Source organism: Novosphingobium subterraneum (assembly GCF_000807925.1).
Lineage (GTDB): Bacteria > Pseudomonadota > Alphaproteobacteria > Sphingomonadales > Sphingomonadaceae > Novosphingobium > Novosphingobium subterraneum.
Genome location: NZ_JRVC01000003.1, coordinates 166138 through 223808, shown reverse-complemented (window position 1 = coordinate 223808; position 57671 = coordinate 166138). Strand labels below are relative to the sequence as shown.

Here is a 57671-nt window from a genome sequence, read left to right as displayed (position 1 = left end):
TAGCGAAACGCCCAGATCGAAAGGCCAGCGTGCTTCACACTCGGCATCGCGAAACGTCAGCCAGGCGCGCTGCGCCGCACGAAGCCGAGCCTCATCATCAGGCGACCGCTCTCGGAAGAGACGGAGCGTAGTCTTCCACTGCGCATTCAAGGCCCGGTCGGCTTTCAAGAATTCGGAATGAGCGCAATCATTGAGTTCGGCTTGAACGGACGTGTTCTTGCAGTCGGGCGAAACGCTGACTGCCGCGAGCATCAGCATTAGAGACATGCCGAAGCCTCCACTTCTAGCGTCGCCCCGGGCTTGACCCGAAGTCCCGCTAATCCCGTGACCGCGCAAAAGGCAGCGGGGCCCCGGGTCGAGCCCGGGGCGACGGAGAAAAGGCAAGGCGAAGCTGCCAAGATCACACCAGCTCCAGCGCCTGCGCGAGGTCGGCGACGATGTCGTCGATGTGTTCGATACCCACCGACACGCGCACGGTGTCCGCGCCCGCGCCCGCGGCCACCAGCTCTTCCTCGCCCAACTGGCTGTGCGTGGTCGAGGCGGGGTGGATGATCAGCGAGCGGGTATCGCCGATGTTGGCGAGGTGGCTGAACAGCTTGACCGACTGGACCAGCTTGACGCCCGCTTCGTAGCCGCCCTTCACGCCGAAGGTGAACACCGCCCCGCCCTTGCCGCCAAGGTACTGGCGGGCCAATTGGTGATACGGGTCTTCCGGCAGGCCAGCATAGCTGACCCACGCCACCTTGGGGTGGGCCTGCAGCCACTGCGCCAGATGCAGCGCATTGCTGCAGTGCCTCTCCATCCGCAGCGCCAGCGTTTCCATGCCGGTCAGCGTCAGGAACGCATTCATCGGCGCCATCGACGGCCCGAGATCGCGCAGGCCCAACACGCGACAGCCGATGATGAAGGCGATGGGGCCGACGGGCTTCAATGCCTCGGTCAGCACCGCGCCGTGGTAGCTGGGGTTCGGCTGCGACAGCGAGGGGAATTTGTCGCTCGCCGCCCAGTCGAACTTGCCCGAATCCACGATCAGCCCGCCGATGGAATTGCCGTGGCCGTTGAGGAACTTGGTGCACGAATGGACGACGATGTCCGCGCCATGTTCGATCGGGCGGCACAGCGCGGGGCTCGCCATCGTGTTGTCGACGATCAGCGGCACACCAGCCGCATGGGCAACCTCGGCAATCGCCGCGATGTCCTGCACCACGCCGCCGGGATTGGCGAGGCTTTCGATGAAGACGCCACGCGTCTTGTCGGTGATTGCGGCGGCAACGGCAGCTGGATCGTCGGCATCGACGAAAACCGCCTTCCAGCCGAACTTGGCAAAGCTGTGCGCAAACTGGTTGAGCGTGCCGCCATAGAGCTTCTTGGCCGCAACGATCTCGCAGCCCGGCTCCATCAGGGTGTGAAACACGATGAACTGCGCGGCATGGCCCGATGCCACGCCCAGCGCAGCCACGCCGCCTTCCAACGCCGCAATCTTCGCTTCAAGCGCGGCGTTGGTCGGGTTCATGATGCGCGTGTAGATGTTGCCGAACTCGGCCAGCGAGAACAGGTTCGCGGCGTGCTCGGCACTGTCGAACACGTAGCTGGCCGTCTGGTAGATCGGCGTGATCCGCGCCTTGGTGGTCGGATCAGGCTCGCACCCGGCGTGGACCGACAGCGTTTCGAGCTTCTGTGTCATCGCATCTCTCCCGTTGTAAGGCGCGAATACTATCAGGCGGCGTCGATCTCGCTACCCGGCGGCGGCATGTTGTGGCCAAGCAGGCGCAGCATGTCTGCGGCGCATTCGACCACGTTCGAGCCTGGACCGTAGATGCCCTGCACCCCCGCTTCGCGCAGGAAATCGTAGTCCTGCGGCGGGATCACGCCCCCTGCCACGACCTTGATGTCCGCACGGCCTGCGGCCTTGAGATGGCCGATCAGTTCGGGGATCAGCGTCTTGTGCCCGGCGGCGAGCGAAGATGCGCCAACCGCATCGACGTCCTTCTCGAGTGCCAGCGCGGCAGCTTCCTCGGGCGTCTGGAACAGCGGGCCGGAGGTCACCTCGAAGCCCATGTCGCCAAAGGCCGAGGCAATCACGTTGGCACCGCGATCGTGCCCGTCCTGGCCCATCTTGGCGACGAGCATGCGGGGCTTGCGGCCAAGCCGGCGCGTCACCGCCTCGACGCCATCCAGCACCTGCTGGTAGCGCGAATCCCCGGCATAGGCCGAGCCGTAGACGCCCTTCACCGGGGTCGGGAAAGTGCCGTGGCGGCCGAACACGACTTCCATCGCATCCGAAATCTCGCCCAGCGTGGCGCGGTGGCGCGCGGCTTCCACGGCGAGTTCCAGCAGGTTGCCGCCGGTCTTTGCACCTTCGGTCAAGGCATTAAGCGCAGCACGGCACTTCGTTTCGTCACGCGTCTCGCGCACGCGCTTGATGCGGGCGATCTGGGCTTCGCGGACAACATGGTTGTCGACTTCCAGCGTTTCGAGCTTGTCCTCGCTCGCCAAGCGATACTTGTTCACGCCGACGATCACGTCCTCGCCACGGTCGACGCGGGCCTGACGCCCGGCGGCGGCTTCCTCGATCATCGCCTTGGGCCAGCCAGCGGCCACGGCCTTGGCCATGCCCCCATTGGCCTCGACGCGCTCGATGATTTCCCAGGCCTTGTCGACCAGTTCCTGCGTCAGCGCCTCGATGTAGTACGACCCGCCGAGCGGATCGACCACGTTGCACATGCCGGTCTCTTCCTGGATCACGATCTGTGTGTTGCGCGCGATACGGGCGGAAAAGTCGGTCGGCAGCGCGATGGCTTCGTCGAGAGCGTTGGTGTGGAGCGACTGGGTGCCGCCCAGCATCGCGGCCATCGCCTCGATCGTGGTGCGGATGACGTTGTTGTAGGGGTCCTGCTCCTGCAAGGACACGCCCGAAGTCTGGCAGTGGGTGCGCAGCATCTTGGAGCGCTCGTCCTGCGCGCCGAGCTTGGTCATCACCCGGTGCCACAGCACGCGCGCGGCGCGCAGCTTGGCCACTTCCATGAAGAAGTTCATGCCGATGGCGAAGAAGAACGACAGGCGCCCGGCGAACTTGTCGATGTCCAGCCCCGAGGCGACGCCATACTTCACGTATTCCATGCCGTCGGCGATGGTGAAGGCCAGTTCCTGCACCTGCGTCGCCCCGGCTTCCTGCATGTGGTAGCCGGAAATCGAGATCGAGTTGAACTTCGGCATCTCGCGGCTGGTGTAGCCGAAGATGTCCGAGATGATCCGCATCGAGGGCTCGGGTGGGTAGATGTAGGTGTTGCGGACCATGAACTCCTTGAGGATGTCGTTCTGGATGGTCCCGTCGAGCAGCTTGCGATCTACGCCCTGCTCTTCACCCGCCACGATGAAGAATGCGAGGATCGGAATGACCGCGCCGTTCATCGTCATCGACACCGACATCTGATCGAGCGGAATGCCGTCGAAAAGGATCTTCATGTCCTCGACGCTGTCGATGGCAACGCCCGCCTTGCCGACGTCACCCACCACGCGCGGATGGTCGGAGTCATAGCCACGGTGCGTGGCAAGGTCGAAGGCGACCGAGAGGCCCTTCTGACCCGCGGCAAGGTTGCGGCGATAGAAGGCGTTGGATTCCTCGGCGGTGGAAAAGCCGGCGTACTGGCGAATGGTCCAGGGGCGGCCCGCATACATCGAGGCGCGGACGCCGCGCGTGAACGGGGCGAAACCGGGAAGGCCGGGATCGGCCTTCACGTCCTCGGCGGTGTAGAGTGGCTTGACCGCGATGCCTTCCGGCGTCTGCCAGGTCAGGTCCTTGCCCTTCACTTCCTTGGCGGCGGCGGCCTGCCAGTCGGCCAGTGTCTTGTCGGTCATTTTGCCATCTCGCACGTCATGCTGAACTTGTTTCAGCATCCATTCTGCCACTCGAACCGCCGTGCCATTCGCACGATGGACCCTGAAACAAGTTCAGGGTGACGGTTCTCTCACCCTCAATGATGCCCGTCCTTGGGCGTCTCCATGATCTCGGTCAGCTGCCCGCCCATGTCCTTGGGGTGCACGAAGAAGATCAGCGTCCCGTGCGCACCGATGCGGGGTTCGCCGAGCACGCGCTTGCCCTGCCCCTCGAACCAGGCCTTGGCCTCGTGAATATCGGGCACTTCGTAGCAAAGGTGGTGCTGCCCGCCCAAGGGATTGGCCGCGAGCCACTTGCCCACTGCGCTGTCCGGGCTGGTCGGCTGGATCAGCTCGATCTGCGTCCCCGCCGTGCCGTTCTCGCCCGGCGTATTGACGAAGCACACCCGCACCTGCTGGCTTTCCAGCACGAACGGCTCGGTGATGTCACTTGCGCCCATCACGTCACGATAGAACGCGATGGAAGCGTCGATGTCCGGCGTTGCAACGCCCACGTGGTTGAGGCGGCCCAGTTTCATGTTCAGACCTTCTCGATGACCATGGCGATGCCCTGACCGCCGCCGATGCACATGGTGATGAGGCCATAGCGCCCACCGGTGCGGTGCAGTTCGTACATCGTCTTGATCGTCAGGATCGCGCCGGTCGCACCGATCGGATGGCCGAGCGAGATGCCCGAGCCGTTGACGTTGGTCTTTGCCGGATCGAAGCCCAGTTCCTTGGCCACGCCGCACGCCTGCGCCGCAAAAGCCTCGTTGCTTTCGATCACGTCGATCTGGTCGAGCGTCAGACCCGCGCGCGCCAGCGCCACCGGCACGGCCTTGACCGGGCCAAGGCCCATGACGTTCGGTTCCACGCCCGCATGGCCCCAGCCGAGGATCCTGGCCATCGGCTTCAGCCCATGCTCTTCAACCGCCTTGCCGCTGGCGAGCACGACCGCTGCCGCGCCGTCGTTGATTCCGCTCGCGTTGCCGGCGGTAACCGTGCCGTCCTTCTTGAACACCGGCTTGAGGCCAGCCATCGCCTCGACCGAGGCATCGGCGCGCACGTGCTCATCCGTATCGAACACCGTTACGCCCTTGCGGGTCTTGATCTCGACCGGGACGATCTGCTCCTTGAAGTAGCCCGCTGCGATGGCTGCGGCCGCACGCTTGTGGCTTTCCACCGCCAGCGCGTCCTGCTCCTCGCGGCTGATCGCGCAGCGCTCGGCCACGTTCTCCGCCGTCACGCCCATGTGGATGTTCTCGAACGGATCGTGCAGCGCGCCGAGCATGGCGTCCATCAGCACCTGGTCGCCCATCTTCTGCCCATTGCGCGCGGTCAGCACCATGTGCGGCGCGTTCGACATGCTTTCAGCGCCGCCGCCGATGGCAATGTCCTGCTCACCAAGGGCAATGCCCTGCGCCGCCGAGACGATCGCCTGCAGGCCCGAACCGCACAAGCGGTTGACGTTCATGGCGGGAGCCTCGATCGGCACGCCCGCGTTTACCGCCGCGACGCGGCTGACATAGGCATCCTTGGGCTGGGTCGGCACGACCGTGCCGATCACCACGTTCTGCACCTTGTCAGGCGTGATCCCGGCGCGGGCAATCGCTTCCTTGATGACAATCGCGCCGGTTTCGGCCGGACGCAGCGAGGCAAGGCCGCCGCCGAACGAGCCGATGGCGGTACGCGCGCCCGAGACGATGTAGATGTCGGTCATTGTCAGTCTTTCCAAAACCGTGGGGCAAATCAGAGCGGAATGTTGTCGTGCTTCTTCCACGGGTTCTCGAGGCTCTTGTTCTTGAGCTTCCTGAGACCCAGCGCGACACGGCGGCGCGTCGAGTGCGGGTGGATCACCTCGTCGACGAAGCCCTTGCTCGCCGCCACGAACGGGTTGGCGAAGCGGTCCTCGTATTCCTTGGTCTTCACCGCCTGCTCTTCGGCGGAAAGCCCGCGGAAGATGATCTCGACCGCGCCCTTGGCACCCATCACCGCGATTTCGGCGGTCGGCCAGGCGTAGTTGAGGTCGCCGCGCAGGTGCTTGGAGGCCATCACGTCATAGGCGCCGCCATAGGCCTTGCGGGTGATGACGGTGATCTTCGGGACGGTCGCCTCGGCATAGGCGAAGAGCAGCTTGGCGCCGTGCTTGATGATGCCATTGTGCTCCTGCGCCGTGCCGGGGAGGAAGCCCGGAACGTCGACGAAGGTCACGATCGGAATGTTGAACGCATCGCAGAAGCGCACGAACCGCGCGGCCTTCTTGGAGGAGTTGATGTCGAGCACACCTGCCAGCACCATCGGCTGGTTGGCGACCACACCCACGGTGCGGCCTTCGACGCGCCCGAAACCGCAGATGATGTTCGCGGCATGCTTGGGCTGGATCTCGAAGAACTCGCCCTCGTCCACTGTCTTGCGGATGACTTCGTGCATGTCATAGGGCTGCGTCGCCGAAGCCGGCACGATGGTATCGAGGCTGGGCTCGAGGCGGTCGTAAGGATCCGAGGTGGGCCGCTCGGGCACGTCCTGGCGGTTCGACAGCGGCAGGTAATCGAAGAAATCGCGCGCCGCCAGCAGCGCCTCGATGTCGTTCTCCAGCGCGAGGTCGGCGACCGAGGTCTTGGTCGTGTGCGTCACCGCGCCGCCCAGTTCCTCTTGGCTGACGACCTCGTTGGTCACGGTCTTGACCACATCCGGGCCGGTGACGAACATGTACGAGCTGTCCTTCACCATGAAGATGAAGTCGGTCATGGCAGGCGAATAGACCGCGCCGCCCGCGCACGGCCCCATGATCAGCGAAAGCTGCGGCACCACGCCCGAGGCCAGCACGTTGCGCTGGAACACCTCGGCATAGCCGCCGAGCGAGGCCACGCCTTCCTGGATGCGTGCGCCGCCGGAATCGTTGAGGCCGATCACCGGCGCGCCGACCTTCAGCGCCATGTCCATGATCTTGCAGATCTTCTGTGCGTGCCGTTCCGAAAGCGATCCGCCGAACACCGTGAAGTCCTGGCTGAACACATAGACCAGACGGCCGTTGATCGTGCCCGATCCGGTGACCACGCCATCGCCCGGAATGACGGTGTCGGGCATGCCAAAGTCGACGCAGTTATGCTCGACGTACATGTCCACTTCCTCGAAGCTGCCCTCATCCAGCAGCACTTCGAGGCGTTCGCGTGCGGTCAGCTTGCCCTTGGCATGTTGGGCATCGATGCGCTTCTGCCCGCCACCCAGCCGCGCGGCTTCCCGGCGCTTTTCCATTTCGGCGATATTGGCGGACATGCGTGGCATCCCTTCTTCTGACTGGCGGACCGTTTTCTGCTGCGACTCCGGCCTGCTCCTCCTCCCCGAGGCGCCACGCCAGAGCCGCGCCCGCGCCCTGCCGGAACGACACCGGGCGCGGATCGGCGTTCCAACTGCGCCACGCCGCTTGCCAAGTCCAATGTTATTCTGCAAACTTGCGAAGGATCACTTTGCAAAACCGGCCGGAGCTGGGGGACGGGATAAATGGCGCGACGCCGCTTGTTTGCAGGCGAACAACTCAAGGCTCTGCGCGTCACGCGAAAGCTGCGCCAGGGCGAGATGGCATCGCTTCTGGGGATCAGCGCCTCCTATCTCTCGCAGATCGAGAATGACGAGCGCCCCCTGACCCCTGCGCTGACCGACCGGTTGCAGCAGAGCTTTCCGGTCGAATGGCAGGACTTCGCTGCCGACCGGGTCGAGCCGGTGCTTTCCGCCTTGCGCGATGCCACCGCCGATCCGATGCTGGGCCAGATGCTTCCCGGCGATCAGGTGGAGCGCGTTGCAGAGCAATACCCCGCCTTCGCCCAGGCCTTCGCCCAGTTGTGGGACCAGCACCGCCGCTCGGTCCAGCGGCTCGAAGCCATCGACGAGGCGCTGGGATCGGACAGTATCTCCGGCGGCCGCCTGCCGTGGGAAGAAGTGCGCGATTGGTTCCACCACGCCAACAACTACGTCGATACCATCGACCGCGCCGCCGAACGACTGGCGGTGCGACTATCCGGCACCGGGCTGACGCCGACATCGGCGCAAATGGCAAGCTGGCTGGAGAGTCGCGGCATCGCGGTTGAACAGGTCAGCGGCGGGGCAATGCGGCGCTTCGACCCCGAAGCGCGCCGCCTCACCATAGACCCCAACCAGCCGATCGAATCCGCCCGGTTCCAGATCGCATACCAGCTGGCGGCCGAAGCCCTGCGCGATGAAATCAGCGCCATCGTCGGCGAGGCAACGCTGCAATCGGACGCCGCGCGCCAGCTCCTGACTGTAGGCCTGGGCAATTATGCGGCAGGCGCGCTGATCATGCCCTACGAATGGTTCCGCACCCGCGCCCGTGCGCTGCGGCATGATATCGATCAGCTGCGCCTGACTTTCGGGGCCAGCTTCGAGCAGGTCTGCCATCGCCTGTCGACGCTGCAGCGCCCGCAGGCGCGCGGGATTCCGATGTTCTTCTGCCGCGTCGACATGGCCGGCAACATCACCAAGCGCCACTCGGCCACACGCCTTCAGTTCGCCCGCTTCGGCGGTGCCTGCCCGCTATGGGTGGTGCACGAAGCCGTAGCGATCCCCGATCGCATCCACGTACAGGCCGCGGAAATGCCTGATGGCGTGCGCTATGTCTCGATTGCCAAGGGCCTGGTGAAGCCTTCGGGCAGCTATTATCGCATACCGCGCCGCTACGCCGTGGCCCTGGGCTGCGAAGCCGCGCTGGCCGACGAGTTCATCTATGCCGACGGGATCAATCTCGCACGACCCGAGGCCGTGACGCGGATCGGCATTTCCTGCCGCATCTGCCCGCGCGACAAGTGCGACCAGCGCGCCTTCCCGCCCAGCGACCGCGCCATCGTGGTCGACCCGCATGCCCGCGATCTGGTTCCTTACGGGATCACGGACATGTGAAGGCCGCCCCGGCTCGATACCGGGGCGGCTGGCGATCAGGCGTTGGGATTGGGCGCGAAAGCGCAGATCTTGTTGCCATCCGGATCGCGCAGGTAGGCGCCATACTGCTTGCCCGGCGAGTTTTCGCGAACGCCCGGCTGACCTTCGCAGGTGCCGCCGTTAGCAAGGCCTGCGGCGTGCCAGGCATCAACCACCGAGGAATCGGCCGCCTTGAAGCCGAGCGTGTAGCCATTGGAGACGGTGTGCGCTTCGCCGTTGCTTGGCTTCGCCACGATCAGCGAGCCGTTGGGCGAAGGGAACAGCGTGCCGTGCGGCAGTTCCACCGCATTGTGACCGAGAGTCTGCATTACCGCGCTGTAGAACTTGCGCGACTTTTCGATGTCATTGGTGCCAAGGAAAGTGTGGGTAAACAAGGTGGTCTCTCCGTCCAGATTGTTATTGAACCAAACTATCTTGCCGCCTTCCCGCCCTTGCGTCGAGAGCGAAAATGGCGGCGAAATGAAACGTCAGAACGTCGTCGCGCTTTCAAGCGGGGCATCGCTGTGGTGCGCGGCGGCATAAGCCTCGGCAGCCTTCATCACCCGCAGGATGTTACCGCTGGCAAGCTTCCCGAGATCCGCCTTCGACCAGCCGCGCCGGGACAGTTCGGCGAAGAGCACGGGGTAGGTCGAGACGTCCTCCATGCCCTGCACCGTCGCCTCGACACCATCAAGGTCTCCGCCGAGGCCGACGTGGCCGACGCCGATCAATTTTGCAATGTGATCAATATGATCCGCGACGTCCTTGACGCTGCCGCGCGGCATCGGGTTAGCCTTGTCCCATGCCGCGAGCGCCGCCTTCTCGGCGGCGGGATCGCCACGATTGAGCGCCTTGGCGCGCGCCGCTTCGGCGTCCCGCGCAGCGCTCCATTGTCGTGCCGCTTCAACGACATAGGGCGGATAGAAGTTGACCATGACGATGCCGCCAGCAACGCCGATCGCCTTCAGCGTCTCGTCCGAGACATTGCGGGCGTGGTGGTTGATCGCACGGGCGTTGGAGTGGCTTACGATCGGCGGCGGACCGCCCAGCGCCACCACGTCACGCATGGTCGCCTCGCTGACGTGGGCGAGGTCGACCAGCATGCCAAGCCGTTGCATTTCCTTGACAACTTGTCTTCCGAACGGCGTCAGACCATCGTGCGCGGGGGCGTCGGTGGCGCTGTCGGCCCAGGCATTGTTCCTGAAATGCGTCAGCGTCATGTAGCGTGCGCCGAGCTCATGCATCTGGCGCAGGACGCCCAGCGAGCCGCCTATCGAATGGCCGCCCTCCATGCCGAGGAGTGAGGCTATCTTCTTTGATTTCCACGCTTTTTCAACGCAGGCCGTGTCGATGCAGAACTGCATTTCAGCCGGGTGCCGCGCGATCAGGCGCTTCATCACGTCGATCTGTTCAAGCGTGGCCTGCACCGCCTGCGGCTCTGGCAGATCGGCCGAGACATAGACCGACCAGAACTGCGCTCCCACATTTCCGGCGCGCATTCTGGGCAAGTCGGTCATCATCCCGACGCTGCGCGTGTCATTGAAATCAAAGCCTTCCAGAACATCCTTGCGGCGTTCGCGGAGCTGCTCGGGGACGTCGTTATGGCCGTCCCAGACCAGTGGAGAAGAACTTTCCAACTCTCGCGAACTCTGGGGTGACTCTGCGGCAACTCCCCCGCAACTCCCCCATAACAGGGCCATGCAGACGAGGGGCGAAACGAGGCTTCTGGTCACGCGCATTCCACCCCCTTCGATCCGGTCAAGGATGCTGAAGTGATCCTACCCCGCAGGCTGATCCGCCATCACGTCGTCGCCATCGCGCTCGGGCAGCATCAGGAACAGCACGAGGCTGAGAACCGAGCCCATTGCCATGATGATCGACACCGTCAGCAGTTGGTCATCTCCCAACCACCCGAACAGGGTGCCCGCCAGCAACGGACTGCCCGCAGCCCCCAGCCGCCCGACGCCCAGCGCGAAACCTGTGCCGGTGGCCCGCGCATAGGCCGGGAAGCCGCGCGCAAAGGCGGCATAGTAGCCGCTGATCGCCGCATTGGTAAAGAAACCGGCGATCATCGTCGCCATTTGCCACGCATTGAGCGTATCACGCCCGGTGCCGAACCAGGCCACCAGCATCGCGCCGATCAGCAGCATCAGCGCGGTCGGCCACCTGACCCCCAGCCGCGCCATCACGAAGCCGAAAAGCGCGCTGCCCAGGAACCCGCCGATGTTGGCGTATGTCAGCACCGTGGCCGCCTGCGCCGGAGGATAGCCCGGCGGATAATCGGACACGATCTGCACCCCGAACTTCAGGATGTAATAGAAGGTGATGCAATGAAACGTGTAGCCGAACGCCAGGAGCAAGGTGACCGGGCGCAGTCTGGGGTTGGACAGGATATCGGTTACCCGAGGCTTGGCGGTACCCGCCACGATCACCGGCAGATCGCTGATGGCAGGCTTGCCAAACGCGGCGAGCGTGCGGTTCACGCCCGCCAGATTGCGCTTCGTCGCCAGATAGGCCGCCGTTTCGGGCACCAGCACCAGGATGACCGGGATCAGGACTGCGGTCACCGCCGCGCCGAACAGAAACACGGCGTGCCAGCTGTAGGTGGGTAGCAGCCATTCCGATGCGGCAATTCCGCCGACGATCGCGCCCAGCGGATAGCCCGCCACATAGACCGCGATGGCGACAGAGCGCCAACGGCTGTTGGTGCTTTCGGCGACCACCGCGTTGGTGGTGGTGAGCATCCCGCCGATGCCGATGCCGGTGAGGAACCGGTAGGCAACCATCGGCTGAACCGCCGTCGCGATGCTTGCCAGATACATGCCAATCGCCATCAGCACGAGGCAGGCAAGCATGGTAAACTTGCGGCCATACCGGTCTGCCGCCCCACCGAGCAGCACCGAACCGAAGCCCATGCCGAGCAGCTCAGCCGAAAGCACCACGCCCAGCGCCGGGCGGGCAATGCCCCAATCGGCGGTGATACCCGGCGCGGCAAAGGCGCTCGACAGCACGTCAAACCCGTCAAGCGCGTTCAACAGCACCATCAGGACCACCACGATCCACTGGCGGACACCCATGGGCGTCTGCTCGATCACCTCGCGCGGGGTTTGTGACATGCGGCCCGAATCCTCTCCAAGAATGGCTTATTGCTATCTGATATAACTTATTCGTGGATTCTGGAAAGCAGTTCGATGAGTTGCCGCACTTCCTTGTCGGTAAAGCGGCTTTTCACCCAGGCCTCGTGCTCGCCGATGGCCTGCTTGGCCCGGGCCAGCATTTCGACGCCAGCGGGCTCGAGGAACAGCGCCTGCTTGCGCCCGTCCCGTGGCGAGCGATCACGCCGCAGGAAATGCTTGGCCTGAAGGCGGTTGATGATCGCCATGGTCGTGGCGCGGTCCATCCGCAGGCGCTGCGCCAGATCGGTCTGGGCGATGCCGGGGTGATCGTCGACCAGCCAGAGCACCGACACCTGCTTCTGCGTGAGATCGAGATCGGTGAAGGTTTCGGTGAAATGCCTGAGGCACGCGCCGTGGGCGAGACGGATGTGGAAGCCGAGAATATCGTTGATCGCGCCGACGTCATCCTCGTCGGTGTGGCCGACGGGCGCGATGGCGTCGGCGAATTTGTCCTTGATCAATGCCCGTCCCCCAACAAATGCGGCCCCAACGATTGCGCTTGTCTAATTGTTAGCATTACATACAATATCGCGAGGAGGATGCCATGGCTCAATTTCCGAACACCCCCAGCTTCACGGGATTCAACACGCCATCGCGGATCGAGGCGGATATCGCCGATCTGGCCCACGAAGGCACGATTCCGCAAGGGTTAAACGGCGCATTCTATCGCGTCCAGCCCGACCCGCAGTTTCCTCCGCGTCTTGCCGACGACATTGCGTTCAATGGCGATGGCATGATCACCCGCTTTCATATCCATAACGGCCAGGTGGACTTCCGCCAACGCTGGGCAAAGACGGACAAATGGAAGCTGGAGAACGCAGCCGGAAAGGCCCTGTTCGGCGCCTATCGCAACCCGCTGACCGATGACGAAGCGGTCAAGGGCGAGATCCGTTCGACCGCCAACACCAACGCCTTCATCTTCGGCGGCAAGCTGTGGGCGATGAAGGAGGACTCCCCTGCCCTCGTAATGGATCCGGCAACGATGGAGACGTTCGGGTTCGAGAAGTTCGGCGGCAAGATGACCGGGCAGACCTTTACCGCACATCCCAAGGTCGATCCCAGGACCGGCAACATGGTCGCCATCGGCTACGCCGCGAGCGGGCTGTGCACCGACGATGTGACCTACATGGAAGTGAGTCCGACAGGCGAGCTGATCCGCGAGGTGTGGTTCAAGGTGCCCTACTACTGCATGATGCATGACTTCGGCATCACCGAGGATTACCTGGTGCTGCACATCGTGCCTTCGATCGGCAGCTGGGACCGCCTGGAAAAGGGCATGCCGCACTTCGGCTTCGACACGACCAAGCCGGTGCACCTTGGCATCATTCCCCGCCGCGATGACGTGCGTCAGGAAGACATCCGCTGGTTCACACGCGACAACTGCTTTGCAAGCCACGTGCTAAACGCCTGGCAGGAAGGGACGAAGGTCCACTTCGTGACGTGCGAGGCGAAGAACAACATGTTCCCGTTCTTCCCCGACGTCCACGGTGCACCGTTCAACGGCATGGAAGCGATGAGCTACCCGACGGACTGGGTGGTCGACATGGCAAGCAATGGCGAGGACTTTGCCGAGATCGTGAGGCTTTCGGACACGGCGTCGGAGTTCCCGCGCATCGACGATCGCTTTGCGGGACGCAAGACCCGCCACGGCTGGTTCCTCGAGATGGACATGAAACGCCCGGTCGAGCTGCGCGGTGGCAGTGCCGGTGGACTGCTGATGAACTGCCTGTTCCACAAGGATTTCGAAACGGGGCGCGAACAGCACTGGTGGTGCGGCCCGGTATCGAGCCTGCAGGAACCGTGCTTCGTGCCGCGCTCCAAGGATGCTCCCGAAGGCGCTTCTGCTCCTGCGGAGGGCGACGGCTGGATCGTGCAGGTTTGCAACCGGCTGGAAGAGCAGCGCAGCGACCTGCTGATCTTCGACGCGCTGGAGATCGAGAAGGGCCCGGTGGCCACAGTGCACATCCCCATCCGCCTGCGCTTCGGCCTGCATGGCAACTGGGCGAATGCGGATGAGATCGGGCTGGTGGAGAAGGAGATGGCTGCGTGATCCAACCGGGCCTCGAGTTCGTCTATGAGGCTACCGGCGAGCTGGAGCCGCCGGTGGCGATCGGCGAGACCTTTGACGGGACGCGGCGGATCATTCCCATCGTCGGCGGCGGTCGCGTGGAAGGGCCGCTGATCAGGGGCAAGCTGATCGGAAATGCGGCGGACTGGCAGGTGACGCGGCCTGACGGGGTGACCGTGGCCGATGCGATCTATGCGCTCGAGACCGATGACGGGGTGGTGATCCAGATCCGCAATCGCGGGCTGCGGCACGGCCCTCCGGAGGTCATGCAGCGGCTGGCATCAGGGCAGGAAGTCGATCCGGCGGAGTATTATTTCCGCACGGTGCCCGAGTTCATCGCGCCCAAGGGGAAGTATGACTGGATGAACCGGTCGATATTCGTCTGCTCGGGCGCACGCTATCCGCTGGGGATCAAGCTTTGGGTGTGGCGGGTGACTTGAGAAGTCGTTAGAGCGGTTTCCACCCATTCTGGTCCACCGTGATTGCGTCAGGAGTTCCGCTGGCTAGACGCAGCGCGCAGCAGGGGCTGGTTGCCCCTGCAAGCGATGCAACGCTGTCCAGCGGAATTCCTGACGCCACCCTCCGGGCGGGCCGCCTTTCGCCCATCACAGCGTCGCTCGTCGGTCACTATGCGTTGGCATGGCTCGCTCCTCGCGCTGGGCGAAAATCGGCTCCGTCACGGTTGACCAGAATGGGTGGAAACCGCTCTAAGGGCGCAGGACTCCTCGATCCAAGGCGCACCGATGGCCCGCAAGCATTCCAAGCACGGTTCCTGGCAGGATACCGATGACGAGGCCGAAGCGCCGCCGCCGCCGCCATGTTGGCTCTGTGGGCGTCCTACCGGTTCGACCATCGTCTGGCATCACCCCGTGCCCAAGAGCCGGGGTGGGCGCGAGACCGTACCGATGCATGCGATCTGCCAGAATACGCTGATCACCACATTCACAAACTCCGAACTGCAGCGCGCCGGGATGGATGCTTCGGTTCTGCTGGCCAACCCGGCAATCGCTAAGTTCGTGAACTGGGTCGCAAACAAGGACCCAGACTTCAACGCGGCGATCACGAAGAAGCCTCGCTAGGCCGCGGCGCGCTCCAGCAGCGTTGCCTCGTCCCTCTGCGCGCGGCGAGCGATGAAGAGCATCAGGACCGCGATGGGAATTGCCACCGCGTTGATGGAGAGCATCGCGGTGCGCAAGCTGCCGGTGGCGTCGGACAGGAGGCCCACGACATAGGGACCGATGCCCATGCCAAGTATCGTCATCACCAGCAGGTAGAGGCTGGCGGTGAGCCCTCTCATGCGCGGCAGGACCTGATCGTACATGATCGCATAGAGTGGCGGCATCCAGCCGGTGAGGATGAAGCTGTAGATCAGGAAGCGGGCATAGAAGCTGCCGGGATCGGCGGCGAAATAGACCCAGAACGACATGACCGGCGAAGCTGCCATCGCGAACAGGGCGACCCATGCGCGACCGGCGCCGGGGAAGCGCTGGTTCAACCAATCGGACAGCGGGCCCCATGCCAGCGGGCCGATGATGCCCATGGCAGCCGAGAGCAGGCCGAACTGCAGCGCGGTTTCCTGCATGGTCAGGCCATAGGTGCGGATCAGGAAGCTGGGGTTGAAGGCCATCATGCCGTAGTTGATCACCGACTGCAGCGTGCCCACGGCAATGCACATCATCACCGTGGGCGAGCGGGAGATGACGCGGAAGGCTTGGGCATCGCCCAGCTTCATACCCTGCATCAGGTTGACGATGACGAAGACGCCGAGGCCGATAACGCTCCATTGCAACGCGTGCGGGTTGAGCGTTATGCTGCCGAGTTGCATCGGCGGCTTGGGGCTGATCGCGTTGCTCAGCAGCGTGAGCGCGTAAGCAGCCACGGCGATGAGGGTGAGCGCCACAAGGTTGCCGCGCACCATGGCGGGGCTGGCGCCCCTGCCCTTCATGCCAATCCAGTGGAAGCCCGGGGTGACCGAGCCGAGCAGCGCGAGGCTCCGGGCGAAGGGATGGGCTTCGGGTGCGGTTTCGATGCCGTCCATCTGCCCGCGCTGCGGCTCCTTCAGCATCCACACGAAAGCGGCAAGGACGAAGCCGGGGGCGGCAGCGACGAGGAAGGCGAATTGCCAGCCCTTGAGCCCGCCCGCCGCATGGCTGGCGTCCCACCATGCCGCGGCGACGCCACCCAGGATGAGCGAGCCGCCCAGGCCGAGAGCGATGGCCGAAGCGATGACGGACATGACGAAGCCGCGGCGGTGCTTGGGCCAGAAGTCATAGAGCAGCGAGGTGCCGGCCGGCGCCGTCGCCGCCTCGCCAATGCCGACGCCGAGGCGCGACAGGGCGAGCATGGCGAAGCTTGAGGCGAACCCGGCAAGGCCGGTGGCGGTAGACCAGAACAGCAGGCTGATGGCCAGCAGGCGCGTGCGCACCCAGCCATCGGCAAGGCGCCCGACGGGAAGCGAGAACAGCGCATAGAACAGCGCGAAGACGGTGCCATAGAGCAGACCCATCTCGGCATCGCCGATGTCCAGGTCCTTCTTGATCGCGGGCGCGAGGATGGCGAGGATCTGGCGGTCGAGCAGGCTCATCGCGTTGGTCAACGCGACGAGGATCAGCGCGTACCATGCGCCGGGGGCCAAGGTACGGCGCGGTTCGGTGGTCATATTCTCTCCCTGCGCCTGCGGATCACAGCTTGAACCACTTCTCCGCATTCGTCTGGAAGAACTTCTTCTTGGTTTCAGCGCTCATGTCCATCGCATCCATCGCGCGGACTTCGTCGGCGACGTACTGGTAGGGGTAGTCCATCGCATACATCACGCGGTCTTCGCCCATGACCTGCTGGCAGAACTTGATCGCTGGCTCCCACGCCACGCCCGAATTGGTGACGAGGACGTTGGACTGGAGGTATTCGGCGATAGTCTTCTTGAGCGGCTTCATGCGTTCATAACGCTGCGAACGGACACCGGCCTGATGCATGTAATCAAGGCGGTAGAGCCAGTACGGCAGCGCCTCGCCCATGTGGCCGACCATGATCTGCAGGCTCGGGTACTTGTCGAAGATGCCGATGGTGATGAGGCGCAGCAGGTGCATGCCGGTTTCAACGCCGAAGCCGAAGATCGCGCCATCGAGCCCGGCTTCGAGCATCGGATCGATCATCGAATCCGGCGACGTGGCGGGGTGGATGTAGAGCGGCTGGTCAACCTCGACGAGGGCGCGGAAGATCGGGTCGAAGAACTCCTCGTCGAGATAGCGGCCTTGCGTGTGGCTGTTGATCTGGATGCCCTTGAAGCCGAGCTCTTTCGCACCCCGATGGATTTCGCGAGCCGACCATTCCGGGTCCTGCGGGGCAACGGTGCCCATGCCGATGTAGCGGTCCGGGTACTTCTCGCAGGCAGCCGCGAGCGTGTCGTTGGCGCGGGCTGCGAGGGTCTTTGCCTCTTCGACATCGAGCAGCGGCTGGACACCGGGCGAGGTCAGCGCGAGGATGGCCTTGTCGATGCCGGTGGCGTCCATGTCGGCGATGCGGCGCTCACCCAGATCGAGCAGGCGCTCGAGAATCTGGGTGGCGCGCTCGGACGGGGAGGTGGCATAGAAGCCCCAGAGCGAGACCAAGCCCTTGTCGGCGGTGCCATCGCGGATCATGCGCAGGTAGACGTCGATGATCTCGCGCGTGGCGAAGGCTTCTTCGGTGGCGATGCGCAGGTAACCCTGCTCGCCTCCGGTCTTGAGTTCTGTGGTCATGCAGGCTTCCTTCCCGGGAAAGGCAGCCTGCGATCCATCATCTGCGGATGGTGAGCGACAGGCTGCCGATATGGTTCATGCGATCGGGCACGTTGAAACGATTGACGTACTGGCCCGAATATCCCGCCTCGATGGCGATGCCCCTGGCGATGGGCACGCCCACCCCGGCAAAGCCGCGCAACTGGTCGAACCCGGCGCGCTGGCCCCATGCGGTGGTATCGAGGTTGACGAAGGGTTCGGCCCAGGCGATGGCATTGAGGCCCTTGGCCACCGGCGCATCGAGCCTGACCTGCTGGCGCAGGCGCCAGCCCGTGCCCGAGCGACCTTCGAGCCAGCGCTGTTCGAGACGCGTGCGCGAAGTCACCGTAGTCTTGCCGGCGCCGCCCACCACGCGAACCAGCGCCTGCTGGAACATGCGGTGTTCGTCGGTCGGCGTGCCGTTCAGCGGTTCGGTGCGGACGTAGGCGTAGCCCAGGAACAGGGTGTCGCTCGGCGTGATGCGATAGCCGACGGCGGGGCGCAGCAGCACCTGCCCAAGCCGGTCCGCGCCATCGGTGAAGCGCAGTTGCACATCGGTAAAGAGCAGGACTTTCTGCCCGACCTCGATCGTCGAGAACTGGGCCAGCCAAACCTGTTCGTCCTCTTGCGCGGCCATGGCGCAGGGCGCGGACAGGAGGCTGGTGGCAGCCAGCAGGGCGCGCGATGGACGCATGGGAAGCTCCGGGCAACAGGGGGTGACCCTTTCGCGCTAGTATCAGCATGTTGCCCATAGGTTTCCAGAACACGTCAAAGCCTGCCTGTCAGCCTTCGTGCACGGCCTTGGTGACCATGCAGGCGAGCACGCCTTCGGGGCCGTCTTCCGCGCCGTGGCCCGACCACCTTACGCCACCGAACGGAGAGTCCGCGCCGCCGATCATGGTGGTGTTGAGACCCAACATGCCGGTCTCGATCTCGCGAGCCAGACGCTTCTGGCGCGAGGCGCTTTCGGTCCAGGCATAGGCGGCGAGGCCATAGGGCAAGCGATTGGCCTCGGTGATCATCGCCTCTTCGCCGCTGAAGGGGTTGATCAAGGCGACCGGGCCGAACGGCTCTTCGTTCATGATGGCCGCGTCGAGCGGGACTTCGGAGAGGACTGTGGGCGCGTAGAAGTAGCCCGCATTGCCGATGCGCTCACCACCGGTGTGGAGGCGGGCGCCGCGCGTGACAGCATCGCCGATCAGACGGTCCATCGCCTCGGGTCGGCGGGCGTTGGCCATCGGGCCCATCTGGGAGCCGTCCTCAAGGCCGTTGCCGACCTTGATGCGGCCGACGCGCTCGGCAAAGCCGTCGCGGAAGCGTTCGAAGACGTTCTCCTCGACGATGAAGCGTGTGGGGCTGACGCAGACTTGCCCCGCATTGCGGTACTTTGACGCGGCCATCGTATCGAGGGCCTTGTCCACATCGGCATCGCCGAAGATCAGGACCGGGCCATGGCCGCCCAATTCCATTGTCGTGCGCAGCATGTTGTCGGCGGCAAGGCGCATGAGGTGCTTGCCGACAACGGTCGAGCCGGTGAACGAAAGCTTGCGGATGACGGGCGAGCCGAGCAGGTGGCGGCTGACTTCATCGGGTACGCCGAACACGGCCTGCGCCACTTCCTTGGGCAGCCCGGCATCGAGCAGGCACTGGAGCACGCCAAGGGCCGAAGCGGGCGTTTCTTCTGCAGCCTTGAGGATGACCGAGCAGCCAGCGGCGATGGGCGCGCCGAGCTTGCGACCCGGATTGCCGAGCGGGAAGTTCCATGGCGCGAAGGCAGCGACAGGGCCGACGGGTTCGTGGGTGATCGTGCTGCGCTGTCCGGCGGGGCGGACCAGCGTGCGGCCATAGATGCGGAAGACTTCGCCGGCGTAGAAATTGAACAGACCGACGTTCATCAGAACTTCGATGCGCGCCTCGGGCAGGGTCTTGCCCTCTTCCATCGTGGCGATGCGGGCGAGGTCCTCCTGCCGCTCCATCATCAGACGAGCCGCGCCCTGAAGCACGGCAGCGCGCTGTTGCGGCGTGCTTTCGCGCCAGATGCGGAAGCCCCTGGCGGCAACTTCAAGCGCGCGATCGAGATCGGCGGCTTCGGACAGCGGCAGCTCGCCGATGGTCTCGCCGGTGGCGGGATTTACGACGGCGTGGGTACGGCGGCCTGCGCCGGAAATGCGCTCGCCATCAATGATCATGTGAAGCGTGGGATAAGTGGTCATTGCCAATCCATGGTTGCCGACGGGGGCCGGGAGGAGATGGCCCCCGCCAGCATTCGTTTAGCCGCGCGCGTTCTCGCGGTCGATGTCACCCTGCCAGCGCTGCGCCACCATTTCCTCACCCGTGACCGGGTGCTTCATGTGGAAGGCGTTGAGCTTGTGCGTGGGCCACAGCCAGTGATCGGTGATCAGCTCGTCCGGGCCGGTCGGGTCTTCCGGATAGGTCACCTTGGGGAACGGCACGTATTCATGCGGGGTGTTGGCCCAGCCGCTTTCGAAATCGGCGTGCCAGATCGGCATGTAGTTGAGGATGTGCATCCGCCACACGCCGTCCACCTTCTTGTAGGTGTTCTCGTAGATGCCGCCTTCCCACCACTGGCGCGCCTTGAGGTGCGGGGCATCGCCTTCGTAGTCCTTGTGGCGGCCGGCCTGCATCATCGAGCGGGCGCGCCCCAGCGCGGTGACGCCATCGGGCTGGATGTTGATGATGTCCTGCAACTGCGGGTGATCGAGCAGGAAGCCATCGATCGGGCCGTTGTTGCCGTAGGTGAAGCGCTTCTGGAAGCGTTCGACATAGAGGCGGCGAACGCCTTCCTTGCCTTTCCACACGCCGCCGAAGAAGCGCACTTCGCCATCGTCGGTGAACAGGTCGACCGTCTCGTTATACATGCACTTGTCGATCAGGTAGCCGTAGAGATGCTGCAGCTTGCGGATATCAAGCTCATCCTCGCGCACCGTCAGGCGCTTTTCGAGATCGTTCAGGCGGCTTTCGAGCGCGGCAATCTGGCTGTTATCGGACACGTCCAACTCCCTTATATTTTGTAAGTCTTACTAACAATCTGACGAGGTGTGCGAGTCCTGTCAACGCCCCATTACCTCCAGGCGCTCCACTTCCTCGTGATAGGGGCGAATTGCCTTGAACATCAGGAAAGTCGCGAGTGGCATGAGCACGCTGGCGGTGATCAGCAGGGCCTTCCACAACTGGGTGGGATCGCCGATCAGAACGTCCTGCACCTTGCCCACGACGTAGCTGCCCATCGCACCGAAGAAGGTGAACATGAACAGGTAGAAGGCGGTCACTTGTCCGCGCATGTCGTTGGGTGCGACGCGCTGGACCGCGGCGTTCTGCGGCACGGCGCCGGCGATGCCGAACATGCCCGAAAGCCCGAACATGATCAGCGAACCCCAGGCCGTAGGCATCAGGATGGCAGTGATGGTGCAGACGGTGACGCCGGCCGCGCAGCAAGTGGCGGCGCGGACGTTTGCGTCCTTGTAGCGCTTGGCCAGCCATTCGACGAACAGGCCGCCAAGCAGCAGGCCCGACAGCGAGGCGATCAGCACCGTGATGCCGAGTGCTGCACCGATCTGCCCTTCATTCCAGCCAAAGGTGCGGATCATGAAGGGCACGCGCCAGAACTGCAGGCCGAAGGTTTCGACCGCGCTGAGGGCCAGCGCGCCGAACAGCGGATAATAGACGCGCGGCTTGGCATTGATCGCGCGAAAGGCATCCAGCCCCATGAAGGTCAGCACCTTGCGCCCGAACGTGGCATTGACCGGGACCATCGGCGCGTCAGCCGCAGGGGCCATGCGCGGGGGCTCCTTGATCGTCAGGAACAGCAGGCCGACGAGGAGCGAAGGGATACCCATGAATATCAGGATCCACTGCCAGCCGAGGATCGTCAGCGGGCCGAGGTGAGTCGGCCCCCACGGCGCGGTCATCATCACCAGCATGCCGCCGATGAGCGGACCGAGGGTAGTGCCGCCGATGAAGCCGAACTGCAGCAGCGCAAAGGCGCGGGTGAGCTTCCTGGGCGGAAAGGCATCGGCAAGCAGTGAGTAGGACGCGGGCGCATGGGCGGAACCGCCGGCAGCAAGGAATACCCGGCTGCCGACGAACTGGCCGAAGCTTTGAGCAAGACCGCCTGCCGATATGATCACTCCGACAAGCGCGGCACCTGCGCCAAGCACGTACTTGCGCGGGTAGACGTCAGCCAGGCGCGCTAGCGGAATGCCGACGAACAGGTAGCAGATGATGCTGGCGGGCCCGGCGAGGAACCCGAGCTGCGAATCAGTGAGGCCGAAATCGTGCTTGATCCGCTCTGCCAGCATGCCGAAAGTGATCGCGTCGAAGAACGTCAGGAACGTCGCCAGGACGATGACGAACAGGGCCCAGTAGGCTGCGCTTGCCGGATGCTCGGCACGTTCATGCTGAACGCCGCCTTCGGGAACTGCCGTGACTGCGACACCTGCCATGTGCTCTCCTCTCTCGCCGTGCCCGCTCTCGGGACGGTCCTTTGCCAGACCTTTTCGAAGCAGCGATATTGTTAGTCTTGCATACAAATTCGCGCTGGTGAATACACAAGGTGAAAAATGATTCCCCGCCACCGAGACCTGGCGGCGGACGACGAGGAATGGAGAGGATCTGATGCAGAATCTGCCGGGCAAGACAGCATTCGTGACGGGCGGCGCCAGCGGCATCGGCCTCGGCATCGCCAAGGCGCTGCTGGGTGCCGGGATGAACGTGACCATCGCCGACATCCGGCAGGATCACCTCGATTCGGCGGTCGAGGAGCTGGCCGGAGGCGAGCGCGTGCTGGCGGTGAAGCTGGACGTGACCAACCGCGAGCAGTTCGCGACCGTGGCCGATGCGGTCGAGGCGAAATTCGGCAAGATCCACATCCTGGTGAACAATGCAGGCGTTGCCGTCGTCGGGCCGACCGAGCTGGCGACCTTTGCCGACTGGGACTGGGTCATGGGCGTGAACGTAGGAGGCACGATCAACGGCATCGTCACGATGCTGCCGCGCATCCTTGCCCATGGCGAAGGTGGGCACATCGTCTGCACCGCATCGATGAGCGCGCTGGTGCCGGTGGGGATGACCACGATCTATTCGTCGGGCAAGGCGGCGGTCACCTCGATGATGGAGTGCATGCGCCCGGAACTGGAACCGCGCGGCGTGATCTGCAGCGCCTTCTGCCCGGGCGCGGTGCAATCGAACATCGCCGATGCTGCCAAGACGCGGCCGGCCGATCTGGCCGACACCGGCTATGCCGAGGCCGACAAGCGCCGCGCATCGGGCGGCAACTTCATGCATCTGTACCAGACCAAGGAGCAGGTGGGCGAACGCGTTCTGGAGGGCATCCTCAATGACGAGCTCTATATCCTCACCCACTCCGAGTTCCTGACCGGCGTGGAAGAGCGCGGCCTTGCCACGACGGCAGCGGTGCAGACCCACCTGCCCGAGAACCCGGAATACAAGCAGACTTTCGCCATGCTGTTCCGTAATCCCGCGATCACCGAGGAGATCGCGCGGCAGAACAGGCTGAAGGAAGGGCGCGCCAAGTGAAGGACTTCACAGGACGCACCGCCTTCGTCACCGGAGGCGCGAACGGCGTGGGCATCGGGCTCGTCCGCCAGCTGCTGAACGAGGGGTGCAAGGTCGCCATTGCCGATATCCGGCAGGATTCGATCGACAAGGCGCTGGCGTCACTCGACAATCGCGAGGTCATGGGCGTGCAGCTGGACGTCGCCAGCCGCGATGGCTTCAAGGCTGCGGCGGACGAGGTCGAGGCGAAGTTCGGGCCGGTTTCGATCCTGTGCAACAATGCCGGGGTGAACCTGTTCCAGCCGATCGAGGAGTCCTCCTACGACGACTGGGACTGGCTGCTGGGCGTCAACCTCCACGGCGTGATCAACGGGGTGATGACCTTTGTGCCGCGCATGGTGGAGCGCGTGAAGGCGGGCGAGCAGAAGGGCGGTCACGTGGTCAACACCGCCTCGATGGCAGCTTTCCTCGCCGCGGGCAGCCCCGGCATCTACAACACCACCAAGTTCGCGGTGCGCGGGCTTTCGGAATCGCTGCACTATTCGCTGCTGAAGTATCAGATCGGCGTCTCGGTGCTCTGCCCCGGCTTGGTGAAAAGCTACATCTATGCCAGCGACGACGTGCGGCCCGAGGCGCTGAAGGGCGCGATGAAGCCGGTCGATCCTAGTGCGGTGGAGCGACTGCAGGGCCTGCACGAATTCGGCATGGAGCCCGACGTGATCGGTGCCCGCGTGATCGAGGCGATGAAGGCCAACCGCCTGCACATCTTCTCGCACCCCGACCACAAGGAAGAAGTGCGCGAGATATTCGACGAGATCATCGCCGAGTATCAGGACTATCCGAAGGACCCCGGATATGACCGGCGGGTGGCCTTCGAGAAGTTCCGCGCCGACAGCTTTGCCGAAGCGCGGCGGCAGTCAAGGGCTGCGGATTTCTGAGCGCAAACGAATAGGGCGGAGCCGCGAGGCCCCGCCCTTTCTCGTTGAACCAGGCGTACCGCTTCAGGCGACGTCGCGCAGGGCCTCGACGAACTTGTCGATATTGCCTGTGGTCAGGCCGGCAATGTTGATGCGGCCCGAACCTGCCATGTAGACGCCATGCTTCTCGCGGATGGCGAGGATCTGTTCGCCGTTGAGCGGCAGCATCGAGAACAGGCCGTTCTGCACGCCCAGCGGCGCCATGCTGATCGGGCCGACCTGCTGCGCGGCGGCGAGGCGATCACGCACCCAGCGCATGCGATCGCGCATCTCGTCAAGCTCGGCCAGCCACATCGCGGTCAGGCTTTCGTCGGCGAGGATGAGGCGAACCGCAGCGGCACCGTGATCGGGCGGCATCGACCACGAAGCGCGGGCGATCGTCGCACCGTTGGCCATGGCATTGGCGAGCGCGGTAGCATCAGACGTGACGGCATAGAACGCGCCGACGCGATCGCGGTAGAGACCGAAGTTCTTGTCGCATGAGTAGGCGACCAGCGCTTCGGGAACGACCGAGAGAACCTTGCGCAGGCCATAGGCGTCGGCCTCCATGCCATAGCCCAGGCCCTGGTAGGCAAGGTCAAGGATCGGCAGAACCTTGCGCTCGACCAGCAGCGGGGCGATCTCGTCCCACTGCGCGTCGGTGTAGTCGACGCCGGTCGGGTTGTGGCAGCAGCCGTGAAGGAGGACGGCATCGCCCGGCTCAGCCTGGGCGAGCGCAGCCTTGAGCGCGTCGAGATCGGCAAAGCCATCGGCAGTCATGTGGCTGAAGGTCTTCAGCTCGACACCCACAGCCGCGATGATCTGGGCGTGGTTGGGCCACGAGGGCGTGCCCATCCATACGCGCTTGACGCCCGAACGCTTGGCCACCTCGATGGCAAGGCGCACGGCACCCGTGCCGCCCGGAGCCTGCATCCCTTCAACCTTCGAACGGTCGAAGTCCTTGCCGAAGACGTAGGGGATCAGCGCGTGGACAAAGCCCATGTCGCCTTCAGGGCCGAGGTAGGCCTTGGAATCCTGCGTTTCGAGCAACCTGGCTTCGGCGGCCTTGATCGCCTTGAACACCGGCGTGTCGCCCTCGGCCGTGCGGTAGACGCCCACGCCGAGGTCAATCTTGTCAGCGCGCGGATCGGCATTGTGGAGCTTGATCAGCGCCAGAAGTGCGTCGGCGGGCTGGGCGGCAAGATTTTCGAGCATGAGGCCTTCCTTTGCGGGGAGCAAATTGCGGCGGCTCCATGCCGCCGGAAGGCCTCCGGGGCAACCCTACATTTCAATTATAAGGTATGCGGGAGACAATTTGCAGCGATATTGCGCGAAACCGTCAGAACGGGAACCAGTTCTGCTTGCGCGAGAACTTCATGTAGCCGCCGTTGATGCCAAGGCGCAGTCCTGCCCCCGAGCGGACGGGAATCAGCACGGTGTCGCCCTTGCGCAGATAGCTGACGTGGAAACCGCCAACGAGGTAGGCTTGGCCCTCGCCCGCGGGGAAGCGCTTGTACAGCTCCTCGCTGTCGAACAGATTGTAGACCAGAACGAAGGTGCTGGCAGCATTGGCGCCCGCGTCGAAGCCGATCGACGGGCCGGTCCAGTAAACCGGGCGCTCACCCTCGACCTTGTGGTGCAGCGTGCCCGAGCCGTAGCGCAAGCCGACAACCAGCGCACCACCGGCTTCGCGGCCGACGATGTAGGCGTTGGGTTCGCCCTGCTTCTTGAGCAGGTCCTTGATCACGTCGGCGAGGCCAGCAGCGCCCTTGCCGAACACGCCTTCGGCGGCGCCGATCAGGTCATCGTCCTTGTAGGTCGATCCGGTTGCTGCCTGAGGTGATGCGGCGACTGTGCCCTGCGGCGTGGCAGGTGCAGGAGGCTGATAGGGCTGCGTCGACGGCGGCGGGGCATCGGCCGGGAGCGCCGGAAGCGAACCCGCTTCCGCACCGGCGGGCACTGCTGCGGGCGTTGGCGTCGAGGCCGGTGCACTGGACTGGGGTGCAAGGTCACCGTCGATCACGGAATTGGGATCAACTGTCTGGACCTGCGCCAAAGCGGCGTTCGCGGTGAGCGCAAGGCAAGCGGCAAGGCCGGTTACCAAGGTGCGCGCTTTCGACATCGTAATCATGAATTCCCGTCCGTCCCGATCTTCGCACGCATTTGCGCACCCCTGCCCTTCAAGCAGAATCCAAGGCTGGGCCCACGACAATGAACCGGCGATGAGCCGAGTCCAAAACGCGCCGAACCGCCTGCGCGGAATGATTTTCGATTTGGCCGGATTTTTGCCCGAGAGCCCCTTGCCGCCCCCCACAACCCTCGTTATAGCGCGCCCTCGCCGCTGCGATCCGGAGACGTGGGTGAGTGGCTGAAACCAACGGTTTGCTAAACCGTCGTACTGGTAAATCCGGTACCGAGGGTTCGAATCCCTCCGTCTCCGCCACTATGCGTAAATGCCGCAAGCCCCTCCAGACCATGATGAACACCCGGACCGGGCGGCCTTGCTGAGCGGCTTGGTGATAACGCGGGATGGCATCCGGCACGGTCCTGGGCGATACCACCAGCATGACTGGTGGACCGACTCATGGCTGACACATTGATCCTGCATGGTTTCTGGCGATCTACGGCGACGTGGCGCGTACGCATCGCGCTTGGGCTGAAGGGGCTGGAATGGCAGGGCGTTGCGCATGACTTGCGGGCGGGCGATCAGCAGGCGCCAGCCTACCTCGCGCTCAACCCGCAAGGGTTCGTGCCGGCGCTGGTGAGCGATGGCGCGGTCCTGACCCAGAGCCTTGCCATCTGCGAATATCTGGACGAGTTGCATCCCCATCCCCCGCTCCTGCCACCGACGCCTCTGGAGCGCGCCCGCGTTCGCGCCGCTGCGCAAGTCATCGCCTGCGACATCCACCCGGTACAGAACCTGAAGGTGCTCAAGATGTTGCGCCGGCGTGGCATGACGGAAAGCGAGACCAATGCCTGGGCAGCCGAGGTCATCGAAAGCGGCCTCAGTGCCTTTGCCACTCTCATCGCGGACTTCGACGGTCCTTATTGCTTTGGCGATCAGCTTACGCTGGCCGACGTGGTGCTGGTTCCGCAATTGGGCAATGCACGCCGCTTTGCCGCAAGGTTCGACTTCGGAAGGATCGCAGCGATCGAAGGGGAATGCATGAAGCTTGCCGCATTCGCGTCTGCGGCGCCGGAACGGCAGCCTGATGCGCCGTCGTGACGCAGCGGCATGGCGCGGTCGACGGGGTAGCGGAAACCGTATCGCCGCATCGCAAAGTCGGTTACAGCCGCGGCAAGCCCTGAAATCGAAAACGGCGGGCAGAGCGAAGAGGAGTGCGGGCCAAGGGTGAGCGACAACGATCTCGTTGCGGCCATGTACGGCGCGGTCGGCGAGGATGCTCGCTGGACTGAAGTCCTCGACGCGATCAAAGTGCGCCTTGGCGTAGCAAGCGCGGTGTTTCAGCGGCTGGTGACGGACGGGGACGATCTGGTGCCGGTCACAAGCCTGCGTGACACCTGGTCCACCCAGGAAGCCGAAACCCATGACGCATGGGCGAATTCACCGCTCAACCCGCGGTTTCGCCGCGATACCGAACCGCGCGGACAGGACGAGATCGAAAGCGACTTGCGCTGCATTGCGCTGACGGCAAGCGACCGGGAGGCGCTCAGGCGCGGTCTTGCAGGCTGCGGCCTCGGCGCCGGTTTCTGGCTCGGCTGCAAGACCGTGCCAGGAGAACACACGACGTTGATCTTTCATCGCCACGCCGGCGACGGGCGCGACATGACCGAGGAGGACCTGCGCTTCCTCAACCTGCTGCTGCCGCATTTTCGGCAGGTCTCGCGATTGGTGACCAGCATGGCAGGATACGAGGCGCGTCTTTCGGTCGCCGAGGCCTTCATGGATTCGACCAGCCTGGCGCTGCTCGCCTGTGACGCCGATCTGGGAATCCACTGGATGAACGCTGCTGCCGAGGCGCTTATCGATGCCTTGCCGCAGGTCAGGCAAATAGGCGGCCGATTGCAGTTTGGCGCGAGCGAAGCCACCGGCGTTGTCCGCGCCGCGATCGCAGGGACGCTGGGTGATACCTGCCGCGTGCCCGGTGAGCAGCCGGCCGAAGTCCTTCATTTGCGCGTGCTGCGCCGCGATGCGGCAGACAAGCGCAAGTGGGGGCGAAAACTGGCCTTGCTGGCGCTGTGCTCGCCCGGCACGGCTCCCCGGATCGATGCATCCGAAGTGGCCAGCCTGTTCGGACTGACAATGGCCGAGGCCACGTTGACCGCGCACCTCGTCGGGGGGATGACGGTCAAGGACTACGCGGCGCATCGCGGCATTGCCGAGGGTACGGCGCGCATGCAGCTCAAGAGCGCCCTGGCCAAGGCGGGCGTCGGAAGGCAGGCCGACCTGGTGCGGCAGGTCTGCCAGTCCCTCGCCAGGCTGTAGAGGCCGGAGCGGGCCATCCGCTCCGGCACCCGGGCGTCAGAAGGTGACGTTGAGCTTGACCCCGTACTCGCGCGGCGCACCGTAGAACTCGTTCGAGTTCAGCTGGCCGGTGATATAGTCCTTGTTCGTCAGGTTCGTGCCCCAGGCCTCGAGCTTCAGCCTGTCGTTGATCCTGAGAGTGACGATCGCCGAGAGCAGGCCGCGCGGGTTGAGACGATCCGACAGCGGTGAATAGCCGATGTAGGTGAACTGCTCCCCGACGTAGGCATAGTTCACCCGCGGCGTCAGCGACATTTCCCCGCCAAGCGGGATCTCGTATTCGACGCCGCCGCCCCATGTCCAGCGCGGCGCATAGAGGTTAGGCCCGCCGCCGGTAGTCTGGATGAAGGGTGCGTAGTCGAAGCAGAACGGCGGCGCAGACGGCGTGCCCACCGGGCACTGCGGGCCGAGGTTGGCTCCGCCGAGCTGGCGGGTGTTGACGAAAGTGACGCTCGCCAGATCCGAATCCACGAAAGCCACGTTGGCATCGAAGCCGAAGCCGCCGAAGCGCCCTTGCACCTGCGCTTCCACGCCCTTGATCTCGACAGTCGAGATGTTCTCCACGCCCGCAAAGCCCGTGCTCGGTTCCACGACGTTGAACTGGAAGTTGGCGTACTTGTTGTAGAACGCGCTGATCTGGGTGCGGATGCGGTTGCGCAGGAAGGCGGATTTCCACCCCGCTTCGTAGCTGATCACGCGCTCCGGATCGAAGTTCGATGTGGGCGAATTGAAGCCGCCGGGCTTGTAGCCACGTGCAACCAGCGCATAGAGCAGGTTGTCGGCATCGACCTTCCAGTTGAGCGCGAACTTGCCGGTGGCGAGCGAGTCCTTGTGGCTGCCGGCCAGTGAGGCAACGGCCAGGCCGCCGGGAGGGAAGCCCGGAATGCCCGCGCCGATGGTCACGTCGCCATAGCCGGTGGCCTTGTAGGTGGAATAGCGCGCGCCGAGCTGGGCTTCCAGGCCCGGGACGATCTCGTAATTGCCCTGCGCGAACAAGCCCGTGGTGGTGCGCTGGTTGCCGCCGATGATATCGGTCGGAAAACCCTGCTGGTCCTGCAGGATGCGGATCGCGATATCGTTGCGCTGGAAATATCCGCCAAGGATCCAGTCGAACCGGCCTTCGGTGGGCGAGATGATGTTGATTTCTTGCGTGTAGACTTTCTCCCCCGCAAAGTAGTCTTCGGCAATACCGCCGGGCCCCGCCGAGGCATCGACGTCGTTCAGGGCATTGATACGCTTGTTCTGGTAGCCAGTGACCGAGCGCAGGGTGATGCCGCTTGCCAGCTCCTGCCGCAGCTCGAGGCTGGCCTGGAATGAGCGTTCGCGGTTGGCGACGGGGGTATCGAAGCTGATCGTGCGGATATCGCCCACGCGGAAGACGTCGTAAGGCGTGCCCAGGATCGGGCGATAGGCATAGCCGCCCGTGTCGCGATCGTTGAACGAGACCTTGGCCACCGCCTGGAACGAGCCGGGCTTCCACATGGCGGTAAGGCGGCCGCCACCTTCGCGCAGCTTGCCCGCATCATTCCCGACCGGGCCGACGCTGGTGTAGAAGCTGTCGCGGTTGCGATAGAAGCCTGCTGCGCGGAAGCCGAACGTGTCGGAAACGGGCAGGTTCACTGCGGCTTCGGATTGAACCGAGTTGTAGTTTCCGCCGCCGAACATGGCATATCCGCCCAGCCCCTCATCCAGCAGCGGGTTCTGCGTGTTGATGAAGATTGCGCCACCCGTGGAGTTCGAGCCGACGAGCGTGCCCTGCGGCCCGCGCAGCACCTCGACGCTGGCAAGGTCGTAGAAGCTGTTGGCCTGCACGATCGGTGGCTGGAACAGGCCGTCGACATACGTCGCGACACCTGCCGTCACGCTTGGCGAATTGCTGGCAAGGCCGATGCCGCGAATATTGATCGACTGCGTGATGCCGCCATCGGAGATGGACAGCGCGGGGCTGGCGTTCTGCAGGTCGGCCAGGTTGGTCACGGCCTTGTCGGCCAGAGCGCTGGCATCGAAGGCGGTGGCGGAAACGGCGACGTCCTGGAGCTTTTCCTTGCGGCGCTGCGCGGTAACGATGATTTCGCCAACGCCTTCGCCGGCCTCTTCTGGCGCGCTGACCGTATCTTGTGCCGCTTGCGCAAACGCGGTGCCAGGCTGGGTGACAAAGGCGAGCGTCATCGCGCAGCCCAGCGCGAACTGAGTCTTCATGGTATCCTCCCTGTTGTTATTGCTTACGGTGCCGGCTTCCACGCAGAGGCGGCGGCAAGGAACGCCATGGTTTCCTGTCCGACACTGCCTTCCGCAGGAGGGAAGTAGCTCAGCTTGACCACCACGGTCCGGCTGGCGGGATCGACGTAAACGTACTGCCCCTGCAGTCCGATGGCCGAATAGGCAGGCGATTTGGCCATCGTCCACCACTGATAGCCATAGCCACCTTCCGGTCCGTCCTCGGGGCCGGCCGGCGCCTGCGCGGCCTTGACCCATTCCTCGCTGATGATGCGCTTCCCGTTGGCCATGCCGCCATCGAGCATCATCTGGCCGAAGCGCGCCCAATCGCGCAGCGTGGCGTTGAAGCCGGCGCCGCTGAACTCGCGCCCGGTGCCGGGCCGGCCATCCATGATGTAGAAGCCATCGGCCTCGGTGCCAAGCGGTTCCCACAGCTTGCGCGCGGTATAGGCCGCCACCGAGCCCCCGCTGACCCGTTCGATCAGCCAGCCAAGCACGGCGGTGTCGATGGTCTTGTAGGCGAAGACTTCGCCGGGCTTTGACTTGCGCTTGATGGTGCGGGCGACATCGGCAAAGCGCGCGACGTTCTTGACGAGAGCGTTGATGTGGTTGCTTGCCGCGATGCCGGGATTGGCGAAGTCGTAGCGCTCCTCGTAATCGACGCCCGAACGCATCTGCAGGATCTGGCGGATGGTCACGCCATCGTAGCCGCTCCCTTTCAGTTCGGGCAGATAGCGCACGATCTGATCATCAAGCGAGCTGATCAGCCCATCGGCAAGGGCTGCGCCAACAAGCGTCGAGGTCAGCGACTTGGTCATCGACCAGCCCATGAAGCGCGTGCGCTCGTTCGAGCCATTGCGATAGATTTCGGTGACGATCCGCCCGTCCTTCATGATCAGGAGAGCGTTGGTATAAGTGCGCTCGAGCGCCTGTTCGGCGGTCCAGGTCTTTCCGCCGAATGCGTAGGTGAAATCCATCGGGCGTTCGACCTTGGGCAAGGCCCACGGTGCGCCGGAATGCGCGACCGTGCGCGTGGTGAACAGCTGATCCATGTTGCGAAAGGCAAAGCTGTTCACGTCGGCGTCGTTCATGCGCCAGCGCATTACCTGCGTTGCCACCGGCACTTCCGAAGCGGGACCGGATTGCAGTTGCTCCGGCAATTGTTGCTGCGCCTGAACGGGCAGTGGCAAGGCAAGCAGTCCGGACAGCGCGGCTGCGGTCAGGCGAAATGCAAGAGTCATCGTGAACTGTCTCCCTGGCGGACGACTCGCATCGGTCGACCTCGGGAGAAAGGCTAGGCTGCGCCCGAACGCGGCGCATGAACCATTTGGTATACGCCATAACAATTTTATTCCGCCCGCTGGTGACGGGCGGAACGCACAAAGAGAAAGCCCTCCCCTCCGCATCGGAGAGAAGGGCTTTCGCCATTGATCGTCAGGTAGCGGCCAAGGGCCGGCCTGATCAGAAGGCGACAGTAGCCGAAACAACCACGCGCGAACCGGCGATCGACGAGCCATCCTTGGTCGACGAGAAGTTCGGCGTCAGGTAATTGAAGTCGGTCGGGGTGAGGTCGGTATCGACATAGGCCACGCCGAGCGTGACGTTGCCGAGGGTGTAATCGGCGCCAACCAGCCAGTCGACATAATCACCGGTCGGCGAAACCGAGGTGCCTTGAGGGCCAAGGCCCTTGTTGCCGCCGGTGGTGTAGCCGATGTGGCCCTTCACGGTCAGGCCGGTGTCAGGGATACCTGCCGACGCATCGGTCCAGACATAGAGATTGTCAGCCTTGGCACCCGGATTGTCGTAAACGCCGGTGGCAGCCGAAGCACCCGAATTGTACCACTGGCCGAGAGCTTCCTGCTTGGGAGCATAGGCTGCGCCGACAAGAAGATTTGCAGGACCGACCGACCCGGACACCTTTACGTAGGGCTCGGCGAAGTCCGTGTTGTCGAGACCGCCCGGATACATGTACCAGGTCAGGCCGACATCGACCGTCACGCCGCTGATTTCGGTCTTGTAGCCACCGATAATGTCGAGTTCCATGTTGGAACCCGCGAAGGTGCCCCAGCCTGCGAGGTTTGAACCCCAGGTGCCGACATAGAAGCCGCTTTCATGCGCCACGGTGACGCCGGCCTGAACCGCCATTTCCTTGTCGGTCATGGAAACGCCGCGGAAGCGGTAGTCCGAAACGAGAGCAGCGCTGCCCGAAACGGTGATGGCGGGGGTTTCTTCCTGCGCGAAAGCCGGAGTCGCAAAGAGTGCGAGGGCGACAGGTGCCACGGCTGCGGCGAGACGGGTCTTCATACGGAACGCTCCCTGGATAGGTTATCACGTTCCACCTGCGTCTGCCGTGCGAGCGCTTCTCAAGAACGGAGCGACGTCACTGCAGAGCCCAAAGTATTACACCCGGTTTTGCTGCACTGCAAGATAGATTCTTGTGCAAAGTGGCAAGAGCCCGCAATTTCTGCGGACTCTTGCCACCATGCGCGCAACAAGAGGGGGTGGGATGTCGCGCGCGATTTGCCAGCTTTGGCCCGGAATCAAGCCAGTGGTCAGGCGTGCGCCAGTGTTTTCAGCAACGGCGCGGGGCCCGAAACGGTCACCGCATTCCCGCGCTGCTTGCGACGCGCCAGCCACTCCGTCAGCATCTCGGCCGTGGTGTGGTCCATCGCGTGGACACGATCGAGATCGACGTGGACAGGCTTGGCAACCGGAACCTGCTCGAGAGCATTGGTGAGGCGCGTAAGACCGAGGAAAGTGGCCGCGCCTTCCAGTTCAAGCCGCACGGTTTCGCCCACGGTCTGCTCGCCCACGCGGAAGCGCAGGTTACGCAGGTGCGGAACAAGTTCGAGCGCAGACAGCGCAAGACCGACGAGCACACCAGTCAGGAGGTCGGTCGTCACGACGAGCGTGAAGGTCGCGACCCAGATCAGAGCTGGCATGAAGCCGTGCACCTCAAAGAGGCGGCGAACCTGCTTGATGCTGACCAGCTTCCATCCGGTGACCACGAGAACGCCGCCCAGCGCCGCCATCGGCACTTCGCGCAGGATAAAGGGCAGCAGGGCCACAAAGCCGAGTATCCACACTCCGTGCATGACCGCAGACATGCGGGTCATCGCACCCGCCTGAACGTTGGCCGAACTGCGCACGATCACGCCCGTCATCGGCAGCGCGTTGACCACACCGCAAAGCAGGTTGCCGACACCCTGCGCCCGCAATTCCTTGTTGTAGTCCGTCCGCACGCCATCGTGCATCCGGTCAACCGCTGCGGCCGAAAGCAGGGTTTCAGCGCTGGCGATGAAGGCGATGGCAATCGCCGAGACGATCAGCGAGCCGTTGGTCAGCGGAGCAAGAAAGTCCCCACCGGGCAGAGCGAAGGCAGCACCGATCGAATCCGGAACGACAATCCGCGCCACGTCGAGCCCGAGGCCCCACGCCACGCCTGTCGCCGCCAGCACGCCAAGCAGCGCGCCCGGGACCAGGCCAAGCCTTGCCGGCTTGAGCTTTTCCCACGCCAGCATCGTACCGATGGTGAGCAGGCCGAGCATGAGGGCGAGTTCCGTCGAACGCAGATCGAACGGGGTCAGGCCAAGCACGCGCGCTGGCATCATGGCAAGATTGTCAATGCCGTTGGAAAGCGGCTTGGCGTCGAACAGGATATGGAACTGCCCGATCACGATCAGCGCGCCGATCCCGGCCAGCATGCCATGGACCACTGCAGGCGAGATCGCGCGGAATACGCCCCCCAGCCTGGCCACACCCGCGACGAATTGCAGGGCGCCAGCCAGCACCAGTACCGGCCCGAGAGCGGACAGGCCATTGTCGCGAACGAATTCGAAGACGATCACGGCAAGGCCCGCGGCCGGCCCGCTTACCTGCAGCGGCGAACCGGCGAGGAGGCCAACGACGATCCCGCCGATGATCCCGGTGACCAGCCCTTTCTCCGGCGGCACGCCGGAAGCAATGGCGATCCCCATGCACAAGGGCATGGCGACAAGGAACACCACGATCGACGCGGTGAAATCGCGCACGAAGTAGCGGGAAATCCCGCCACCGGCACTATCGCTGGTCGCGGCTGTCATTCTGCGGCCTCGGCGGTCCAGGTATCGAGAATGCGGCGCGACCGGGCGGGAAGCGCCACCGGCAGGGGCTTGTCTTCGCGCAGCGGCACGAACTCGCCGGTCTCGCCATCGAGACCAAGCACCATGCCGGCACTGATGTCGACGAACCAGCCGTGCAGCGACATTTCACCCTTGGCAATTGCCGTCGCCACCGAAGGATGAGTGCGCAGGTGATCAAGCTGGACGATGACGTTCTGCAGGCTGACCGCGCGGACCCGCTCGTCGGTGTCGAGGTGGGGCGAGCAGCTTGAAACGACGCTTTCGGCTGCGGCACCATGACGCAACCATGCAACCACGTTCGGCATGCCTTCCGGCAGCGCCGGCGCGGACAGCGCCTTCATCGCGCCGCAGTCGGAATGGCCGCAAACGATGATGTCACGCACGCCGAGCGCCATGACCGCGTATTCGACGGTCGAGGTCACACCGCCGTTCATGGTCGCGTAGGGGGGAACCATGTTTCCGGCATTACGGCACACGAACAGCTCGCCGGGCTGGGCCTGCATGATCTGTTCGGGAACGATGCGCGAGTCCGCGCAGGAGATCATCAGCGCCTTGGGAGACTGCCCCTCGCTCACGAGCTTGCCGAACAGCTCGCGGCTGTCGGGAAAGATGGTCTTTTCGAAGCTGAAGACGCGGCCGATAAGTTCGTTCACGGTGCTGGACCTTTCACTAGAATCGACAACCGACTGAGGTCGCCCGGAAGCTAGTCAAAGTATGTGTCGCATCTTTCCGTAACGGCGCGGGCGTGTAACGAACTGTTTCGGAACGCTTCAATTCGTCGCCAACGGAAAACAGACCGTGACGCAGAGCCCTCCCGTGGGCCGGTTGCGCAATTGCAAGGTGCCATTGTCCAGCTGGATTGCTCGGCGCACGATGGCGAGGCCAAGGCCCATTCCCGGTGTGTCGCGGGCACGCGCCGTGTCCAGACGGACGAACGGTTGCAGAACATCCTCGATCCGCTCGGCCGGAATGCCGGGGCCATCGTCATCGAACTGTAGCTCGGCCGCCCCGTCAACGCGCCGTACGGTAACCCGCACGTTGCCAGCGTAATGGAGTGCATTCTCGATCAGATTGGAAAGAGCACGTCGCACCGAGACGGGACGCGCCATGATCTCGAGGCTTTCAAGCCCGTGAAAGGTGGCATCGGCGCCATTGTCGGCCGCCGTGTCCACCAGAGTCTGCGCCATTACGGCAACGTCAATACGCTCTGCCGGCAAGCGACTCCCACCGGATTCGACGAAGGCCTGCAGCGATTCGAGCATGTGCCGCATCTCGCCAAGGTCAGCGCTCATGCCCTCGCGCGTTTCCTCATCAAGATCGAGGCTTTCGACGCGCAGTTGCATTCGCGAGAGCGGCGTGCGCAGATCATGCCCGATCGCCAGCATGGACTGCGTGCGATTGGTCATGGATTCATAGACGCGCTGCTGCATCTCATTGAAGGCATGGATCAGGTCGCGGACTTCCGCCGTGCCTTGTTCGGACAGCAGTTGCGGCGGCCCCGAACCAACCGTTTTCGACGCCCGGACCAGCGTCCGCAACGGCGCTAGCGTGGCCCGAAAAAGGACCCAGGCCAGCAGCACGAGCGCCAGGGTCGGCATCATCAGCGTGAGGATGCGCCCGGCATTGAGTGTCCAGGCATCGCTGGCATAGGTCTGAAACTGCACGACGCTGCGGTCAGGCAAGACCAGTGAACCTGAGACATTGCCAGCGACGGCGACCGGCTTGAGATGCAACTGCAAATCGGCACGGCCGAGTTCGGGTGCGTCTTCTATGATCTGTTCGCGCAGGCGTGAAAGCTGGATGGAACCGCTCGGACGCTTGCCTGACGGCTGCCAGTCGAGCGCGAACCGGGCCGAACTGAGATCCCTGGCAACCTGCTGGCGTTCGGTGACCGGCGCTCGCTCGATCGCACGCGTGGCGATGATGAGGTTTTCTGCAACGCGCGCAGCATCATCCTCGCGCAGCGCGAATTGGCTGGCACGATCGAACAACAGGGTATTGGCCGCAAAATCGACCAACGCGACAAGCAGCAGGATTGCCAGCAGCCGCTCGGGCAGGCCAAAGCGGCGCGACAGCATCAGGCGCGCTGCACTTCGGCCTTGAACATGTAGCCGACACCGCGAACCGTTACGATCGGGGCATTGCCTCCGGCCGCGGAGAGCTTGCGCCGCAGGCGACTGACCAGCACGTCGACGCTGCGATCCGAACTGTCACCCAGACGGGTTCGCGAGAGTTCGATCAGGCGTTCGCGCCCCAGCACGCGCTGTGGCTGCCCGATGAACGTGGCCAGCAGATCGAATTCGGCCCCCGTCAGGTCAACCATCGCGCCGCTGGGCGAATGCAGTTCGCGCCGGGCCATCGATACGGACCAGCCGTCAAAATGGATGTCGCCGCTCCGGCTGCCCGTATCGCCAGCGGTATCGGTGACGGCGTTGGCCCCGCGACGCAGCACCGCGCCGATCCGGGCTACCAGTTCGCGCGTGCTGAACGGCTTGGGCAGATAATCGTCTGCGCCGAGTTCAAGCCCGAGGACGCGATCCTCCTCGCTGCCGCGAGCGGAGACGAAGATGATGGGCACGTCGCTTTGCTTGCGCAGGCGGCGGAACAGCTCGATCCCGCTCGTTCCCGGCAACATGATGTCAAGCACGACCAGGTCGGCCGGCTCGCTTTCCAGGGCAACCCACATTTCTGCGCCAGTGGCAGCAGTGCGGACATTGTAGCCGTTTTCCCGCAGGGCACGCGCGGTCAGCGTCCGCAGCGGCCCGTCGTCTTCCACAAGTACGATTGATGGAGATTGCATAAAGCTCCGGCGCGGTTGCAGCAACACGGTGCACGATAGCAGTGACGCCCGTGGTGCCAAGGTTGAAGAACAGGCACTATGGTGACGTTTGCTGGGGAAAACCGGCGGTTTGGCGCCCTGTTTGCGCCTGCCCGATCCGTTCGCCCCCGCAGACCGACAAGTCTCTAGCTGAAGGCACCGTTTTGCGCATAACGGGCGGAAATGCGACAAAATATTGCTGATTTACATTTTTGACTGATTTGATCCGAATTGAGCAAGGTTCAGGGCCTCGCTATCGCCCAACCACATGACATGGCGTGTGTGATCGTCCAGATCGTTGCCGCTGTTGCCGTGGCAGAAGATCGTGAAGTGCCCACGATTTTCCATCATCCAGGCGATGGCCGCGCCGATTCGGTCCGCCGGGATCGTCATCTGGCAAGAGCCTCGCGGATGCGGGCCAACCGGACGAGCATGCACGCGCCCCATTGCGACGCCAAGTTCGTCGCGCATTCTCATGCACAGCGCGCCAGCTTCCTCCGTCTCCGAAGGGTCGAAATAGACATGCGCGTGATAATCGGAAAAACAAGCCATGGCCAAGCCTTGCGCCAGACCGGGCGCAATCGCAACATCCTGCCGCGTGACGGGGCCTGCCGGGCCTTGCCCGCTCGGCGGGATCGACCATATCTACGACTATTGTCTAAAAGCCCGGCGGGGCCTCAGGCGGTAAACCGCCAGGCAAGATCGAAGAAGCCAGAGGAGAGAGTTGATCATGGGCGAGGCAGTCTATCCGGTTCCCGCGCAATGGGCCGAGAACGCCCTTGTCGATGAAGCGGGCTACTTCGAGATGTACCGCCAGTCGGTGGAAGATCCCGAAGCCTTCTGGGCCGAACACGGCAAGCGGCTCGACTGGATCAAGCCCTTTACCAAGGTGAAGAACACTTCCTATCACGAAGCCGATTTCGGCATCCGCTGGTTCGAGGACGGCACGCTCAACCTCTCGGCCAACTGCCTTGACCGCCACCTGGCAGAGCGCGGCGAACAGATCGCCGTCCTGTGGGAGCCGGACAGCCCTGCCACGCCCCACCGCGAGATCACTTACCGCGAGCTGCACGAACAGGTCTGCCGCTTTGCCAACCTGCTCAAGGCGCAAGGGGTGAAGCGCGGGGAGCGAGTCACGATCTACCTGCCGATGGTGCCCGAAGCCGCCGTCGCCATGCTTGCCTGCGCCCGCATCGGCGCGATCCACTCGATCGTCTTTGCAGGTTTCAGCCCGGATGCCCTTGCCGGTCGCATCATCGACTGCGACAGCCGCATCGTCCTGACGTCTGACGAAGGCCTGCGCGGCGGCAAGAAGGTCCCGCTCAAGGCCAACGTCGACGAAGCGCTCAAGCAGTGTCCGGGCGTCGACAGCGTCATCGTGCTGCGCCACACCGGTGCCGACGTGCCGATGGTTGAAGGCCGCGACGTTGATTGGGCCACCGGCGTTTCGGCGCAAAGCGCTGACTGCACGCCGGAGGAAATGAATGCGGAAGACCCCCTGTTCATCCTTTACACTTCAGGCTCCACCGGCAAGCCCAAGGGCGTGCTGCACACCACCGGCGGCTACTCTGTCTGGGCCTCGATGACCCACCAGTACGTGTTCGATTACCGTCCCGGCCAGATTTACTGGTGCGCGGCCGACATCGGCTGGGTCACCGGCCACTCCTATGTCGTCTACGGCCCGCTCGCCAACGGCGCGACCACCGTGATGTTCGAGGGCGTGCCCAACTTCCCCGATCCCAGCCGCTTCTGGCAGGTGGTCGACAAGTTCAAGGTCGAGATCTTCTATGGCGCTCCCACAGCCCTGCGCGCCCTGATGCGCGAAGGCGATGACTGGGTGAAGCAGACCAGCCGCGCCTCGCTGCGCCTGCTGGGCTCGGTGGGTGAGCCGATCAATCCCGAGGCCTGGGAATGGTATCACAAGGTCGTGGGCGACAGCCGGTGCCCGATCGTCGACACGTGGTGGCAGACCGAAACCGGCGCGGCGATGATCACCCCGCTGCCGGGCGCCACGCCGCTCAAGCCCGGCTCGGCCAGCCGCCCGTTCTTCGGCGTGAAGCCCGCCCTTGTCGACAATGAGGGCAACTTCCTCGAAGGTGCGACCGACGGCTGCCTGGTCATCACCGACTCATGGCCCGGCCAGATGCGCACCGTGTGGGGTGATCACGAGCGCTTCTTCCAGACCTATTTCAGCACCTTCAAGGGCCTCTATTTCACCGGTGACGGCTGTCGGCGCGACGAGGACGGATACTACTGGATCACCGGCCGTATCGACGACGTGATCAACGTCTCGGGCCATCGCATGGGCACCGCCGAGATCGAAAGCGCGCTGGTTGCCCACGCCAAGGTTGCCGAAGCCGCGGTCGTCGGCATGCCGCACGACATCAAGGGCCAGGGCATCTACGCCTTCGTCACCTGCAATGCCGAGGTCGAGCCGGACGAGGCGCTGCGCAAGGAACTGATCCAGTGGGTGCGCCACGAAATCGGCCCGATCGCCACGCCCGACGTGATCCAGTTCGCCCCTGGCCTGCCCAAGACCCGCTCGGGCAAGATCATGCGCCGCATTCTGCGCAAGATCGGCGAGAACGACATGTCGAACCTTGGCGATACCTCGACGCTGGCCGATCCCAGCGTGGTCGACAACCTCGTCGCCAACCGCCCGCAACTGGAAAAGGCCTGATCTGGAGAGGGCGCGGCCTTCAGGGCTGCGCCCCTGGCTTCACGTCAGCAGCTTGCCGCTCTTCTCGCGGATCACGCCTTCGATCATGCGCTTGGCAAAGCCTAGGCTGGCGGGAATATCCACCTCGACCACAAGCTCCTTCTCGGCCAGTTCCACTCCGCAATCGAGCGTGTAGCCCATCGCGCTGACGGTCATCACCATGTGGTCGTCATCGGTGAAGGCGGTGCTAACGGTCGCCATGCCATCGGCCTTGGCCGCCGCCTGCGCAGCCTTCTCGCGCAGGCGGCGGCGCGCTTCGTCACGGTCGAGCGAGTGGGGAATGGCGATACGCATCAGTAGACCTTCGGAGCTTCAAGCTGTGGCGCGGCCTCTAGACCTTCCCCATAGCGATAGTCCAGATAGCGTCCGCGCACGGCCAGCGCATCGAGATCGCCCGCCGCCAGCTGCCGCGTGATCTCGTCGATTTCCTTGCTGATCTTGGCAAGACCATCGGCCAGCTGCTGATCGGCATTGCGCCCGCCGCGCTCCTCGCGCCGCAGGTGCTGCGGAATCTTGCGGTAGCTTTCGACCATGCCCGGCAGATGCTCGCCCACCAGCTTGCGCACTTCGACTGCGGCAGGTTCGGCCGGATCGATGCCTTCCAGCTGCAGCCCCAGCCCATCGAGCTGCACGCCGATCTGGTCCACCAACTGCACCGCAGGCGCAGGCAGCGCCGGACGCTGGGCCTCAAGCCACAGTTCGGTCCGCCCGACCATCGTGCGAACATCGCCGGTGTTCAGCGCTGAAAGATCAGGGACCTTCATCTTCGGATATTTCGCGAAGAATGCCAGCGCAGCAATGATCGCCAGGCCCAGCACCATCACCCCGGTAACGCCGATGCCATCGAGGATCATCCCCGCCACCATCGCACCCACCAGCAGCACGCCGACCGACATCGCCATGCGCGCGGCCTTCTTGCCGAAGTGCTGGCGCTTCAGTTCGGCCGAACGCTTGCCGATGCTGCGTCGCCCCCCTGCCTGCTGGCGCACCAGCGAGGAGCGCGCTTCGGCAAGGATACGGTCGCTGTCATGTGCCGAGGAATTGGCCATGCGCTGCTCAGCCCTCCAGCGTCAGCAGCGGCGAGGTTTCCGGGCCGGCCAGCTTGGCCTGCGCCGCACCTTCCGCCCGCGCGATGTAGCCTTTCGACTTCTCGACCTCGCCCGAAAGCGTGTCGACGGTCTGCTTCATCGCGTCCAGCGCCTTGAGCTTGAAGGTATCGATGGTGTCCATCGTGTCGTATATGTTCTGGAAGGCGCGCTGCAGCGTCTCCAGCGGGATCGTGCTCGAAGCGGCCATCTCGTGGATCTTGCCGGTCTGCTCGCGCAGCAACTTGCCGGTGGAATCGATCATGTTCGCCGTCGTGGTGTTGAGCGCGGTGATCTGCTGCAGCACCAGCCGCTGGTTGGTCATCGCCTGCGCCACGGTCACCGCGGTGCGCAGCGCCGCCACCGTCGTGGTGCTCGCGCGGTCCACGCCCTTGACCAGTTCGACGTTGTTCTTCTTGACCAGATCGAGCGCGAGATAGCCCTGCACCGTCACCGCCATCTGCGTCAGCAGGTCCTGCGTGCGCTGGCGGGTATAGAACAGCGCGCTTTCGCGGATCGCCTTGGCCTTGGCCGGATCGGTATGATCGAGGTCTGCGGCAGCCTCCTCAAGCTTGGCGTCGAGCGTCCTGGAGATGTGGATCATCTGCTCGAGATTGCCCATCGCTTCCCACAGCTTCTGGCGCTCGACGTCGATACCGGCGTTGTCCATCAGCAGCTCATCCTTGCCCGAGGCCAGGCGTTCGAGGATGGCCTTGATGTGCCCCTGCGCCGAGGTGTAGCCGTCGAAATACTTCTTCAGGCTGTTGCCGAAGGGGATGATCCCCAGGAACTTGCGGCCTGAAGACAGGTTGCCCTGCCGGCCGGGATCGAGGTCCTCGATCGTCCGGCGCAGCGCGGCAAGGTCGGCGCCGACGCCTGTATCCTTGTCCATCGCACGGATCGGCCGGTCGAGAAACCGGTTCGACATGCCCGCTGCCTGCGAAATCTCCTTGCGGCCCATGTTGGTAAGCTGGTCGACCTTCTTGCCGAATTCCGGGCTCTGCGCGTCGACCGAGATGAGGTCAGCCACGAAGGCATCGACCTTGGCCTCCAGCTTGGACCGGTTCTCGTCCGACACCGGCACCAGTCCTGCCGCCTGCGCGGGCGCGACCACCGGCACCGGATCGGGCGGAGTCAGGCTGATCGGGGTCATCGTCGCGGTTTCGGTGGGGGTAGAAGCCATCGTGCTGGGACTTTCGGAATTGAACGCGTTCATCGGTAACTTTGGCAACGGTATCTTTGGCATTGGTATCATTGGCAACATGGTATGTCGCGCGGCTGCGCGCAAGCTGTCTTATACTCGCAACACAGCGCCATGCCTTGGGTCATATCGACGGAGCGTTGCCACAGGTCCATCAACGGCATGATGACCATGATGAAACGTTGCGCCGTATTCGGTGCGAGCGGCGGCATCGGCGCCGCCCTGACCGCTCTCCTCGCCGCGCGTGAAGACGTGCAAGCAGTCCACGCCCTGTCGCGCAGCGGCGGCGCGGGCCATGGCAAGGTCGTGGCCCACCGCTTCGACCTGCTCGAGGAAAGCTCGATCTCCGCGGCCTGCGAAGCGATCGGCACGCCGCTCGACCTTGTGATCGTGGCGACCGGCCGTCTGGTTCGCGAAAACGGCGAAGGCCCCGAAAAGTCATGGCGCGCACTCGATGCGGGCGCGATGGCCGAGCTATACGCCATCAATACCATCGGCCCTGCCCTCATCGCCCGCCACACCCTGCCCCTGCTGCCCAAGGACCGCCCTGCCGTCTTTGCCGCCATCTCCGCCCGGGTCGGCTCGATCAGCGACAATCGCCTCGGCGGCTGGCATTCCTACCGTTCTTCCAAAGCGGCGCTGAACATGCTGGTCAGGAACCTGGCGGTCGAACTCGCCCGCACGCACCCGCAGGCCGTGGCGGTCACGCTGCATCCCGGCACGGTTGACACACCCCTGTCCCGCCCGTTCCAGCGTGGCGTTCCGGCAGAAAAGCTGTTCACGACTGAGCGGTCGGCGCGGCATCTGCTCGACGTGATCGACGGCCTGACGACTGCGCAATCCGGCAGGTTGATCGCCTGGGATGGCGCGGAGATCCCGTTCTGACGGTCGGGCCGCACCTCGACTTATCGAAAGTGAATCCAAAATGGAGCGGCCCGACGCGGACTATTGCGACGACAGGCTCTAGGGTGCCTTGAAGCTCGCCGTCATTCCCCGCCGCGCCTTCTTCCGGAAAGACGTTGGCAGAATGGCGAGGACAGACAAGGACCGACTGATAAACATGCCGCACCCGGACTCCACGCTTGCGGCACCGCATACGGCTGATCAGACCTGCGAATGACCAGTATCAGGTTGAAGATCGCCATGATGGCCGTTCTGGTTCTGGCCGCAGCCTTGCGCCTGCGGCACATCGATTTCGGCCTGCCCGCGCTCAATGATCCTGACGAACTGATGTTCGAAATGGGCGCCATCCGCATGCTGCGCACCGGCACGCTCAATCCCGGATGGTTCGGCCACCCCGCCACAACGACCATGTACGTTCTCGCGCTGGTAGACCTCATCGTCTTCGGCGTGGGCTACGTCACCGGCCACTTCGCATCGCCCACGGCCTTTGCCGACGCGGTCTTTGCCGATCCGACATTGGTGATCCTGCCGGGACGCATAGTCATGGCCGCGTTCGGAGTGCTCAGCGTCTGGCTGACCATGCGCCTCGCCGACGAACTTCTCGATCGAAAGGTAGCACTGGGCGCGGGATTGGTCCTTGCGGTCAGCCCCTTGGCAGTGACCTGGGCGCAAGTCATCAGATCAGACATAATGGCGACAAGCTTTCTGCTTGCCTGCCTGATCGCCACGGCACGCCATGCGCGCGAGCCCTCGAACAGCCGCTTCGTATGGGCGGCGGTCTGGCTGGCCCTGGCCGTCGCCACCAAGTGGCCGTTTGCACTGGGTGCCTTGCCGATGATCGCGGTCCTGCTGAATCGATGGAGCAAAGGTGAGGCTTCCTTTCGCGAGAGCCTCGCAAGGGTCGCGGCGTTCGGCGCGCTGACTCTCGCACTGCTGCTGCTGATCTCCCCCTACCTTGTGCTGGATCATGAAACGCTGTGGCGGAACCTGCAGGGCGAGGCACAGGCCCATCATCTCGGCGCAACCGGTGGCTCCCCTTGGCAGAATCTGGTGTGGTACGGGCAGGGTCCGGTCTTGAACGGCCTCGGCCTGTCGGGAAGCCTGCTCGCAATCTGGGGATTGTGGTTGATCGCGCGGCATGGGTTTGCGGCAAGAATACTGCTGCCGGTGCTGCTGGGCTTTATCATGGTACTTGCGGCTCAGCATCTGGTGTGGGACCGCTGGGCCCTGCCGCTGCTGCCTCTCATGGCAATTGCCCTCGGTGCTGCGGCAAGCCGGGTTGCAAGCCGGGTCGCTTCGCTTGGATTCCGGGCCCAAAGACTGGCTCTTCCCGTCATTCTTACAGGGGTCGCCGCTCCATTGGCCGCAGCCGCACTCGATCGCACCGAGGCGCGGGCCGAGGATACGCGCCAAGCCGCATCTGCCTGGGCACTGGGCAACATTCCCCCCGGCTCCACGGTGCTTATCGAACAGTTTGCCTTCGATCTGCAGGCCGCACCATGGCGCATCCTGTTTCCGATGGGCGATGCGGGTTGCGTGGACGCCAAAGCCATGCTTGCGGGCAAGATCGATTACGCCACAATCGAGGCCGCACGGGGATCAAGAGCCATCGTCGATTACGGCACACTTGCCCCTGAACGCGCCAGTTCCTGCACGGCCGATTATGCGATCATTGCCCAGTATGATCGCTACGCAGCCGAAAGCGATCGCTTCGCCGGCGAACTGCGAATGTACCAGACGCTCCTGCAACAGGGACAGGAGCGGGTCGTGCTTCGCCCGCAAGAAAATGCGCCAAGAAGCGGACCGGTCGTCCGCATTATTAGCTTCTAAATGAAGGTAACTTTTCGCTTCTTCTCCATAATGGACGCGAATTGCCGCGCTTTTGGCAAACCTAAGTAATAATGAGGAGTGGTTGGGGCGACGCTCCTATATCATACAATCATTCTGGGGTATACTTTGACCAAAGCGGTCATTCTGGCAGGCGGTCTAGGGACTCGCCTCGGTGAAGAAACGTCTGTTCGCCCAAAGCCAATGGTCGAAGTCGGCGGATTTCCGATAATATGGCATATCATGAAAATATATGCCGCCCACGGCGTGACTGATTTCGTGATATGCCTGGGTTACAAGGGATACGTCATCAAGGAGTTCTTCGCGAATTACTTTCTGCATTCGGCCGATGTGACAATCGATCTGTCACGCAACGCAATGGAAGTGCACCAGGCCAAGTGTGAGCCTTGGAAAGTCACCCTGGTCGAAACCGGTGCCGAAGCGCAGACCGGTGGACGGCTGCGCGCAGTCCGCTCCCATCTCGATGATGAGCCATTCTGCTTCACTTATGGCGATGGCGTTGCCGATATCGACGTGACCGCCGAACTCGCATTTCACCGCGCTCATGGACGCAAGGCGACCATCGCAGCCGTCGCCCCTCCCGGACGGTTCGGCGCGCTGGAATTCGATGGCGACAAGGTTGTCGACTTCAAGGAAAAGCCCGCTGGGGATGGCGGGCTGATCAACGGCGGATTCTTCGTCCTCGATCCGTCTGTGATCGATCTGATCCCCTGCGCTGGCACGATCTGGGAAAGCGGCCCGCTTGAAACGCTGGCCCGGCAGGGCGAACTCGTCGCCTTCCGCCACAGCGGGTTCTGGCAACCCATGGACACGCTGCGCGACAAGCAATTGCTCGATCGCCTCTGGGCCGAAGGTTCTGCGCCGTGGAAGTGCTGGTGAGCATGACTTATCTGCACGATCCCACCTTCTGGGCAGGACGCCGGGTCCTGCTTACCGGCCACACCGGCTTCAAGGACAGCTGGCTATCTCTCTGGCTCAAGCAGATGGGGGCAAAGGTCACCGGTCTTTCACTTGCCGCCGAAGAGACGAGCCTGTTCCGGCAGGCACAAATCGATGCGATTGTTGACCATATCGAGGGCGACATCCGCGATTTGCCCACGTGCGTCGCCGCGGTCGAACGATGCGATCCGGAAGTCGTGTTCCACATGGCCGCGCAACCGCTCGTCCGCCTGTCCTACGAAACCCCGGTCGAGACGTTCGCGACGAATGTCCAGGGCACGGTGCACATGCTCGAGGCGTGTCGACAGGCAAAGTCACTCCGCGCGATCGTGTGCATCACGTCGGACAAGGCCTACGAGAATCGCGAATGGCTCTGGCCCTATCGCGAGAACGATCCGATGGGTGGGCACGATCCCTATTCCGCCAGCAAGGGTGCGGCCGAGATCGTGATATCGGCCTATCGCCGCAGCTTCTTCTCGGCCGAAGGCGCGGCGGGCCTTGCCTCGGTCCGCGCCGGCAACGTCATCGGCGGGGGGGACTGGGCACGCGACCGCCTGATCCCGGATATCGTCCGCGCGTTGATCGCTGGCGAGCGCCCGCTGATCCGAAATCCCCGCGCGATCCGTCCCTGGCAACACGTCCTTGAGGCCTTGGGCGGTTACCTGATGATTGCCGAGGCACTCGCTTCAGGGAAGTCCTGGGCAGCCGAAGGCTGGAACTTCGGTCCCGCCGATGACGACACCCGCCCGGTTGACTGGATTGCCGACAGGATGACCGAAGCTTGGGGCGTGTCCGGCTGGGACAGTCCAGGGACTGCAGCCGATCGCCACGAGGCGCACAATCTCAGGCTCGATTGCGCAAAAGCGCGCAGCGTCCTGGGCTGGCGACCGACCTGGGGTCTCGACGAAGCTCTGCGGCGCATCGTCTCGTGGCACCAGACCGTGGATCGCGGCGCCTGCGCAAGGGCCACCTCCCTCCGCCAGCTCGCCGAATACCGTGAAAAATTCCAGCAATTCCAATCAGGCAGTGCATGACATGACAACCGACACCCTTCCTCGCGCTGCCGACGTTCAGGCCGTGGCTGCCCATGCGGGCGAAGCTGAACTGCGCGAACTGATCGTCAGTCTCTCAGGCGAGTATGCTCGCCGCTTCCACGCACCGCGCCCCTTCGTACCGGGGCAGAGCCCTGTGCCGGTCTCCGGCAAGGTCGTGGGCGAAAGCGAGATGCGCAACCTGGTCGACGCCAGCCTTGACATGTGGCTGACCACGGGGCGCTACAACGCGCTGTTCGAAGAGCAGCTGGCAAAGCGCATGGGCGTGGCACACGCGCTCACCACCAATTCCGGCTCGTCAGCCAACCTTCTCGCCCTTGCCGCGCTGACTTCGCACTACCATCGCAGCGAAGCGCTGAAGGCCGGTGACGAGGTCATCACCGTGGCCACCGGGTTCCCTACCACGGTCAATCCGTCGTTGCAGTACGGCCTTGTCCCGGTGTTCGTCGACGTCGACATCCCGACCTACAACATCAAGCCGGAAATGATCGAGGCGGCGGTTTCGGAAAAGACCCGTGCGATCATGATCGCCCATACGCTGGGCAACCCGTTCGACCTCGCCGAAGTCATGCGCGTTGCCGAGAAGTACAATCTCTGGGTGGTCGAGGACACCTGCGACGCGCTCGGCGCCACTTATGACGACAAGCCCGTCGGCACCTTTGGCCATCTCGGCACGCTGTCGTTCTACCCCGCCCACCACATCACCATGGGCGAAGGCGGCGCCGTGTTCACCGACAAACCACGGCTCAAGCGCGTGGTCGAATCCATCCGTGACTGGGGCCGGGATTGCTGGTGTGCGCCCGGACAGGACAACACCTGCGGCAAGCGCTTTGCCCGCCGCCTCGGCACACTGCCGCATGGCTATGACCACAAGTACACGTACGGCCATGTCGGCTACAACCTGAAGATCACCGACATGCAGGCCGCCGTGGGCCTCGCCCAGCTTGCGCAGGTCGATGAGTTCATTGCCGCGCGCGGTCGCAATTTCGCCAAGCTGATCGAACTGATGCGCCCGCTCGAGGATGTGTTCATCCTGCCCGAGGCCACCCCGCGCAGCAAGCCGAGCTGGTTTGGCTTCCCGCTGACGATCCGCCCCGAAAGCGGCCTGAATCGCGAAGAACTCGTTCAGTACCTCAATGACAAGCAGGTCGGTACGCGTCTGCTGTTTGGCGGCAACCTGCTGCATCAGCCCTACATGAAGGGGCGCAATGTTCGTGTCGTTGGCGACCTTGCCAACGCCGATCTCGTGACGACCAACACCTTCTGGCTTGGTCTCTATCCGGGTCTTACCGAAGACCATCTTTCCTACAGCGTCGAAATGCTCGCCAATTTCGTCAATGGCAAGCGCTGATCTGTTGGTTCAAAGGACAGGATGACAAGATGAATACTTACGAAAAACAGATGCTTGCCATTCTCGAAAAGGGACGGAAAGATCTCGGTTTCGTTGCGGTCAAGGCGGAATTCGAAGCAGAAGGCACACGATCTGACGAATTTCTTCGCCTGCTCGAACTGGCGCGCCGCGCCGGGCTCAAGGTGGCACTGAAGATCGGCGGGTGCGAGGCGATCCGTGATCTGATCGAAGCCCGCCAGTACGGCGTCGACATGATCATCGCCCCGATGGTCGAAACGCCCTACGCGCTCAGCAAGTTCATCGCTGCCAAGAACAAGGTGTTCCCGGCAAAGGAACAGGAGGACATGTCCTTCCTGTTCAACGTCGAAACTGCGGCAACCTTCGAGCATCTCGAGGAACTCGGCAGCGTCGCACAGGCCGGCAAGGTGGGCTTCGTGTTCGGCCGCGTGGATTTTGCCGGTTCACTTGGCAAGGATCGCGGCTTCGTCAATTCGCCGGAAATGACTGCCTACGTGAACCGCGTGGCGCAGGAAGCTCGCATCCGCGGCGTCGAACTGGTCGTGGGCGGCGGTGTCAGCCCAGATTCGATTCCGCTTCTCTCAGGCGCTCGCCGCCACCGACTTGATCGCTTCGAAACTCGCAAGGTGGTCTTCGATTCAGTCGTTGCGGATGATGGCCGCGCTCAGGCCGGCATGGAACTCGCCATCGAGTTCGAACTGCTCTGGCTGAAGAACAAGCGCGATTTCTACCGCGGCATTGCCGAGGAAGATTCCGCTCGCATCGAAATGATGGAAGCCCGCCAGAAAGTCTCTGCCCGCACGGCGGAAGCAGCCTGATCCCATGGCGCAGATTATTCGTGTTGCAGACCTGATCGCGCGTCTGCTCGTCGAGCATGGCATCAGCGATTGCTTCATGCTGACGGGCGGAGGTGCCATGCACCTGAACGATGCGTTCGGCCGGGAAGCAGGCCTCCGCAAGATCTTCTCCCACCACGAACAGGCCTGCGCCATTGCCGCGGAAAGCTACGGGCGTCTGACCGGACGCCCGGCCCTGGTCAACGTCACGACGGGGCCGGGCGGCGTGAACGCTCTTAACGGCGTCTATGGCGCCTATGTCGATTCCATCCCGATGATCGTCGTTTCGGGGCAGGTAAAGCGCGAGACTATCGCAGGAAACTACCCGCAGATTCCCCTGCGCCAGCTTGGCGATCAGGAAGTCGATATTGTCGCGATGGCGCGCCCGATCACCAAGTATGCCGTTCTGCTGCAGGACCCGCAGGACACGCGCAGGGTGGTCGAACGCGCCATTCACCTCGCCCGCAGGGCCAGGCCAGGCCCGGTGTGGATCGACGTGCCGATCAACGTCCAGGCGGCCCCGGTAGATCCCGAGGCGCTGGCAGCATATGATCCTGCGTCCGAAGACGACATGGCCGACCTGCCGATCAACACCACAGTAGAGGCCGGCGCGCTTGAAGGCGCTGATCTTGAAGCGGAAGTCGGGGCACTGCTGGCGGAAATCACCGCAGCGGAACGCCCGGTTGTCTTCGTGGGCGCGGGTGTGCGACTGTCCGGCACGCACGCAGCGTTTCTCGAATTCATCGAACGTCTCGGTGCTCCGGTCGTGACCGGTTGGAATGCGCACGATGCCTTGCCCGACGCCCACCCGCTTTATGTGGGGCGGCCCGGCAGCGTGGGTGACCGTGGCGGGAACTTCGCGGTTCAGGCGGCGGACTACGTGCTGGTGCTTGGCAGCCGGCTGAACATCCGCCAGATCAGCTACAACTTCGGCAGCTTTGCCCGCAACGCGCGCATCGCCATGGTCGACATCGACAGCGCCGAGCTCGCCAAGCCGACCCTGCGTTTGCACCGCCCGATCCACGCCGATCTGCGCGCGTTCTTCTCAGCAGCTAAGACCATCCCGCTCCCGCCGACCGGCCAAGCCCAAAGAGCGGCCTACCTCGCCCGCAGCCGCGAACGGTCCGCCCGTTACCCCGCCGTTCTTGATACGATGAGGTCCGAAACCGGACCGATCAACCCTTACGTCTTTGCAGAGGCCCTGTTCGAGGAGCTGGACGAAGGCGATATTATCGTCACCGGAGACGGTACGGCCTGCGTCACGATATTCCAGGCGGCACGGATCAAGGCGGGTCAGCGGCTTTACACCAACTCCGGCTGCGCCAGCATGGGATACGACCTGCCCGCAGCGATCGGTGCATACTTCGGTTCGGCCACCATGGGGGCAACACCCAAGCGGATCGTCTGCCTGGCCGGCGACGGATCGATCATGATGAACCTGCAGGAATTGCAGACGATCGTCGGCGCAGAACTGCCCATCAAGATCTTCGTCCTCAATAACGACGGCTACCATTCGATCCGCCAGTCCCAGGTCGCGCACTTCAGCGGCTTTTCTGTGGGCTGTGGCCCCGAAAGCGGCCTGACATTCCCCGAGTTCGCCAGACTGGCCGAAGGCTTCGGCATCCCCGCGCGCAAGGCGGGCCGTGATGGTGAGCTGTCATCAGCCATTCGTGCAACGCTTGACGCCCCCGGCCCACAGCTCTGCGAAGTGATGATCGACAAGACTCAGCAATTCGAACCGAAGCTTTCCAGCCGTCGCCTCGCCGACGGCTCGATGGTGTCGCCGCCGCTTGAAGACCTGTCGCCATTCCTCAGCGATGCCGAATTGGCAGAGGCGATGAGCCCCTGCACCATCCTGAGATAGGCCATGTCGGGGGTGCAGAAATCGCTGATATTCGACCTCGACGGAACGCTCGTCGATAGCTGCGCCATATGCGTCGAGATCCTCGATGAAATGCTGCGTGACCGTGGCAGCAATCTCGTCGTCGATCCGCAGGTTGCCCGGCCATGGATGAGCGAGGGCGGCCCTCGCATGGTCGCCGCGCTGCTCGGTAGCGCCTGTGCCGATCCCGACGACGAAATAGCGGAATTCCGCGCGCGCTATGCCGCCAAGCGAACCGAGCGAAGCTCGCTTTTCGCCGATGTGGAGGACGGTCTGATCACCCTGCGCGAGGCAGGCTTCACGTTGGCAATCTGCTCGAACAAGCCGCAACAGCTTGTCGACAAGGTTCTGGCGGACACCGACCTCGCGCACCTGTTCTCTTCGGTTGTAGGCGGGCGCCAGGGTGTTCCGGCGAAACCTGCACCCGATCTGCTTGAAGCAGTCCTTGAGGAGCTGCACGTGCGGCCGCGCGATTGCCTGTTCATTGGCGACAGCGAGATCGATCACGCTGTCGCCGACCGCCTCGGCATGCCGTTCATGTTCCTCACCCACGGCTACGCCAAGGCAGACTACATCCCCAACCCCGACCGCAGCTTTGACGGATTCAGAGATCTTGCCGGCACCATTCTGGCGGGCGCCCATGCTTGACCCAGTCGTGGCAGAGGCTCTGCGCAAGGATGGGCATCGCATCGTCATCACCGGTGCGGGCGGATGGATCGGCCTTGCCCTGCTCGACCTGTTGAGCGCCGCGCTTGGCCCGGACGTTCTCCGGCAACGGGTCCGCGCTTTCGGATCGAGCGTCAGAGATTTGGCGCTGGCTGATGGCAGCACTCTGCCGCAAGCTGCGCTTTCTTCCATCACCGACCTTCCCCATGCGCCGACGTGGGTATTTCACACCGCCTTCCTGACCAAGGATCGTGCTGTGGCAATGGACGAACGTGACTACGCCGCTGCCAATCGCGCCATCACCGGGCAAGTGCTTGCCGCACTGGACGCAATTGGCACCACGGGCCTGTTCGTCGCCTCGTCCGGTGCCGCCGCAAAAGTCGTAGCCGGCAGCGCCCAAGGTGCGCTCGAACTCTACGGGCAGCTCAAGCTCGAAGAGGAGGAGCGCTTTGCCGCGTGGGCACACGAACGCCAGGCCACGGCCGCCATCGTGCGCATCTATGCCTTGCTCGGCCCCCGCATCAACATGCCCGAAGCCTATGCCATTGCCAGCTTCATCCTCGATGCGCTGGCCGGCAGGCCCGTTGCAGTGCGCAGCCCCCGTCAGGTGGTCCGAGCCTATGCCAGCTTGCGCGAATTGCTAAGCCTCGTCCTGGCGATGATGCTGCGCGATGAAGGCGTCTCACGGTTCGACAGCGGTGGGGAGCCGATGGAGCTGGGGGACATCGCCCGGCTCGTCGCCAGCCTGGTTCCGGGGTGCGGAGTTGACCGCGCGGCGATCATTGCACCCGATGCCGACATCTATCACGGCGATGACGCCAGCTACGACGCCCTCCTCAGGTCGCACGGGATTGCCCGCGTGCCGCTGATCGAGGGCATCCGAGAAACGATGGACTGGCTCGGACAGTCGCACACCAAAACCCTTGCTCCCGGCGTTCCGGCTCCAGCCTGATCAAGAAAAGAAAGCGTCATGCCCATCAGCCCCCCTCCCGGTCGCCCCATGCTTTTCGCGCGGGGCATTATTCCCGCAATCGCGGGGAGCCTGTTGGCCATTGCTGCGCCCGTGTACGCACAACAGGAATCGCAACAGAATTCCCAGCAGAGCGGGCAGCGCGATGATGACGAGAGCGAAACCGCCACGACATCGACCCAGTTCACGCCGCTCGACATCACACAAACCACGAGAAGCAGCAGCGAGCGCGACGTCACTGCCGAAGGCTCGTCCGGGTCCGGCACCGACAAGATAAACCGTGCCACTTCCAGCAACGACGCCAAGCGGCCCGAACCGAAGCTGAGCGAATTCGAACAGTTCCTCGCGAGCATGGCCGGTCGGAAGGTCTCCCGCTTCGGCGCAGACCTTTTGGTGCCCAGCGCCACCGACTACTCCGTGCCCTCGGCTCTCGTCATTCCGCCCGATTATCCCATCGGCGTGGGCGATGTCATCGCGATCAACCTGACCGGGTCCGTCGTCGGCAGCGCCGAATTCCCGGTGGACGCCAATGGACGCATCTTTCTCCCGAATATTGGCGAGGTCAGCCTCATCGGGGTCCGTTATCGCGATCTCAAGCGGCACGTCTCACAGGCCATTGGCGCCCAATATCGCGGCTACGACGTGTCGGTCAGCATCAAGAAGCTGCACGGCATCCGGGTGTTCGTGACCGGCTTCGCGCAGCAGCCCGGCGTTTACACGGTAAACTCACTCTCTACGCTGCTCGGCGCCCTGATCGCCGCCGGTGGCCCCAACGCGGGTGGCAGCCTGCGCAGCGTCAAGCTCTACCGCAATGGGCAGGAAGTGCAGGATTTCGATCTCTACGACATCCTGCGCAAGGGCGATCGCTCGCGCGATCCGATCCTGCGCAACGAAGACGTGCTGTTCGTTCCCCCGGTCGGCAAGCAAGTCGCCGTGATCGGCAGCGCCAACGAGGAAGCGATTTACGAACTGCGCGGGCAAGAAACGCTTGAGGATCTTCTCGCTTACGCCGGTGGCCCGAACCAGCTTGCAGATCCCGATCGCGTCATCCTCTACCGTTTGGCAGACCGCGATAGCATCGGCAGCCGCGAGTTGCCCCGCGCCCAGCTTGCCCTCTCCCCGGCCGAAGGCGGCGACGTGCTGCAGATCCTCGCCAAGGGCAGCCTTGCCCGCCCGATCGAGAAGCAGTCCGTACTTGTGCGGCTTGAAGGCGAAGTCCAGCGCCCCGGCAATTACTTCGTCGCCCCCGGCACATCGGTCGGCGAAGTCGTTCGTCTTGCCGGGGGCTTCACGAGCCGGGCATTCGTCTACGGAACGGTGTTCAGCCGCGCCACGGTACGCGAACAACAGCGCGAAAGCTTTCGCGCTGCGGTCGAACAGCTGGAACAGATGGTCAATGCGGCCGCCCTCACCGGCTATGCCTCGCAAAGCCAGCCCGACCGTGAAGCGCAATTGGCATCGGCAAGGGCCCTGCTGCAAAGGATGCGCTCGGCAGAGCCCGACGGGCGTCTGGTGATGGACATCGCGCCAACCGCGACAGCCTTGCCCGAGACGGTCGTGCTGGAAAACAACGATCGCATCATCGTTCCGCCGCGCGTCGATACGGTGGGCGTGTTCGGCGCGGTCTATCGGCCGGCCTCGTTCCTGCTCGAGCCGGCACTCACCGGCAAGGTGAAGGACTATCTGGAGTCGGCAGGCGGCGTCCAACGTTCAGCCGACAAGGGCGCGATCTTCGTGGTCCACGCCAATGGCGCGGTGGAAACAAAACGGAGAGGCGCTCTGAACGCCACCGCGTTGCCGGGGGACGTACTGTTCGTACCGGTGCGCACGCAATCATCGACCCTGCTGGCCAAGATCAAGGACATTACCCAGATCATCTTCCAGGCCGGCATCGGTGCCGCTGCCCTTGCGGCGATCAAGTGATGACACCGCGCAAAAGCCTCGTCGGCACCCTCGCGCGCGGCCGCATCACCGGCAACGACCGCGTCCGCCGCACCGGTCTCGCCGTCGCGCTGGCGGTCAGTGCCGTATTCACGGTCTACCCGCAGAACTACCGCGCCGCGGTAAGCCTGACGCCGAGCGACCCGTCCACGCTCGGCCTGTCCGGGACATTGAGCCAGCTTGGGGCCGGTGCCAACATCTTCGGCAACCAGACGGCGATCGAAGTCAGCCTGAAGGTCGCGCGCAGCGTCTATGTGCGCCAGCTCGTCGCCAAGCGCGTCAAGCTGGGCGAGCGCCTTGGCCTGAACGAGACGCAAGGCCTGCGCTGGCTCGAAAAGAACGTAGACGTCCGCATCATGCGCGGCGGCATCATCGAGATCGAATTGGTGCGCCGTGACGGCGATTTCGCGCGCGAAGTGGTCGCCACTTATGCCGATGCCGTGCGCGAACAGCTTGGCGTGATCTCGCGTGAGCAGACTGCCTACAAGCGCCGCATTCTGGAACAACTGGTCGATCAGGCAGCGCAACGGCTCGACCGGGCGCAGGCAGAGTTCGACACTTTCCGCCTCAACACCCGCTATGGCGATCCGCAGTCCGCCGTCCAGGAGGTGGCCAAGAAGGTCCCGGCGCTCGATGCGCAGATCGAGGCCAAACAGTCCGAACTCAATGCGCTGCGCCGTTTCGCAACGGACCAGAACATCCTCGTCCAACGTGCCCGGGTGGAACTGGATGAACTGCTGCGGCGCCGCGCCCTCGCGGCCGAACCCCAGCCGCAGCAGCGCGGCTCGGTCGGGCAGGTCGTGCAGGAATCAACCAAGGGCCTGAGGCTGCGACGCGAACTTGATGTCGCCCAGTCGCTCTACGACAACTACAAGCGCTTCCTGCAGGGCACTTCGGTCGAGGACCTGACCTCTACCGCGAACATCCGCATTCTCGAACCGGCCTATGTCGATCCCGACCGCCAGTACAATTTCCCCGCTCTGGCCATAGGCCTGCTCCTGCTGCTGCTCGGGCTGGCCGTGGAATTCTACAAGCTGCGCCCCCCACCGGCAGAGCCCCGAAAGGCAGCGCAATGACCTGCGCCAGCACTGCACCGGCACTCACCTCTGCCTCGGCAGGAGCCCCCGAGATCGAGGACATCTCGGTCGTCATCCCGTGCTACAACGAGGAACTCAACGCGCAGGCCATTGCCGCTGCGGTGATCGCTGAACTTGAGAAGACCGGAGCGAGCTTCGAAATCCTGTTCATCGATAATTGCTCCACCGATCGCACGGTGCCGATCATCCGCGAAATGTGCCTGCGCGATCCGCGCATCCGACTGATCGTCAACACCCGCAATTTCGGGCAGATGCGCTCCCCGACGCACGGCATCTTCGCTGCGCGTGGGCGAGCGGTCATCGGCATGTGTGCCGATTTCCAGGACACCCCCGCCCTGCTGCCACACTTTGTGGAGCGCTGGCGGGCAGGCGTGGACATCGTGCTGGGCGTCCGTGAAGCCGAGGACTCCGGAACCGTGCTGCGCCTTGTCCGCGGCCTGTCCTACTGGCTCGCCAAGAACTTCGGCGATTTCCAGACCATTCCCAATGCCACCGGCTTTGGCCTCTACAGCCGCCGCGTCGTCGATGCGATCAAGGCGCTGAACGAGCCTGAACCGTTCTATCGCGGACTGCTGGTCGAAACGGGCTTTCCGCTCGAAACGATCGGCTATGTGCGCCCCCCCCGCGCGCGTGGAGCATCGAAGAACAATTTCTTCACTCTGCTCGATTTTGCGGTGACGGGGTTGACCGGCTCCTCCAAGCGGCTTCTGCGCGTGCCGCTTTACTTCGGGGTGGTCGGCATCGTGATCGCCTTGGCCATGCTGGTTGGCGCAGGCATCGCCTTCTTTACCGGGCGCCCCATCGCCGGATGGCTGATCGGGAGCGTGATGCAGGCGCAGGTTTCACTGATCTTCGGCTTCCTCGGCCTGATGGGTGACCATGTTCGCCAGATTTCGGAGAGGACCCGGGCGGCCCCGCTCGTCCACGAACGAGAACGCTACAATTTCCCGCAAGACTACTGACATGGCCCGCGCGCGTATGCTGGAGATTATACGCTATCTGGTTGCCGGAGCCGTGAACACAGCCTTCGGCTTCGGCATCTATGCCGCCCTGGTCTGGCTGGGCCTTGATCGCTACCTCGCGCAGGCCATCGGTTACGTCCTTGGCACTGCGTTCAATTATGTCACCTATTCGCGCGGCGTTTTTGCCGGCAGCGCCCCTGCCAAACTCCGCTTCGTGCTGTCCTACCTCGGCAACTATATTGTCAACCTGCTCGTACTGCGCCT

Annotated in this window: 51 protein-coding genes and 1 tRNA gene (2 of these 52 only partly in view); 23 read left to right on the top strand and 29 right to left on the bottom strand. The window is 63.8% G+C overall.

The window, feature by feature from the left end:
* The 6 genes from NJ75_RS04520 to NJ75_RS04495 form a co-directional block, all read right to left on the bottom strand.
* Window positions 1–267, bottom strand: the 5' portion of a protein-coding gene (locus NJ75_RS04520) for a lysozyme inhibitor LprI family protein (protein WP_039331824.1). Its footprint begins 84 nt before the window's first position; the window shows 267 of its 351 coding nt (coding positions 1–267); its start codon is at window positions 265–267; the stop codon falls past the left edge of the window.
* Between the two features lie 133 nt (window positions 268–400).
* The gene (locus NJ75_RS04515; protein WP_039331823.1) at window positions 401–1684 is read right to left on the bottom strand and encodes an O-acetylhomoserine aminocarboxypropyltransferase; all 1284 of its coding nucleotides are present in this window, start codon (window positions 1682–1684) and stop codon (window positions 401–403) included.
* A gap of 32 nt (window positions 1685–1716) precedes the next feature.
* Window positions 1717–3858, bottom strand: a complete 2142-nt coding sequence (gene scpA / locus NJ75_RS04510) for a methylmalonyl-CoA mutase (protein ID WP_039331976.1) — start codon at window positions 3856–3858, stop codon at window positions 1717–1719.
* A 116-nt stretch (window positions 3859–3974) separates the two neighbouring features.
* The gene (gene mce / locus NJ75_RS04505) at window positions 3975–4415 is read right to left on the bottom strand and encodes a methylmalonyl-CoA epimerase (protein ID WP_039331821.1); all 441 of its coding nucleotides are present in this window, start codon (window positions 4413–4415) and stop codon (window positions 3975–3977) included.
* A 2-nt stretch (window positions 4416–4417) separates the two neighbouring features.
* Window positions 4418–5596, bottom strand: a complete 1179-nt coding sequence (locus NJ75_RS04500) for an acetyl-CoA C-acyltransferase family protein (protein ID WP_039331818.1) — start codon at window positions 5594–5596, stop codon at window positions 4418–4420.
* A 29-nt stretch (window positions 5597–5625) separates the two neighbouring features.
* Window positions 5626–7152 carry an acyl-CoA carboxylase subunit beta gene (locus NJ75_RS04495; RefSeq protein ID WP_039331816.1) on the bottom strand — a complete coding sequence of 509 codons (1527 nt, stop codon included), beginning with the start codon at window positions 7150–7152 and terminating at the stop codon, window positions 5626–5628.
* A gap of 225 nt (window positions 7153–7377) precedes the next feature.
* Between NJ75_RS04495 and NJ75_RS04490 the strand changes: the two genes are divergently transcribed.
* The gene (locus tag NJ75_RS04490; protein ID WP_039331814.1) at window positions 7378–8787 is read left to right on the top strand and encodes a helix-turn-helix domain-containing protein; all 1410 of its coding nucleotides are present in this window, start codon (window positions 7378–7380) and stop codon (window positions 8785–8787) included.
* A gap of 35 nt (window positions 8788–8822) precedes the next feature.
* Here the strand turns inward: NJ75_RS04490 and NJ75_RS04485 are convergent, their stop codons facing one another.
* The 4 genes from NJ75_RS04485 to NJ75_RS04470 form a co-directional block, all read right to left on the bottom strand.
* Entirely contained in the window at window positions 8823–9200 is a 378-nt protein-coding gene (locus NJ75_RS04485; protein WP_039331812.1) for a VOC family protein, read from the bottom strand.
* 93 nt (window positions 9201–9293) lie between these two features.
* The gene (locus tag NJ75_RS04480; protein WP_236727054.1) at window positions 9294–10442 is read right to left on the bottom strand and encodes a dipeptidase; all 1149 of its coding nucleotides are present in this window, start codon (window positions 10440–10442) and stop codon (window positions 9294–9296) included.
* 141 nt (window positions 10443–10583) lie between these two features.
* Window positions 10584–11921: an MFS transporter gene (locus tag NJ75_RS04475; protein WP_174544566.1), complete on the bottom strand. Its 1338-nt coding sequence runs from the start codon at window positions 11919–11921 to the stop codon at window positions 10584–10586.
* A gap of 47 nt (window positions 11922–11968) precedes the next feature.
* On the bottom strand, window positions 11969–12442 hold the full coding sequence (locus tag NJ75_RS04470) for a MarR family winged helix-turn-helix transcriptional regulator (protein WP_039331808.1): 474 nt from the start codon (window positions 12440–12442) through the stop codon (window positions 11969–11971).
* A gap of 83 nt (window positions 12443–12525) precedes the next feature.
* Between NJ75_RS04470 and NJ75_RS04465 the strand changes: the two genes are divergently transcribed.
* From NJ75_RS04465 to NJ75_RS04455, 3 genes are all read left to right on the top strand, one after another.
* Window positions 12526–14031, top strand: a complete 1506-nt coding sequence (locus NJ75_RS04465; RefSeq protein ID WP_039331806.1) for a carotenoid oxygenase family protein — start codon at window positions 12526–12528, stop codon at window positions 14029–14031.
* Window positions 14028–14489 (top strand): DUF3237 domain-containing protein, encoded by a 462-nt coding sequence (locus NJ75_RS04460; RefSeq protein ID WP_039331805.1) that lies wholly within the window; start codon window positions 14028–14030, stop codon window positions 14487–14489. Before NJ75_RS04465 ends, NJ75_RS04460 begins: the two co-directional genes overlap by 4 nt.
* A gap of 303 nt (window positions 14490–14792) precedes the next feature.
* Entirely contained in the window at window positions 14793–15128 is a 336-nt protein-coding gene (locus tag NJ75_RS04455; RefSeq protein ID WP_039331803.1) for a hypothetical protein, read from the top strand.
* Here NJ75_RS04455 and NJ75_RS04450 read toward each other — a convergent pair.
* The 6 genes from NJ75_RS04450 to NJ75_RS04425 form a co-directional block, all read right to left on the bottom strand.
* Entirely contained in the window at window positions 15125–16708 is a 1584-nt protein-coding gene (locus tag NJ75_RS04450; protein ID WP_039331802.1) for an MFS transporter, read from the bottom strand. The genes NJ75_RS04455 and NJ75_RS04450 overlap by 4 nt on opposite strands.
* Before the next feature lie 22 nt (window positions 16709–16730).
* Complete coding sequence (locus NJ75_RS04445; protein WP_039331799.1) at window positions 16731–17786, bottom strand: amidohydrolase family protein; 1056 nt, start codon at window positions 17784–17786, stop codon at window positions 16731–16733.
* A gap of 37 nt (window positions 17787–17823) precedes the next feature.
* Window positions 17824–18498 (bottom strand): DUF2490 domain-containing protein, encoded by a 675-nt coding sequence (locus NJ75_RS04440; protein ID WP_039331797.1) that lies wholly within the window; start codon window positions 18496–18498, stop codon window positions 17824–17826.
* Between the two features lie 88 nt (window positions 18499–18586).
* Window positions 18587–20017: an NAD-dependent succinate-semialdehyde dehydrogenase gene (locus tag NJ75_RS04435; protein ID WP_039331795.1), complete on the bottom strand. Its 1431-nt coding sequence runs from the start codon at window positions 20015–20017 to the stop codon at window positions 18587–18589.
* Between the two features lie 57 nt (window positions 20018–20074).
* A complete protein-coding gene (locus tag NJ75_RS04430) occupies window positions 20075–20815 on the bottom strand; it encodes a nuclear transport factor 2 family protein (RefSeq protein ID WP_039331973.1) in 741 nt (246 codons plus the stop codon).
* Between the two features lie 60 nt (window positions 20816–20875).
* Window positions 20876–22267 (bottom strand): MFS transporter, encoded by a 1392-nt coding sequence (locus NJ75_RS04425; protein ID WP_052241987.1) that lies wholly within the window; start codon window positions 22265–22267, stop codon window positions 20876–20878.
* 172 nt (window positions 22268–22439) lie between these two features.
* Between NJ75_RS04425 and NJ75_RS04420 the strand changes: the two genes are divergently transcribed.
* Window positions 22440–23360 (top strand): SDR family NAD(P)-dependent oxidoreductase, encoded by a 921-nt coding sequence (locus NJ75_RS04420; RefSeq protein ID WP_039331793.1) that lies wholly within the window; start codon window positions 22440–22442, stop codon window positions 23358–23360.
* On the top strand, window positions 23357–24277 hold the full coding sequence (locus NJ75_RS04415) for an SDR family NAD(P)-dependent oxidoreductase (RefSeq protein ID WP_039331791.1): 921 nt from the start codon (window positions 23357–23359) through the stop codon (window positions 24275–24277). Before NJ75_RS04420 ends, NJ75_RS04415 begins: the two co-directional genes overlap by 4 nt.
* Window positions 24278–24340: 63 nt before the next feature.
* Here the strand turns inward: NJ75_RS04415 and NJ75_RS04410 are convergent, their stop codons facing one another.
* Both NJ75_RS04410 and NJ75_RS04405 read right to left on the bottom strand, forming a co-directional pair.
* Complete coding sequence (locus NJ75_RS04410) at window positions 24341–25510, bottom strand: amino acid aminotransferase (protein WP_039331789.1); 1170 nt, start codon at window positions 25508–25510, stop codon at window positions 24341–24343.
* A 124-nt stretch (window positions 25511–25634) separates the two neighbouring features.
* A complete protein-coding gene (locus NJ75_RS04405; RefSeq protein WP_230487860.1) occupies window positions 25635–26417 on the bottom strand; it encodes a DUF1134 domain-containing protein in 783 nt (260 codons plus the stop codon).
* A 228-nt stretch (window positions 26418–26645) separates the two neighbouring features.
* Here NJ75_RS04405 and NJ75_RS04400 point away from each other — a divergent pair.
* The 3 genes from NJ75_RS04400 (at window position 26646) to NJ75_RS04390 (ending at window position 28742) form a co-directional block, all read left to right on the top strand.
* Window positions 26646–26738, top strand: a tRNA-Ser gene (locus NJ75_RS04400).
* A gap of 141 nt (window positions 26739–26879) precedes the next feature.
* The gene (gene maiA / locus NJ75_RS04395; RefSeq protein WP_211257931.1) at window positions 26880–27521 is read left to right on the top strand and encodes a maleylacetoacetate isomerase; all 642 of its coding nucleotides are present in this window, start codon (window positions 26880–26882) and stop codon (window positions 27519–27521) included.
* Window positions 27522–27647: 126 nt separating this feature from the next.
* On the top strand, window positions 27648–28742 hold the full coding sequence (locus NJ75_RS04390) for a helix-turn-helix transcriptional regulator (RefSeq protein ID WP_039331785.1): 1095 nt from the start codon (window positions 27648–27650) through the stop codon (window positions 28740–28742).
* 36 nt (window positions 28743–28778) lie between these two features.
* Here the strand turns inward: NJ75_RS04390 and NJ75_RS04385 are convergent, their stop codons facing one another.
* The 8 genes from NJ75_RS04385 to NJ75_RS04350 all read right to left on the bottom strand — a co-directional run bounded on the left by NJ75_RS04385 (window position 28779) and on the right by NJ75_RS04350 (window position 38489).
* A complete protein-coding gene (locus tag NJ75_RS04385) occupies window positions 28779–30980 on the bottom strand; it encodes a TonB-dependent receptor (protein ID WP_156135703.1) in 2202 nt (733 codons plus the stop codon).
* Window positions 30981–31003: 23 nt separating this feature from the next.
* Window positions 31004–32239 carry a serine hydrolase domain-containing protein gene (locus NJ75_RS04380; RefSeq protein WP_039331782.1) on the bottom strand — a complete coding sequence of 412 codons (1236 nt, stop codon included), beginning with the start codon at window positions 32237–32239 and terminating at the stop codon, window positions 31004–31006.
* 220 nt (window positions 32240–32459) lie between these two features.
* Window positions 32460–33302, bottom strand: a complete 843-nt coding sequence (locus NJ75_RS04375) for a TorF family putative porin (RefSeq protein WP_039331780.1) — start codon at window positions 33300–33302, stop codon at window positions 32460–32462.
* 248 nt (window positions 33303–33550) lie between these two features.
* Window positions 33551–35080: a SulP family inorganic anion transporter gene (locus NJ75_RS04370; protein WP_039331779.1), complete on the bottom strand. Its 1530-nt coding sequence runs from the start codon at window positions 35078–35080 to the stop codon at window positions 33551–33553.
* Window positions 35077–35772 (bottom strand): carbonic anhydrase, encoded by a 696-nt coding sequence (locus tag NJ75_RS04365; RefSeq protein WP_039331778.1) that lies wholly within the window; start codon window positions 35770–35772, stop codon window positions 35077–35079. Before NJ75_RS04365 ends, NJ75_RS04370 begins: the two co-directional genes overlap by 4 nt.
* Before the next feature lie 117 nt (window positions 35773–35889).
* On the bottom strand, window positions 35890–37197 hold the full coding sequence (locus NJ75_RS04360) for an ATP-binding protein (protein ID WP_039331777.1): 1308 nt from the start codon (window positions 37195–37197) through the stop codon (window positions 35890–35892).
* Window positions 37197–37919, bottom strand: a complete 723-nt coding sequence (locus NJ75_RS04355; protein ID WP_039331775.1) for a response regulator transcription factor — start codon at window positions 37917–37919, stop codon at window positions 37197–37199. The genes NJ75_RS04360 and NJ75_RS04355 overlap by 1 nt, the downstream gene beginning before the upstream one ends.
* 222 nt (window positions 37920–38141) lie before the next feature.
* Window positions 38142–38489 carry a DOPA 4,5-dioxygenase family protein gene (locus tag NJ75_RS04350; RefSeq protein WP_039331774.1) on the bottom strand — a complete coding sequence of 116 codons (348 nt, stop codon included), beginning with the start codon at window positions 38487–38489 and terminating at the stop codon, window positions 38142–38144.
* A gap of 178 nt (window positions 38490–38667) precedes the next feature.
* On the opposite strand from NJ75_RS04350, the gene acs reads away from it, so the two are divergent.
* Complete coding sequence (acs, locus tag NJ75_RS04345; protein WP_039331772.1) at window positions 38668–40617, top strand: acetate--CoA ligase; 1950 nt, start codon at window positions 38668–38670, stop codon at window positions 40615–40617.
* 39 nt (window positions 40618–40656) lie between these two features.
* Here acs and NJ75_RS04340 read toward each other — a convergent pair whose 3' ends face one another.
* From NJ75_RS04340 to NJ75_RS04330, 3 genes are read right to left on the bottom strand one after another with little or no spacing between them, the layout of a single operon-like run.
* Window positions 40657–40950 carry a polyhydroxyalkanoic acid system family protein gene (locus tag NJ75_RS04340; RefSeq protein WP_039331771.1) on the bottom strand — a complete coding sequence of 98 codons (294 nt, stop codon included), beginning with the start codon at window positions 40948–40950 and terminating at the stop codon, window positions 40657–40659.
* Window positions 40950–41705 (bottom strand): hypothetical protein, encoded by a 756-nt coding sequence (locus tag NJ75_RS04335; protein ID WP_039331770.1) that lies wholly within the window; start codon window positions 41703–41705, stop codon window positions 40950–40952. The genes NJ75_RS04340 and NJ75_RS04335 overlap by 1 nt, the downstream gene beginning before the upstream one ends.
* Before the next feature lie 7 nt (window positions 41706–41712).
* Entirely contained in the window at window positions 41713–42924 is a 1212-nt protein-coding gene (locus NJ75_RS04330) for a toxic anion resistance protein (RefSeq protein WP_039331967.1), read from the bottom strand.
* A gap of 192 nt (window positions 42925–43116) precedes the next feature.
* Here NJ75_RS04330 and NJ75_RS04325 point away from each other — a divergent pair, with 192 nt between their 5' ends.
* The 13 genes from NJ75_RS04325 to NJ75_RS04265 all read left to right on the top strand — a co-directional run.
* Complete coding sequence (locus tag NJ75_RS04325; RefSeq protein ID WP_039331965.1) at window positions 43117–43827, top strand: SDR family NAD(P)-dependent oxidoreductase; 711 nt, start codon at window positions 43117–43119, stop codon at window positions 43825–43827.
* A 231-nt stretch (window positions 43828–44058) separates the two neighbouring features.
* The gene (locus tag NJ75_RS04320; protein WP_039331769.1) at window positions 44059–45675 is read left to right on the top strand and encodes an ArnT family glycosyltransferase; all 1617 of its coding nucleotides are present in this window, start codon (window positions 44059–44061) and stop codon (window positions 45673–45675) included.
* Window positions 45676–45753: 78 nt separating this feature from the next.
* A complete protein-coding gene (gene rfbF / locus NJ75_RS04315) occupies window positions 45754–46572 on the top strand; it encodes a glucose-1-phosphate cytidylyltransferase (RefSeq protein WP_330217038.1) in 819 nt (272 codons plus the stop codon).
* Between the two features lie 2 nt (window positions 46573–46574).
* Window positions 46575–47666: a CDP-glucose 4,6-dehydratase gene (gene rfbG, locus NJ75_RS04310; RefSeq protein WP_052242005.1), complete on the top strand. Its 1092-nt coding sequence runs from the start codon at window positions 46575–46577 to the stop codon at window positions 47664–47666.
* Window position 47667: 1 nt separating this feature from the next.
* Window positions 47668–49035, top strand: a complete 1368-nt coding sequence (gene rfbH, locus NJ75_RS04305; protein ID WP_082013259.1) for a lipopolysaccharide biosynthesis protein RfbH — start codon at window positions 47668–47670, stop codon at window positions 49033–49035.
* 29 nt (window positions 49036–49064) lie between these two features.
* Window positions 49065–49871 (top strand): aldolase/citrate lyase family protein, encoded by an 807-nt coding sequence (locus tag NJ75_RS04300; protein WP_039331766.1) that lies wholly within the window; start codon window positions 49065–49067, stop codon window positions 49869–49871.
* A 4-nt stretch (window positions 49872–49875) separates the two neighbouring features.
* Window positions 49876–51753 carry a thiamine pyrophosphate-binding protein gene (locus NJ75_RS04295; RefSeq protein ID WP_174544565.1) on the top strand — a complete coding sequence of 626 codons (1878 nt, stop codon included), beginning with the start codon at window positions 49876–49878 and terminating at the stop codon, window positions 51751–51753.
* Between the two features lie 3 nt (window positions 51754–51756).
* The gene (locus tag NJ75_RS04290; protein WP_052241985.1) at window positions 51757–52419 is read left to right on the top strand and encodes an HAD family hydrolase; all 663 of its coding nucleotides are present in this window, start codon (window positions 51757–51759) and stop codon (window positions 52417–52419) included.
* Window positions 52412–53389, top strand: a complete 978-nt coding sequence (locus NJ75_RS04285) for an NAD-dependent epimerase/dehydratase family protein (protein ID WP_039331763.1) — start codon at window positions 52412–52414, stop codon at window positions 53387–53389. The genes NJ75_RS04290 and NJ75_RS04285 overlap by 8 nt, the downstream gene beginning before the upstream one ends.
* Before the next feature lie 111 nt (window positions 53390–53500).
* Window positions 53501–55330: an SLBB domain-containing protein gene (locus NJ75_RS04280; RefSeq protein WP_169745696.1), complete on the top strand. Its 1830-nt coding sequence runs from the start codon at window positions 53501–53503 to the stop codon at window positions 55328–55330.
* Window positions 55330–56424, top strand: a complete 1095-nt coding sequence (locus NJ75_RS04275) for a GumC domain-containing protein (RefSeq protein WP_039331761.1) — start codon at window positions 55330–55332, stop codon at window positions 56422–56424. Before NJ75_RS04280 ends, NJ75_RS04275 begins: the two co-directional genes overlap by 1 nt.
* Window positions 56421–57407 carry a glycosyltransferase family 2 protein gene (locus NJ75_RS04270; protein WP_052241976.1) on the top strand — a complete coding sequence of 329 codons (987 nt, stop codon included), beginning with the start codon at window positions 56421–56423 and terminating at the stop codon, window positions 57405–57407. Before NJ75_RS04275 ends, NJ75_RS04270 begins: the two co-directional genes overlap by 4 nt.
* 16 nt (window positions 57408–57423) lie before the next feature.
* Window positions 57424–57671: the 5' portion of a GtrA family protein gene (locus NJ75_RS04265; RefSeq protein WP_169745695.1), read on the top strand. The gene runs 115 nt beyond the window's last position; the window shows 248 of its 363 coding nt (coding positions 1–248); it begins with the start codon at window positions 57424–57426; its stop codon lies off the right edge, out of view.

Excerpts from the sequence above, each read along its gene's own strand:
- NJ75_RS04325 (WP_039331965.1), top strand. The coding sequence starts at position 43,117 with ATGAAACGTTGCGCCGTATTCGGTGCGAGCGGCGGCATCGGCGCCGCC.
- NJ75_RS04495 (WP_039331816.1), bottom strand. The coding sequence starts at position 7,152 with ATGTCCGCCAATATCGCCGAAATGGAAAAGCGCCGGGAAGCCGCGCGG.
- NJ75_RS04340 (WP_039331771.1), bottom strand. The coding sequence starts at position 40,950 with ATGCGTATCGCCATTCCCCACTCGCTCGACCGTGACGAAGCGCGCCGC.
- NJ75_RS04455 (WP_039331803.1), top strand. The coding sequence starts at position 14,793 with ATGGCCCGCAAGCATTCCAAGCACGGTTCCTGGCAGGATACCGATGAC.
- NJ75_RS04435 (WP_039331795.1), bottom strand. The coding sequence starts at position 20,017 with ATGACCACTTATCCCACGCTTCACATGATCATTGATGGCGAGCGCATT.
- rfbG (WP_052242005.1), top strand. The coding sequence starts at position 46,575 with ATGACTTATCTGCACGATCCCACCTTCTGGGCAGGACGCCGGGTCCTG.
- NJ75_RS04300 (WP_039331766.1), top strand. The coding sequence starts at position 49,065 with ATGAATACTTACGAAAAACAGATGCTTGCCATTCTCGAAAAGGGACGG.
- NJ75_RS04380 (WP_039331782.1), bottom strand. The coding sequence starts at position 32,239 with ATGACTCTTGCATTTCGCCTGACCGCAGCCGCGCTGTCCGGACTGCTT.
- acs (WP_039331772.1), top strand. The coding sequence starts at position 38,668 with ATGGGCGAGGCAGTCTATCCGGTTCCCGCGCAATGGGCCGAGAACGCC.
- NJ75_RS04375 (WP_039331780.1), bottom strand. The coding sequence starts at position 33,302 with ATGAAGACCCGTCTCGCCGCAGCCGTGGCACCTGTCGCCCTCGCACTC.
- NJ75_RS04285 (WP_039331763.1), top strand. The coding sequence starts at position 52,412 with ATGCTTGACCCAGTCGTGGCAGAGGCTCTGCGCAAGGATGGGCATCGC.
- NJ75_RS04295 (WP_174544565.1), top strand. The coding sequence starts at position 49,876 with ATGGCGCAGATTATTCGTGTTGCAGACCTGATCGCGCGTCTGCTCGTC.
- NJ75_RS04445 (WP_039331799.1), bottom strand. The coding sequence starts at position 17,786 with ATGACCACAGAACTCAAGACCGGAGGCGAGCAGGGTTACCTGCGCATC.
- NJ75_RS04270 (WP_052241976.1), top strand. The coding sequence starts at position 56,421 with ATGACCTGCGCCAGCACTGCACCGGCACTCACCTCTGCCTCGGCAGGA.
- NJ75_RS04385 (WP_156135703.1), bottom strand. The coding sequence starts at position 30,980 with ATGAAGACTCAGTTCGCGCTGGGCTGCGCGATGACGCTCGCCTTTGTC.
- NJ75_RS04515 (WP_039331823.1), bottom strand. The coding sequence starts at position 1,684 with ATGACACAGAAGCTCGAAACGCTGTCGGTCCACGCCGGGTGCGAGCCT.
- NJ75_RS04450 (WP_039331802.1), bottom strand. The coding sequence starts at position 16,708 with ATGACCACCGAACCGCGCCGTACCTTGGCCCCCGGCGCATGGTACGCG.
- NJ75_RS04405 (WP_230487860.1), bottom strand. The coding sequence starts at position 26,417 with ATGTCGAAAGCGCGCACCTTGGTAACCGGCCTTGCCGCTTGCCTTGCG.
- NJ75_RS04370 (WP_039331779.1), bottom strand. The coding sequence starts at position 35,080 with ATGACAGCCGCGACCAGCGATAGTGCCGGTGGCGGGATTTCCCGCTAC.
- scpA (WP_039331976.1), bottom strand. The coding sequence starts at position 3,858 with ATGACCGACAAGACACTGGCCGACTGGCAGGCCGCCGCCGCCAAGGAA.
- NJ75_RS04490 (WP_039331814.1), top strand. The coding sequence starts at position 7,378 with ATGGCGCGACGCCGCTTGTTTGCAGGCGAACAACTCAAGGCTCTGCGC.
- maiA (WP_211257931.1), top strand. The coding sequence starts at position 26,880 with ATGGCTGACACATTGATCCTGCATGGTTTCTGGCGATCTACGGCGACG.
- NJ75_RS04440 (WP_039331797.1), bottom strand. The coding sequence starts at position 18,498 with ATGCGTCCATCGCGCGCCCTGCTGGCTGCCACCAGCCTCCTGTCCGCG.
- NJ75_RS04330 (WP_039331967.1), bottom strand. The coding sequence starts at position 42,924 with ATGGCTTCTACCCCCACCGAAACCGCGACGATGACCCCGATCAGCCTG.
- NJ75_RS04355 (WP_039331775.1), bottom strand. The coding sequence starts at position 37,919 with ATGCAATCTCCATCAATCGTACTTGTGGAAGACGACGGGCCGCTGCGG.
- NJ75_RS04475 (WP_174544566.1), bottom strand. The coding sequence starts at position 11,921 with ATGTCACAAACCCCGCGCGAGGTGATCGAGCAGACGCCCATGGGTGTC.
- NJ75_RS04500 (WP_039331818.1), bottom strand. The coding sequence starts at position 5,596 with ATGACCGACATCTACATCGTCTCGGGCGCGCGTACCGCCATCGGCTCG.
- NJ75_RS04320 (WP_039331769.1), top strand. The coding sequence starts at position 44,059 with ATGACCAGTATCAGGTTGAAGATCGCCATGATGGCCGTTCTGGTTCTG.
- rfbH (WP_082013259.1), top strand. The coding sequence starts at position 47,668 with ATGACAACCGACACCCTTCCTCGCGCTGCCGACGTTCAGGCCGTGGCT.
- NJ75_RS04425 (WP_052241987.1), bottom strand. The coding sequence starts at position 22,267 with ATGGCAGGTGTCGCAGTCACGGCAGTTCCCGAAGGCGGCGTTCAGCAT.
- NJ75_RS04420 (WP_039331793.1), top strand. The coding sequence starts at position 22,440 with ATGCAGAATCTGCCGGGCAAGACAGCATTCGTGACGGGCGGCGCCAGC.
- NJ75_RS04360 (WP_039331777.1), bottom strand. The coding sequence starts at position 37,197 with ATGCTGTCGCGCCGCTTTGGCCTGCCCGAGCGGCTGCTGGCAATCCTG.
- NJ75_RS04290 (WP_052241985.1), top strand. The coding sequence starts at position 51,757 with ATGTCGGGGGTGCAGAAATCGCTGATATTCGACCTCGACGGAACGCTC.
- NJ75_RS04275 (WP_039331761.1), top strand. The coding sequence starts at position 55,330 with ATGACACCGCGCAAAAGCCTCGTCGGCACCCTCGCGCGCGGCCGCATC.
- mce (WP_039331821.1), bottom strand. The coding sequence starts at position 4,415 with ATGAAACTGGGCCGCCTCAACCACGTGGGCGTTGCAACGCCGGACATC.
- NJ75_RS04335 (WP_039331770.1), bottom strand. The coding sequence starts at position 41,705 with ATGGCCAATTCCTCGGCACATGACAGCGACCGTATCCTTGCCGAAGCG.
- NJ75_RS04350 (WP_039331774.1), bottom strand. The coding sequence starts at position 38,489 with ATGGCTTGTTTTTCCGATTATCACGCGCATGTCTATTTCGACCCTTCG.
- NJ75_RS04410 (WP_039331789.1), bottom strand. The coding sequence starts at position 25,510 with ATGCTCGAAAATCTTGCCGCCCAGCCCGCCGACGCACTTCTGGCGCTG.
- NJ75_RS04465 (WP_039331806.1), top strand. The coding sequence starts at position 12,526 with ATGGCTCAATTTCCGAACACCCCCAGCTTCACGGGATTCAACACGCCA.